Genomic DNA, 57,671 nt, shown 5'->3' with positions numbered 1-57,671 from the left:
GACTAACCGGAGGTGTCGCTGTCCTCAAGTTCGTTAGCGAAGCCCTCGAAGAGGATCGACCTCAACCTTTATCACGTATAAAATTTTACCAAAACCCTGCCAAATCAACTATCCCAAACTCCCTAACTCTCCCTACGTTAAAATAAATATTAGCTGGCTCGATCGCACTCGGATTGCGCGAACGACAATTAGCCAGTTTAAGCTGCTGTTTTTTTTCAGCTATTACCACCTAAATTTATTGCGTTCGGTCTACTTAATTAGGAACTGACAGTGACACCCAAACTACCGCCATCTAAAACTCCCGCCAACAGCAAAAAATTAGCAAAAATTCCCTGGTTCGAGCGATTCATGGCACTCGTCGCCATCGGAAATTTCAGTCTAGTATTATTTGACATAACTTACATACCGTGGCGTGATTTTTACTTCCGGCAACTACCAGTTATCACCAAAATATACGACCCATTTAAAGGAATTAAACCGCACCGAGACACCAAGAAATATCTAGAAACTTTAGAAGAATTAAAAATTTTAGTAGTGCAAACAGGCTTGCAATCTCCCCAAGTAGCAGCAAAATTGCAGGAAATCAACAATCTGACCGCAAAAATGATCGACGAAGATCCCTTTCGAGTAGCATCAAAAAGCGGTGCCCTAGAAAAAATCAAAGACCGGATGCGCGATCGCGCCCCGAATCCGCAAGACTCCGCCAAACAATCATTCACAACATTCTGGAGTCAAAACTATTTAAACAAAAAAGGCTGGCAACAAGAAATCACTTGGTTTGATGCCAAAATTAAGCCGTTAATCGCCACCAACTATTACCGGACGATGGGAGAAAACGGCGAATTTACTGACAACTTCTGGCAAATCGACCTGCCATTTATGGCTTTATTCGCGATCGAATTTCTAGCCCGCACCTACTTCATCAGCCGCCGACACCGCAGCGTCACTTGGCGATCGGCCATGCTTTGGCGGTGGTACGACATCTTCCTGTTCCTCCCGTTCTGGCGCCTGTTGCGAATATTGCCCGTCACAATTCGCATCCACCAAGCCAAAATGCCCGATCTGCACCCCATACGCACCCAAATCAGCCGAGGTTTCGTCGCCAACTTCGCCCAAGAATTGACCGAAGTAGTAGTAATTCAGCTCATCAACCAGATGCAACAATCTATTACCACAGGCGAACTAGCTCGTCAACTATTTCAATCCCCAAAACAGCAATATTTAGACATCAACAATATCAACGAAATAGAAGCGATCGCCACCCATCTAGTCCAAATCACCGTCTACAAAGTCCTGCCCCAACTCCAGCCAGACCTAGAAGCCCTCCTCCGCTACAATATAGAATTATTTCTCAAACAATCCCCCCTCTATCAAGGATGGAAGCAAGTGCCCGGATTGGGAAACCTCCCCGCACAGCTAGCAGAGCAATTAGTTGCAGAACTATCCAAATTAGTCACCCTCGGCCCCCAAGATGCCTACGAAGCCTTTAAAAGCGCCAGCGAAGACCCCGTAGGCACCAAACTCTCAAGCCAGCTAGTCCAACATTTCGGGCAAGCTTTAGGAGCCGAACTCCAACAGCAGCAAACCTGGCAAGAAATACAACTGCTGCTGTCCGACTTCCTAGAAGAGTTCAAAATAAACTACATCCAGCGGTTGAGCGAAGAAGACTTCGAGAAAATTTTAGAACAAGCTAAGGAATTGCAACGCATAGCCCCGCGTTAGATGGTGAAGTAACCTCAGTTCACTCAGAAACAGTTGCTTAACTTTGAATAATTGGTATTGCACCAGCGGATATTCCTCGATGGAAATTTCAATTTTACGGACGCTGTAACACTTTAATTCTCGAATCCCTTGTAATTCCGGCTAATAGTTTGCCATCAGGACTGACAACCAAATGACTCATTTGTTCTGGCTGTCCATCCAGAACTGCTTCTAGTTCGGCTGTTTGCAGATTCCATACTGTCAGTCCCTTCGGGGTAATACCAATTAGAAAATTACTGCTGAGGGTCTTATTAAATATTCTAAATATCTCACGGGAAAAGCCTTTTTTTGCATTAATTTTTCCTGTTCTTAAATCTGATACTTCCACATCGAAAGATCTTTTTCCTGTTTGTTTGATACTAACCAGTGTCTGTCCATCTAAACTGATGCGTGCTGAGTCCGAAGAAGGGCTAAAAAATTTTTGGAGGACTTGTTGCTGGTTTGTTGTTACATCCCACGCTACAAGTTTACTACTCGGTAAAGTAAAAAGTACCGTTTTGCCATCTGGACTAATGTCATCGAAATGGGTATAGGGCAATATTGCTTTTTGCTTACCCGTTGCGATATCCCAGACTTTGATTTCACGATCTATACCGTCAGCGACACTAATAACAGTCTTTCCATCAGAGGCTATACGAAGATGAAGAACACTGCCAGAGTGACCTTTTAGGATCTGAGGAGGTCGATCGGAGGTAATATCCCAGATGCGAACTAGGCGATCGCCACTACCACTGACAACAGTTTTGCCATCAGGAGCGATCGCCAGATCATTAATTGCACCTGAATCACTCCGTAGTGTTTTTTTCAACTTTCCTGTTTGCAGTTCCCAGACCTTAATTGTTCTATCTTGACCACCACTGACCAAAGTTTGACCGTCCGCACCGATCGCAATGGCAGAAACTGTAGGATGCCCCTCTAGGGTGCGAAAAAGTGAAAAATTGCAATAGGAAGACTTGACTGCATCATGGGAACAGTACATCCGTCTGTATTGAACAAAAGGGAAAACCTCCCAAGGATCATTTCCCAGAAGAATTACAGCGATGGCTACCGGAATCCATAAGGCTTTGCGTTTCCAGTTCCCGGACTTTAAAATTTTCATCATAAAATTGGGTAGAAACCCCGTCCTGCAAGGACGGCTTTAATTTAAATTTACTCCCTTTCTCTCCAAGAATCGCCGAGATCCGAAGGCGGTTTGTCACCAGGCGGGCGATCGAGCTAAACTGGGAATTGAGATAAACTACGATCGAACTCAAAGCTTGCACCTCTGTAATGAACAGGCTGTCCGGCCTGTTCTGTCAAAAAGTGAATCTTCTTGTGGGGTGGGCCCGAGATCCCGCCCCTGAAAAACTTTTTGACAATAGTGCAAAATGTGATATCGGAGGAAATTCTCAAACTTCTTGGAAAAAATTGTTTTACCTAGGAGTGGGTCAAGCCCACTTTTTTTGTTGCATTAGTCGCAGGAAAAGAGTTCTGGGCATCAGATTTGCCAGTTTAGGACTTATCCAAGCCCGTGTTCGAGTTCAGGAGTTTTAACTTAAGTATTCGATATGACTCATCCCCTAATCCCACAAATCATTGACTTAGCTACCCCCGTTGCGGAAACACTGGGATTGGAAGTAGTGGGAGCAGTGTTTCACACCAACCAAAATCCTCCCGTCTTGCGGGTAGACATCCGCAACCTGCAGCAAGACACCGGTTTAGCCGACTGCCAGCGGATGAGCACAGCCCTCGAAGCCGAGTTAGACGCAACCGACATCATCCCCGAAGCCTACGTGCTAGAGATTTCCAGTCCCGGAATATCCCGATTGCTCAGCAGCGATCGAGAATTCATTACCTTTAAAGGCTTCCCAGTGACAGTCAAAGCCACCGAACCAGACTCGCGAATCAAAGAGTGGAAAGGACTACTGGTAGGCCGGGATGAAACAGCGGTTTATCTCAATCTAAAAGGGCGACAGGTTAAAGTTCCCCGCCTTCAAATTGCGCGAGTTGAACTAGACGAAGGAAAGGAGGAGTAAAGGTAAATTTTGAGTTTTGAGTTTTGGGCTCTCGGGGCGGTGCCTGTGAGTGTCCGCCAGATTTGAGATTTTAGATTGCCTCGCAGTAAGCTGAAAATGCTTTGCTGCGAGTTAATTTTTAAGAATCAAATCGAGAGCCTCGGGTTGAGTTTGCACAACAAATAAATTGTGACAACACCGAATTTACCTAACCCTATTTTGGTAACTCATAAATCATCACCCATCAATTTCTATCAAAACTCACCAATTATCTTTTCGCGATTACCAGTTACGTATTGTCACAGTAAAAAAGGAGTGTTTTATATGTCAATGGTTCCCCTGCCCGGACTTAAAGAAATGGTCGAAGGTATTAGCAAAGAGCGAAATTTACCCAAACACGCCGTCCAAGCAGCCTTGCGAGAAGCCCTGCTCAAAGGATACGAACGCTACCGCCGCACCCAAAAACTAGACCACTTCAGCGAAGAATACTTCGATAATTTTGATGTAGAACTGGACGCAGAACAAGAAGGTTTCCGCGTTTTGGCAAACAAAACTATTGTAGAAGAAGTCGAAAATCCCGATCACGAAATATCACTTTTGGAAGTGCAAGAAGTAGCCACAGAAGCTCAGCCGGGGAGCATCGTACTCGTAGACGTCACACCAAATCAAAAAGAATTTGGTCGCATGGCAGCCATTCAGACCAAACAAGTTCTAGCTCAAAAACTGCGCGACCAACAGCGCAAAATGATTCAAGAAGAGTTTAAAGATTTAGAAGAAACTGTTCTTCAAGCAAGAGTGATCAGGTTTGAGAGGCAGTCGGTAATTTTAGCAGTCACCAGCAGTTTCGGTCAGCCGGAAGTAGATGCCGAACTCCCCAAGCGCGAACAGTTGCCCAACGACAATTACCGGGCCAACGCTACTTTCAAGGTTTATCTCAAAAAGGTAGGCGAAGGCTCCACGAGAGGGCCGCAGTTACTTGTTTCTAGAGCAGATGCAGGTTTGGTGGTTTACCTGTTTGCTAACGAAGTACCAGAAATAGAAGACGGGGTGGTGAGGATTGTCGCCGTAGCCAGGGAGGCAAATCCGCCATCCCGGCACGTCGGCCCTCGGACTAAAATAGCAGTTGATACGCTCGATCGCGATGTAGACCCGGTAGGAGCCTGCATCGGAGCGCGGGGATCGCGGATTCAGGTAGTAGTCAACGAATTGCGCGGCGAAAAAATAGACGTGATCCGCTGGTCTCCAGATCCGGCCACCTATATCGCTAACGCTCTTAGTCCTGCTAGAGTAGATGAAGTGCGTTTGGTTGCCCCAGAAGGCAGGCGAGCTCATATTTTGGTCGCTGAAGACCAACTGAGTCTTGCCATAGGCAAAGAAGGTCAGAACGTCCGCCTCGCAGCCCGCCTGACAGGTTGGAAAATCGATATCAAAGATATTGCTAAGTACGATCGCGAGGCCGAAGACATCAAATTGGAAGCAGAAGCTACCAGGCTGGAAGAAGAAGAAGAAGTAGCAGGAGACTACTACGAAGACGAAGACGAAGCATCAGGCTTCGACGGCGAGGCGGAAGCCGCAGAATTGGCAGCAGAAAAGGCAGCAACAGACGAAACCGCAGCCCCAGTCTAAAAACTGCGCTCTTGACCAAGATTTTTCCGCACGGGAGACAAGGAGAACTTGTCCCCCTCGGACACTATCCTCCTCTTCTCCCCCTCTCCCCTTCTCACTTTGATGAAACCGAACTACCGGTGTTGTGCAAGTTGTCGAAAAATAGCTCCAAAGGAAGCTTTTTGGCGAGTAGTCAGGGTCTATCCTTCTCATCAGGTACAATTAGATCGCGGCTTCGGTCGTTCCGCTTACCTTTGTCGGGCGAGCGAATGCCTGAAAGCAGCTCAGAAAAAAAATCGACTTGGGCGATCGCTCAAAGCGCCTGTGTCTGACGAACTGTACCAAACACTTTGGCAGCTTTTAGACACATCTGACTGTACATTTGACTCGGGTTCAACCGGGCGAAAAACCGACAAGAGTTCGGTATCGACTGTATAATAAACCCTCGCGGGCAGCACGCGCCAGTAATTACTGGTAGCGCCAGCTCTACAACCTCAATCCGATCGGCCCACCAGTCTGGAAAGATTTGTGTCAGATTAGATAAGGGTAGGGTACTAGCAGAGGTATCCTCAAGGTGGAAAAGCTAACTTAGAAGCTTGAAAAAGTGGCAGTTGCCAAAAAAAAATCAGACTTCGACAGTTGCCACTTTCCCAAAAAAACTTGAAAATTATCTCAAGGCAGACTTCAGCGAGGTGCATCTTTTAGATAAAATTACCTTGCTGAGTACCAAAACCCCGATTCCTGACACTGAATCAATCACAGCGAATGATGTCGTCATTAGAACAAAGAATCAAAATGTAAAAACTGGTTGGCACAAAAGAGGGCAGAGTGGATGAACAACGGCAAAGTAAGAATTTACGAATTATCACGGGAACTAAATTTGGATAATAAAGACATCTTGGCAGTTTGCGAGCGGCTCAATATTTCAGTCAAGAGCCACAGCAGCACAATTACAGAATCAGAAGCAGAACGAATTCGCAAAACGGCGGAAAAATACGTAGCCAGCAGCCACTCTTCCCCCGGCAAGCCAGCTCCTACCGAAAGAGCAGCAGCGCCATCAAAAGAGTCTGGCCCTCACCCTAACGACCAACAAAAAAAGCAGCAAATTTTAGAAATACGCAGTCCAAAAGTAAGGCCGGCTGGTGATTCCTCCCAGCAGGCGGGCAACGAGGAGCAAAAAAACGAGCCTGGTGCTACCGTGGCAACTCCTCCCAAATCGCCTGCCGCCGGGCAACTCCAGCCCCCCGCTAAACCAAATATCAATCGACCGGTGCTGTCGAAGCCAAATGTCTCTGGCTCGGGAGCAACTTCGGAAACAGATTCAGAAACAGCTTCGGAAACAGTAGGTGCGATCGCCCCGGAAACAACCGCCCTGGATCAAGCACCTGCGGCACCTGCGACAGCTCAACCGCCGTCGTCCAAGGCACCCGATCGTACCCCGCGCCAGCCAGCCACCCCCCCACCAGCACCGGGGGCAAAGCTCACGTCGCCACCAGTCAGAGCGACGGCGGAGTCGGCAACGCGCACCCCACAAAGTCTGGGAAACAAGCCGGTACTGAAACTTGCCAGAACCGAGCAAGAGCAATCACAACAAACAGAAAATCTGGAAGCGCCGGCAAAACCGAGCCGCCCCAGCAGACCCGCACCGGGAGGTAGTGAGGGCCAAAGACCTCGCCCTAGCGCTGGCGGCCCTGTCAGAACTGCACTTGCCGATCGACCGCAGCCCGGTGGCCCGCGCCGGAGCCTAGCGCCCGTAACGTCAGCAGGAGGGCTGCGTAGCCGAGGTGGTGACACCGGAGCCACAGGGGATGACACTGATGACAATGATGAAGATAATACGCCGCTGGATACTCTTCTCCTTCCCAAGCCGACTCTTCCGCGTCCAGCCAAAAAGACATCGGTCATTTGGGAAGAAGATGATGACGAAAACTCAGATGCTGCCAAAGCTGCCAAAAAGGTCAAGCAGGCACGTTCTCGCCTCAAACCCATAGACGAGGATGACGATGACTTAGAAAATGGCTTGGATATGCCAGCGCCAGTCACCGTCAGCCTGTCCCTAGCCCGCCCAGCTAAAGCAAAGGGACAAGCAGCACCAAAGTCAACACCAACTCCGGGCGCACCGGGAAGCAGCGGCAAAAACAAAAGACCGGGCCCTTCTCACGATAAAAGTTCTTCTGGTTCTTCTGGGGGACGCGGCAGCCGGGGCAAAACAGCCGAAGCTAAGGTAGAACGTCCAGAAAAGCTGCTGCTGAGCAGACCGATGACCGTTCAAGAACTAGCAGTTACTTTGGCTGTTCCCGAAACCGAAATTATTAAACGGTTGTTCTCAAGAGGCATTGCGGTCAACATTACCGAAACCCTAGATATTTCAGCGGTGAGAACGGTAGCCGAAGAAATGGGTGTAGAGGTAGAAACTCCCGAAAAAGTAGCCCCAGCGCTCAAAGTCATCGAGATGATCGATGAAGCAGATTTGGAATACCTCGAGCGCCGTCCGCCAGTGGTAACGATTATGGGTCACGTAGATCACGGCAAAACAACCTTGCTCGACTCGATCCGCAAAACAAAGGTGGCTCAAGGAGAAGCTGGGGGTATTACCCAGCACATCGGTGCTTATCACGTAGATGTGGTACACGAAGGCAAGAGCCAGCAGGTGGTGTTTTTGGATACGCCCGGTCACGAAGCCTTTACAGCAATGCGGGCTCGGGGAACGCGGGTTACGGACATCGCTATCTTGGTGGTGGCGGCGGACGATGGCGTGCGTCCCCAGACAATTGAAGCGATCAGCCACGCGAAAGCGGCGAAAGTGCCAATTGTCGTGGCTATTAATAAAGTAGACAAGGAGGGCGCTCAGCCGGAACGGGTGAAGCAAGAGCTGACTGAGTACGGCTTGGTCGCAGATGACTGGGGCGGCGATATTACGATGGTTCCGGTCAGCGCGATTAAGGGGGAAAACCTGGATACGCTGTTGGAAATGATTCTGACAGTCGCGGAAATGGAAGACCTCAACGCTAACCCGAACCGCGCTGCTAAGGGTACTGTGATTGAAGCTCACCTCGATAAGGCAAGGGGGCCTGTGGCAACCCTGCTGGTGCAGAACGGCACTCTGCGAGTGGGCGATATTGTGGTCGCAGGCTCGGCTCTGGGTAAGGTGCGGGCAATGATCGACGATCGCGGCGATCGCGTAGACCAAGCAACTCCATCCTTTGCGGTGGAAGTGTTGGGGCTGCGGGATGTACCTCGCGCCGGAGACGAGTTTGATGTCTTCGGAAACGAAAAAGAAGCAGCGGCGATCGCCAGCGGAAGAGCTACCTTCCAACGAGATTCTCGCCTGCTCCAAGGTGGCCGGATCAGCCTCAGCGGCTTCTCTCAACAAGCTAAGGAAGGCGTTCTCAAGGAACTCAACTTGATCTTGAAGGCAGATGTCCAAGGCTCCCTCGAAGCAATTGTCGGCTCTCTGACTGAACTTCCTCAAAAAGAAGTTCAACTCCGACTGCTGCTGTCTGCTCCTGGCGAAATCACAGAAACAGATATTGACCTCGCTGCAGCCAGTAATGCTGTAATTATCGGGTTCAATACTACTCTCGCCACCGGCGCTCGCCAAGCGGCCGACCAAGCGGGCGTAGACGTGCGGGAATACAGCATCATCTATAACCTCTTGGATGATATTCAAGGGGCGATGGAAGGTCTGCTGGAACCAGAACTGGTGGAAGAACCTCTGGGTAAGGTGGAAGTGCGCGCTGTCTTTGCGATCGGTCGTGGGGCTGTCGCTGGCTGTTACGTACTCGAAGGCAAGGTCATCCGCAACTGTAAGGTGCGGGTACGCCGGGGCAACAATATCGTTTACGAAGGTATCCTCGACTCGCTCAAGCGGATGAAGGAAGATGCTAAGGAAGTCAATACTGGCTACGAATGCGGCATTTCCTTGAGCGGCTTTAGCGACTGGGCCGAAGGCGATATTATTGAAGCCTACCGCATGGTTACTAAGCGCCGGACTCTATCTCAATAGTTTTGAGTGGTGAGTTTTGAGTTGGAAGAGAAGTTTTGAGTGCAGGTAACTAAATTGCCGATCGCTCGAAACTACTCTCTTCAACTCAATACTCCAAAACTAGATTTCTGGCATAAATCTTTAATGCGAGCCGATCGACCGCAGATGCTATTGGGATAAACACAGATCAACGCAGATTCATTTCAAAATACGTTTGTGAATCAGTCCAAGAAGTCTACTATTCACTCACAAGTTTGGTTTTTAACTCAAAATTTAAAATTCACCCACTCAAATAAGACTTACAAAAAGTAACCGGATTGATTTTAAAAATCCTCGGTTTGACCGCTAGATATGTACTCCTCGCAACAGATTTTCAGGGGGAAGAGTGCATCCAAGATTGTAAAAACTCAAAATTGAAAACTCATAATTCATAACCAATAATTAATTAAAGTGCGTTCTTTTTGGTCAGAGCCTTTTTTATGGATTCACCTTTCTGGGGCGGCTGCACTGCCGATCTGCCTGGGACTGTGTTTGCTGGGACTCGCAGTGGGTTCTCCCGCGATTCCTGTGTGGTTAGAAGTGTTTTTAGTGGCTGTAGCAGGTATTGTTCCGGTGCTGTGGATGCAGTGGTTCCGCCCTTTTTATATTTTTAGTATTTTAGTAGTGGCTGTGAAACCGGACAAGTTAACTGATTTGCAGCAGCAGATTCTGACTCGATTTAAAACTAAATTAAATAAAGGAGTGGCTCTTTTTGTCGCTGTTTTGTTGGCAATAATTTTGTGGCATCTCTACCGATTGGCTCCCCTCGCTGCTGGCGTGGCTCCGTTTCCTCCTTCCTGGCGGTGGGCTGGATTGTTGTTGGCCGGTTCTGCTTTTTTAGCTAGCAATTTGTTTTTGCAGGTGTCTGCTAGTGTGATGGCGGTTTTGCTGACGCCGGAATCTCAATTTGCAGCGACAAAGCCTTATTTTTTACAAAAAATTAAGCATGATTTTACGATCGCACTTTGGCAAGTCAATCAACTTTTGCCGACTTTTGCGGGCGAGATAACTGTCGCGGAATCTGCACCCGGAGAGTCAAGCAATCCGCCACCGACAATTAGGAATTCGCCAGCCGACAGTATTGTCAACCCACAGCTTTCTGACACCAACGGCGTTACCTCCCTACCCCAACAGTCGATCGAAAAGTTAAATGAAAAATTAAACTCGAAATAATTGTAATTTAAGCTACTTTACCTTCGACAGATGTATGCTGTAAAAAAAAATAAGTAATGGCTCTGTTCTGATTGAGATTATTAATAATTTTAATATTTAATTTTAAATCACAGATTATAGATATTTTAGGTTGGCTATTTCCAGAGAAGAATCTATAATAGAGAAAGTCAAAGTAAGCTTTCAATCCCTACAGGGGATTAAAACAGAGGTATAACAATATGGCGAATTATTCACCGATCGCACAACAACCTCAAGCAGCAGAGCCGATCGAGCTGTGCGAAGATTCTGAAATCTGGGGCAGTCTCAAATCTGCGATCGGCGCAAGTTCAGGATTTCAACGCTGGCAGCTAGAACTCAATTTTGAGAGCAAGCAGAAAAATGCCAGCATCGATCAACAGGTGCGATCCTATCTACGAGAAACTTTAGCAACTTTGGCTTACTGAGCGCCCTCAAACCAAAGATGGTCAAGGTTTGTGAATTTTACAGGCAAAGAAAGCAGGCATCCCCTCCAATCTGCGAAGTAAGTGCCGCAAGCGATCGCAGCAACTTCGGACATCAAATTGCAGGGGACACTATTTTTGCTTACTGAGTCGGAATTAATTTCCGCATCCTACTTCTACACCCTCTCAGAAAAATCCAGATAAAATTAGCCTAAAACCCGCGATATAAAGCGACTGCGACTGCTATCTATTGATGTACCTGTTGCCCAAACTCTTTATAATAGGACGGAGGCAAAAGAAAATTCACAGTGCGGTTCTGGGGGTATATCAAACCGTCAACATAACCAAATTACAAATCTTTTGCACCGTAGGTTCTATTAAATACGACACAACCAGAGTTTAGGAAAATGCGCTTAGTCATAGTTCAGTATGCCGGCGATTACGCAAAAACCTTTCAGCATCTGGTCCAAGGAGGAAGCGAAACATACTACGCTCAAAAATATTCTGTAGGTGCCGTTACTGAGATGGCAAAACGACCGGAGGCTGAGTCAGTAACGGTTATTTGCTGCATGACACCAGAATTTACCGATCGGGTTCTAGAAAACGGCGTGCGGGCGATCGGTTGCGGATTTAATTACAAAGTTGATTCCAAAAAATTGATCGAATTAATTGCCGAGCAAAATCCGACTCATTTAGTCATACGGACGGTTATTCCCGACATTTTTAATTTTGCAATTGAAAATCAAATTAGAACCATCGCTGTATTTGCCGAATCTATTGCCACAAAAAGTTGGCGCGATAAGTGGCGCAACTATAAATTGGCCAATTTTTTGAATAACAAGCAAATAGAATGGGTTGGGACTTACGGCATTACTTCATCTTTATTGTTCAAAGAAATTGGAGTAAAACCCGATCAAATAATTCCTTGGGACTTTCTCTTAGATACCAATCCCGGCTCTTTGTCGCCGAAAGAAATCCCTGCAGATGTCAAAAAATTGAAACTATTTTACGCTGGTTCGTTAGTACAAAGTAAGGGAGTTGGCGATATATTAAGAGCCGTACCAAAGTTAAAAGAGCGCAATATATCAGTTCACTTAAAAATGGCAGGTACAGGCGAAGAAGAGTTTTTTACCCGGCGAGTTGAAGAGTTGCAAATTAAAGATTATGTAGAATTTATGGGGCTGGTACCCACTCATACTTTAGAACCTTTAATGAGAGAATCCGATATCGTGCTAGTTACTAGCAGGCACGAATATCCCGAAGGCTTTCCCCTGACAATTCAGCACGCTTTACGCACTAGAACACCGATAGTAGCTTCGGATCACCCAATGTTTAAAACCCACTTGAAGCATGGCGTTAATTCCATGATTTTCGAGGCGGGAAACTCTCAGGCTTTAGCCGAATGTATCGAAAATCTGGTTTCGGATTCAGCGCTTTATCACAATATTTCTGTCGCTTCTCACTCAACCTGGCATGAGTTGCGCTTGCCTGTCAAATGGGCCGAATTGATCGATCGCTGGCTGGATGATTCCCCTGAAAGCAAACAGTGGTTGTTTGAAAACCGACTGGCTTCTGAATACTACAATCAAAAATCTAGTGATTGATTAATTCAAAAAATGCGATCGACCAACCAGCCACTTTCCCAGCCACAGCCCGAAACCGGAAGTAGCAACTAACAGGATAAATGTGTAGATCCCGCGCCCAGTGGCGATAGACCTTTCGCCCACTACCATCCGCGCCACAACTCCAGCCACAATCCCGATCGCAGCCCAAGCCCCATAAACACTCTTAGATCCAGCAATCTCTAAGGCTTGCGTCAAAGCCCCGGAACCCTCCCCAGCCAAAACCCCCGCCCACGCCCCAATCCCCAGCCCGATCGCACCTCCAAGTCCGATCGGACTTCGGGAATTCATCGCGACTTCCGCCACCAGGCCGCAGGTCAAGCCCGCAATCCCCCAACCCACCGCAGCCGCCAACACCTGGTGCCAATTCCCAGCATCCGTGCCGATTCCAGCCATCAACCCCAACACTGTCGCCACTCCCGCAGCCCCCACAACTAAAGCCACGGCCCGAGATTCCGCCTCAGAACTGGCGATCGCCCCCAAACCCGCCCCAACCGCCGCCCAGACAGCCCCCGTTACCATTCCTCCAGCCTGAAAACCGGCGATCGCCCCCCCCACCGCCCCAGCCAAAACCAGCGCCGCCAGCCACACTTTAGGCGTTGCCGAACCCTCCGCCAGCAAAATCGCGGCCCACAGCCAATCCGCACCCCAGATTAAAGCCGACATCCACAGGGGGGCGTGATATTTTGTCAAAATGCAGCCCGTCACAGCGTAACTCGCCACGGCGATCGCCAGTGGGCCCCAAGGGAAAGTTAAATAGTTTTGAGATGGCTGCGGTTTGGAATATTGAGTCGGAAACTCTTTTTTCCTTTTCGGGGTAAGCTTTAGACTGTTTTGAACTCGCCGCGCTTTCCTCGCCGCGCTGCGCCCCGAAGGCTTTCTTCCCCGCTCGGTTTGTCTATTTTTAGTGGTAAATTGTTTCTTGCTTAAAGAGTTGTTTGGAGTTGAAACTTTTTGGGATGAGGCTTTGGGGCGGGTTTGACGGCGCTGGGAACCGTGCCTGCCGGCTGATTTTCCCGAACGTCTTCTCAGTGGCTTTTCCGGCGGCGCAGGGGGTGGCGCAGGCTGTGGCTGCTGAAACGGTTTGTCGATCGACTTCGATTCCGGCTGACTGAGAAACAACACCAACTCTTCGTAAGCTTGATTAATTTCTATTAATCTTTGTTCAGCTTTTTGTTGCAGGCGATCGCCAGGGGGCAACCGATCGGGATGCCACACAAACGCTAAATCCCTGTAAGAGCGTTTAATTTCTTCTAAGGAAGCTCCAGGCTCAATTTCGAGGATTTCGTAGCATCGATTAATGTCAGCCATAGGCTTCGATCGGCAGGTATTGGTAAATTTACGCGCGTGCGAAGCTATCCCGTAAGGAATCATACTTCTTATCTTTTAGCATTCTCAGGCAAGCTGCACAATCAGCCGATCGCGATCGAGGGTCAGTCGATTATAGATTGAGGACTTATGCCATGTGCGATCGATTACCACCATTACAAAAATGGATCGCGATATCGGTCAATCGAGGGGACATGATATTACGCAGAAAACCCGGTTTTTCGGATAAATCGAAATTTTAGACTCCACTTTGGGCTCCGGTGAATCACTGCGCTGCAAGTAAATCGAAAATCGAAAATCGAAAATTTCAAATCGACTGACTGATTTTATAAGGGTTTAGAGCTTTTTTGCGGTTGCGCTCGGTTTTGAAACAGGCATCACAACTGGCTACAATGAGAAAATACTTTCGTGCGATCGCAATCTGTGTCAGTGTCGGCAAATCAAGCTCCCACCTTCATCTTAGTTGACGGCCACTCCCTGGCCTTTCGTTCCTACTTCGCCTTTGCCAAAAGTCGAGACGGAGGCTTGCGAACGACCACAGGCATTCCCACCAGCGTCTGTTTTGGCTTTCTCAAGTCGCTGCTGGAAGTTATGGCCGCCCACGATCCCCAGTACATGGCGATCGCCTTTGACCTCGCCACGCCCACTTTTCGCCACGAAGCAGACGAAACTTACAAAGCAGGTCGTCCCGAAACCCCCGAAGATTTTATTCCCGATCTCAAAAACCTGCAAGAACTCCTCACCTATCTCAATTTGCCAGCAGTCACCGCTGAGGGCTACGAAGCAGACGATGTTTTGGGAACTTTAGCCAACAAAGCCAGCGCCGCCGGTTATGCGGTTAAAATCCTCACGGGCGATCGAGATTTGTTTCAATTAGTAGAAACCGACAAAAATATCAGCGTCTTGTATTTGAGTACCGACGAGCTCAGGCGATCGGGAAAAGGCAAATCTCAAGAATACGGCCCCGAACAAGTTAAAGAAAAACTCGGTATTTTGCCCGAACAAGTAATAGATTATAAAGCTTTGTGCGGCGACAAATCCGACAACATTCCCGGAGTCAGAGGCATCGGCGACAAAACCGCCCTGCAATTGCTAGAAGCTTACAACACCCTCGACGGTATTTATGCAGCCATCGATCAGATTAAAGGCGCAACCAAGAAAAAGCTAGAAGAAGGCAAAGAATCAGCCTATCATTCTCAGCGCATGGCGACAATTGTCCAAGACGTTCCCTTAGAAATCAACTTAGAAGATTGCAAGCTTATAGGTTTTGATGAATCAGCCTTGATTACCATGCTGGAAAAGTTGGAATTCAAAACATTTTTAACCAAAGTCAAACAAATTCAAAAGCGGTTCGGTGGTGCGGAAAAAGAAAGTTCGGCAGCGGATTCTGTAACGGATTTAACGGATGTTCGGAGGGAAGGTTCGGCAACGGATTCTGTAACGGATTTAACGGATGTTCGGAAAAAGGGAGAAGTTACAGTCTCTGAATTGCCTAACGCTGATAATTCAAGTGATTTTTCCGCTGCAAGTTCTGAAATTTCAGAAGCAGACGAATTGTGGTTTTTTAGTGCGGCAGAAACCAAAGCAGCGCAACAGAAAAACAAACTGCCAATCCAACCCCGAATCATTCAAACAATAGAACAGTTAAACGAATTAGTCCAACTGCTAGAAACCCACACCGACAAAAACTCGCCCGTGGCGTGGGATACCGAAACCACCGCCCTCGAACCGCGAGATGCCGAATTAGTCGGAATTGGCTGCTGTTGGGGAACCGGAGAACAAGATTTAGCTTACATTCCCACGGGACACAAAACGGGTAAAAATTTGGACAAAGCCACGGCTTTAAATGCTTTGCGTCCGATTTTGGAAAGCGAAAATTATCCCAAGGCGCTGCAAAATGCTAAATTCGATCGCCTGATCCTGCGCTGTCAAGGAATCAAACTCGCTGGAGTCGTATTTGACACCATGCTAGCCAGTTACGTACTCAACCCAGAAACCAGTCACAGTCTCAGCGAATTGTCAAGGCACTACTTAGGCATTGTCGCAGAAAGCTACAAGGAATTAGTACCGAAAAACAAAACAATTGCTGACATCAGTATTCCCAAAGTAGCTGACTACTGCGGTATGGATGTTCATACCACATTTGGGTTAGTAAGTAAACTTAGAGCAGAATTGGATAAAGCTGATGAAGGTAGCTTTCCCGGAAAATCTTTGCAGGATTTACTGCTGAAAGTAGAACAGCCTTTAGAGCCAGTTTTAGCTGAAATGGAATACAGCGGAATTCGCATTGATTCAGCTTATCTCAATACCCTATCGCAAGAGCTAGAAATAAAATTAGCAAAACTCGAAGAAAATACCTATGAAGCAGCGGGGAGAAAGTTTAATTTAGGTTCGCCCAAACAACTAAGCGAAATCTTGTTAGAAAAAATCCCCGAACAGTTTCAGAAAAAGTCTCGCAAAACAAAGACGGGATACTCTACAGATGCCGCTGTTTTGGATAAATTGCAAGGAGACCACCCGATTGTAGACGATTTATTAGAGTACCGAACATTATCCAAATTAAAATCAACTTATGTCGATGCTTTGCCGCAGTTAGTGCGTGGGGATACCGGGCGAGTACATACAGATTTTAACCAAGCTGCAACTGGTACGGGCCGGCTTTCTTCTTCCAATCCCAATTTACAAAATATTCCCATCCGCACCGAGTTTTCGCGGCAAATTCGCAAGGCTTTTTTACCGGAGTCTGGTTGGCTGATGGTGTCGGCTGACTATTCTCAAATTGAACTGCGAATTTTGGCTCATTTGAGTCAAGAACCGGTGTTGATTGAAGCTTACCAAAATAACCGAGATGTGCATACGGTGACGGCTCAACTGCTGTTTGAAAAAGAGGAAGTAACGCCGGATGAAAGACGGTTTGGGAAAACGATTAATTTTGGGGTCATCTATGGTATGGGGGCGATTAAGTTTGGGCGATCGATGGGCAAGTCTTCGGCAGACGGGAAAAAGTTTATTGAACGATTTAACGAGCGTTACAGTAAGGTTTTTGAATATTTGGAGAAAGTAAAAAAAGAGGCGATCGCCCTAGGCTACGTTTCCACAATTCTCGGCCGCCGCCGCTATCTCAACTTCGAGAGCCCAACACTCGCTGAGTTTAAAAAAGAACGTCGCAACCCCGAGGACATTCACTCCAGCCTACTTAAGTCTCTTAACAGAAATGACGCCCAATCTTTGCGGGCTGCAGCCAACGCACCGATTCAAGGCTCCAGTGCTGATATCATTAAACTTGCCATGATTGAGGTAGACAAAATTTTGCAAAACTATCAGGCGCGGCTGTTATTGCAAGTTCACGACGAATTAATCTTTGAAGTACCTCCCGATGAATGGGAAGAATTGCAGCCAAAAATTAGAACGGCGATGGAAAATGCTCTGCCACTTAGCGTACCGCTAATAGTTGACATCCACGCGGGGCAAAATTGGATGGAAACTAAATAAACAGAGAGAAATATGAACCCAACCAAAATCACCCTTTCTCCTAAAATCAACAGCTTGAGTGCACTTTTTCTGCTGTTTTTACTCTCCGGTTGTCCGCAAAAGCTACCGCCCAACAATTATGCTGTGAAACGAGTCAGCGACGGCGACACCCTTGTCGCCAGCGATAGCGCCGGGAAGGATATCAAAGTGCGTTTTGCCTGCATAGACGCACCGGAAATTGCCCATACGAACGCTGAAAAAAATAGCAAAAAAGCAGCCGATAAAAATCAGTTTAAGTGGGGAAATCTAGCCGAGCAAAGAATGCAGCAGCTAGTCAAAAAAGGGGGAAGCCGCGTTATTTTGAGCGTAACCGATACCGATCGCTACGGCCGCAAAATTAGCGAAGTCCGCTTGCCAAACGGCACATTTGCCCAAGAAGTTTTGCTGCGCGAAGGATTAGCAATGGTTTACCGTCCTTACTTAAAAAACTGTCCTAGTGCAAGTATTGTGGAACAAGCGGAAGCCGAAGCTAAGAAAAATCGGCGGGGCGTTTGGGGAGATTCTAAGTTTGTTCCCGCTTGGACTTTTCGGAAGAAATGATTTAGGCAGTTGGCAGTTGGTAGTTGGCAGTTGGCAGTTGTTAGTTGTTAATTGTTAGTTGTTAATTGTTAGTTGTTAATTGTTAATTGTTATTTGTTATTTGTTATTTGTTATTTGTTATTTGTTATTTGTTAGTCAACAGTCAACAGTCAACAGCTAACAGTCAACAGCTAACAGTCAACAGTCAACAGCCAACAGCTAACAGTCAACAGCCAACAGCTAACAGCCAACAGTCAACAGCCAACCGTCAACAGCCAACAGTCAACAGCCAACCGTCAACAGCCAACAGCCAACAGTCAACCGTCAACCGTCAACAATTCTCTGTTTGGTCAATTCACAACAGATGTGATAGGCTCCAGATAACTCAATAAACAGCAACCAAAAGCGGTCTATTGCAATCACCCAAAAATTCACTTTAGGGAACATCAATGAAAATCAAAAATCTGGTTATTTCGGGCATTTCCTTGCTTCTCGGTACTGCAATTATAGGAAGTGCGATCGCTCAAGAACTGACCGAAAGCCAAAAAACGGTTGTTTGTCGCTTAAAAACAGAATTTGACCAGCGCTCTAGCAACGGTCAAAAATTAGTATTTGTGCCATTGTTCGGCCAAGTTCGCAAGCAAGTTTCGTCTCCGTTTAGAGCCACGCTGCATCCCGATACTGAGTATACTTTTGTTGGGACTTGCGATGGAAATTGCCAGGATTTAAACCTAACTCTCAGGGATGCGAACGGTCAAGAAATCGGTTCGAGTCAAAAGACAGGCGAACTGGCGTCAATTTCTTTTACTCCGCCATCCCAAGGCGAATATCAAATCACCGCTAAGCCTGGAGAATGCACGACTGCAGAGGGTTGCAGTTTCGGCATGGGAATCTTCGTTCCTGCCTCTGCTAGCGTACCTAATGCTTCAAAAATTCCTGCTCAAATAGCACAATTTAAACTTTGTCAGTAGAGGAACAGCGATAAGTTGTGGGTTGCGAGTAGAGTGGAGTGTTCGATCGCGAATTTAACTGCTAACTTGCAACTTATAACTCGGTTTTTATCTAGCCCAGTATCGGATCGATCGGGTACTGGTACAGATTTGAGATTGAAAAATTGGGGAATTGAGGAATTTTAGATTAATCGATCAATTCCTCAGTCACTTGAGAACCGCTATAGTTGCTAAACCATAACTGCTGCAAACTGTCAAGCCGATCGAGCTGTGGAACCCTGCAAAGGCCCCATAGCTGCCGAATTCCGGTTGAAAGTCATAACTTTATTTACCCTCACGCAGGCATCAATTAGAATATAGATAGTGCCTGTGAGGGTGACGAGTAAATTCCCCATGTCTTTAACCTTAGCCTTGAAAAATCAACTGCAAAACGCTCCTCAAATAGGGTTGAAAAATCTGTTTGGCCGCTTGGGTATCAGGCAGAAAATCGGCTGCGGATACGCCTTGGTCATTGGTATTGCGATTTTGGGTGCTGTGGCGGGACGGGGAGTAGAATCCTATCACAAACAGCAAGTTAGAGAAAAACTGGCGATCGACCGAGATAAAGCCGAAATCCTAACTAATCTTAATAATACGGTGCAGGAAGTCAGAATTCACCAGAAAGAGCTGGCGAGTCTGGTGAACAAACCGGAAATTTTCGATCGCCAGCGATCGGAATTCCTCGCCCGCGTTGCTCAGATGAGCGGCATCCTGGAACAACTGCAAACCATGCAGCCGACCAAAAATCCTGAGATTGCCAAAGACTACCAACTGCTGCAACAGTTCGCTAGAGTCAACGGCAAGACGGTAGAATCATATTTTCAACAAGTACAAAAATTGTTGGCGACTGCGAAAGTATCAGCTTTGAATCCGCAGCAGCGGCAGGCTTTCGGGCGGAACTTGAACAATTTTGTGGATGGCGAAACCGCTTTGAAACTCGCACAGTTTTCCGAGGATTCAGCCAAACTCGCTGACACTTTTGGCAATAAAGCAGACGAGGCGTTTAGAACTTACGAGAAAGCAGAAAAACTCGGAACCCTTATTCTCGTAGTTTCTCTGTTCCTATCGGCGGCGATCGCAGCGATACTTGCAGCATACACCAGCAGGGCGATCGCCCGCCCCTTAGAAGCCACTACCCTGATCGCTCAGCGAGTGACAGAAGAATCGAACTTTGACTTGCAAGTACCAGTTACCACTTCCGACGAAGTGGGAATGCTAGCAACTTCGCTCAACGAACTGATCCAAAGAGTAGCGGAATACACAGAAGACTTGCACGAAGCAAAAGTAGCAGCCGAAGCTGCCAACCGCTCAAAAAGTGCATTTCTAGCCAACATGAGCCACGAACTCCGCACCCCCCTCAACGCCATCATCAACTACAGCGAAATGCTGCAAGAAGATGCTCAAGATTCCGGTTCTGAAGACTTTCTCCCAGACTTAGAAAAAATTCAAACCGCAGGCAAACATTTGCTCGACATGATCAGCGACATCCTCGACATTTCCAAAATAGAAGCCGGCCACGTCACGCTTTATTTGGAAAACTTCGACGTAGCGACAATGATTGAAGAAGTGATGACTACGGCTCAACCGCTAGTAGAGAAAAAAGGCAATGCTTTAGCGCTGAAAACCCAAGGCGAACTCGGCACAATGTACGCCGACCAACCTAAAGTGCGGCAAATTCTCCTAAACTTGCTCAGCAACGCTGCCAAATTTACTGAAAAAGGGGTTATTACTATCGAGGTCGAAAGAATTAAGAATGGAAAAGTTAAACAGACGAAAAGAAAGAAAAATAAAGATTTTAACTCTGGTTCAAACTACAGTTCTCAAGTTTTGATTTTTCGAGTCAGAGATACAGGCATTGGCATGACCAATGAGCAATTAGAGCAGATATTCAAGCCTTTTACTCAAGCTGATGCTTCGACTACTAAGAAGTATGGAGGCACGGGTTTGGGATTGACAATTAGCCAGCGCTTGTGTCAAATTCTGGGTGGCGAAATTAGCGTTGAAAGCGAGGACGGGAAAGGCTCAACTTTTATTGTCAGTCTCCCGGAACGGGTGGTGATGCAGGCTTGAAAACAGTTGGCAGTTGGCAGTTGGTAGTTGGTAGTTGGCAGTTGGTAGTTGGCAGTTGGCAGTTGGCAGTTGGTAGTTGGTAGTTGGTAGTTGGTAGTTGGCAGTTGGTAGTTGGCAGTTGGTAGTTAGCAGTAGTCATTAGTCATTAGTCATTAGTTGGGAGTCAGTTGGCAGTAGTTGAAAGTCATATAGCGGTTCTCACAAAAGTGAGCTATGCCCTATGCCCTATGCCCTATGCCCTATGCCCTATGCCCTATGCCCTATGCCTCATCTTTCTGAGAAAGGCTATATGATGTCCGCTCAATTACTGATAATCTCTTTTTTGTCAATCAGGAAGCAGACAAATAATCATTATTTTGAGAGCTAATTTGACTGAAGAAGGTGCAGAAAACAGACTGCTAGTACATACAGGAATCCTCACTGATATTCTTGCTCAACACTTCGACTCTTTTCTGACTATCGATGCAATTAGTCGCTAATTCAGGGCGCGTTTATGTTGATTGTCGGTGAATATGAAAGATTGTTGGTGAAGCGAGCTTTTACCAATACAGCGTATTCCAGGTTTATGAAGTATACCCCAGAAACCTGGTTTCTTTACAGCTCTCGCATTACTTATTCTGTTCTGTGATATCAATTCCGGTTGCACTCATATATGATGTTAACTATTAATAGTAAACAGTCAACATTGAATTTACTATTCCGATGAAGAGAGGATTTGATATTAAACCCGGTTTCTCGCTCTGTACATCTACATGGAATATGCTGTATTATTGTGGTTAATTTCTTAAACCTGATATTACTTCTATTCTGATTAATTAATCATTGCTCGACTTGATTGCATATTTCCGATAATTTAACTGGAAGCTGAAACACAGGGCGGAAATACCTATCTACATATAGGGGAACACCGATCCGATCGCCCTCCGTAACTCCCTACAATGATAATTGTACGGGCGATCGAGTATTTGCCTCTACAGTATCGCTTTTTAATGCAGGGAATTAAAATTTATGCAACCGAATAATCCAAACCAATTTACCGAAAAAGCCTGGGAAGCCATCGCCCGCACTCCAGAAATCGTCAAAGCAGCTCAGCAGCAACAGCTAGAAAGCGAACATTTGATGAAAGCGTTGCTGGAACAAGAATCGGGACTGGCTAGCAGCTTATTTAACAAAGCGGGAGTTTCTGTATCAAAATTGCGCGATCGCACTGATGAAACTATCAGCCGCGGGCCCAAAATCTCGGGAACTGGCGGCAACGTCTATCTCGGTCGTTCTCTCGACACTTTGCTCGATCGCGCTGAAACTTACCGAAAAGAGTACGGCGATGAATTTATTTCGATCGAGCATTTGATCCTAGGTTACGTTAAGGACGATCGCTTCGGCAAAAATCTCCTGCAAGAATTTAAACTAGACGAAGCCAAGCTCAAAAATATCATTACCCAAGTCCGGGGGAACAACAAAGTGACAGACCAAAATCCAGAAGGCAAATACGAAGCGCTGGAAAAATACGGCCGAGATTTGACAGAAGCCGCGCGTCAAGGCAAACTCGATCCGGTCATCGGAAGAGATGACGAGATTCGCCGCACGATTCAAATATTGAGCCGCCGCACCAAAAATAATCCGGTATTGATTGGGGAACCGGGAGTAGGAAAAACTGCGATCGCCGAAGGACTCGCCCAGCGAATTATCACCGGAGATGTGCCGCAATCTCTCAAAGACAGACAATTAATTAGCTTAGATATGGGGGCGTTAATTGCCGGTGCAAAATTCCGGGGAGAATTTGAAGAACGCTTGAAAGCGGTGCTCAAAGAAGTGATGGACAGCAACGGTAAAGTCATCCTATTTATCGATGAAATTCACACCGTTGTCGGGGCCGGCGCGACTCAAGGCTCGATGGATGCCGGCAACTTGCTAAAACCCATGTTAGCGAGGGGAGAATTGCGATGTATCGGTGCTACAACTCTCGACGAATACCGCAAGTATCTCGAAAAAGATGCAGCCTTAGAACGCCGTTTTCAACAAGTTTATGTTGACCAGCCGACAGTAGAAGATACTATCTCTATTCTGCGGGGTTTGAAGGAACGGTATGAAGTTCACCACGGTGTAAAAATTTCTGACAGCGCGCTAGTGGCTGCGGCTACTTTGTCTACTCGATATATTAGCGATCGCTTCCTGCCCGACAAAGCTATTGACTTAGTGGACGAAGCAGCCGCTAAACTTAAAATGGAGATTACTTCCAAGCCGGAAGAACTAGACGAAATCGACCGCCGGATTTTGCAGCTAGAAATGGAAAGATTGTCGCTGCAAAAAGAAAGCAACGTAGCTTCGATCGAACGCTTGGAAAGACTGGAAAAAGACTTAGCCAATCTCAAGGAACAGCAAGGCGGTTTGAACGCCCAATGGCAATCAGAAAAAGGTGTCATCGGTAGCATTCAAACAATCAAAGAACAGATGGACAAGGTGAATATTGAAATTCAACAAGCTGAATTAAAATATGACCTGAACCGCGCTGCTGAGTTGAAATATAGCAAGTTGACCGAGTTGCAAAAACAATTGCAAGAAGCCGAAGCTCAACTGACAGCAACTCAAACCACTGGTAAAACTTTACTCAGGGAAGAAGTCACGGAATCTGACATTGCCGAGATTATTTCTAAGTGGACGGGAATCCCGATTAGCAAGTTAGTTGAATCGGAAATGCAGAAACTTTTGTACTTGGAAGATGAACTGCACAAACGGGTAATCGGACAGGATGAAGCGGTGACGGCGGTTGCAGATGCTATTCAACGATCGCGCGCGGGTTTAGCCGATCCAAATCGTCCCGTTGCGAGTTTTATCTTCCTCGGCCCTACGGGTGTAGGTAAAACCGAGTTGGCGAAAGCATTAGCATCTTATCTCTTTGATACCGAAGAGGCGATCGTCCGCATTGATATGTCGGAATACATGGAGAAACACGCGGTTTCGCGGTTAATTGGTGCGCCTCCGGGATACGTTGGCTACGATGAAGGCGGACAATTAACTGAGGCTGTGCGCCGCCGTCCTTACTCCGTGATTCTATTTGATGAAATCGAGAAAGCGCACCCGGATGTTTTCAACATCATGTTGCAAATTCTGGATGACGGCCGCGTTACCGATGCTCAAGGTCACACGGTAGACTTTAAGAATTCTGTGATTATTATGACATCCAATGTCGGCTCTCAATACATCTTAGATGTGGCGGGAGATAACGAAGAAATGCGGAGTCGCGTGATGGAGGCGATGCGGGGAACTTTCCGCCCGGAATTCTTGAACCGGATTGATGAGATGATTATTTTCCACGGTTTGAGTAAGGTGGAATTGCGGCAGATTGTGCTGTTACAAGTCAAGCGTTTGGAAAAACGTTTAGCCGATCGCAAAATGTCTCTGAAATTGTCGGAATCGGCGATCGACTTCTTGGCGGAAATCGGCTACGATCCTGTGTACGGTGCGCGGCCGCTGAAACGAGGAATTCAACGCGAGTTGGAAACGCAAATGGCGAAGGGTATTTTGCGGGGAGATTTTGTTGAGGGCGATACCATTTTTGTGGATATCGAGAATGAAAGGTTGGCGTTTAAGCGGCTGCCGGCCCAGTTGGTAACTGCGAAATAATATGAGTAGGGTGGGCTGCGGCCCACCTTATTTTTTTGAGGGGTGATGGTTCTTTTTTTTACCGCCTTTTTTAATTACTTCGATGCGCCCTGACTGCTTTAAGACTAAACTTATCGGAACCGCACTGCATCAACCCTGGACTGTGGTAAAATGATCGTATATACAACACTCCCTTGTTACTTTAAAATATGCGATCAAAACTAGAAATTACCGAGCAACACAAAAAGGTTGATGCTGCTGAAGCCGAAATCCGCGACAAGCAGCAGCTAGTTAATTACGATACCAAAGAGTATCCAGTCGAAATACTCGTTCAAAAATATATGGAAGGAAAGGATGATGATACCAATGAGTTGTTCATCCCCGACTACCAACGAGAAATGGCTTGGGATGAAGCAAGGCAGTCAAAGTTTATTGAGTCTATAATTTTGGGGCTGCCAATACCTTATATTTTTGTTGCTGACATCCATGAGGACGAAAACGATGAAGCCCGTTTAGAAATAATAGATGGTACACAACGCATTCGGACTCTAACTAGATTTATCAACAACGAATTAACCTTGACAGGCTTAAATAAAATACAGAGTTTAAATGGATTTAAGTTTGCTGATTTGCCCCTAGCCCGTCAGAGGCGCTTCAACCGCACTACACTTCGGATGATTCAACTAACTGAAAGTGCAAATGAAGAAACGCGAAGAGATTTATTTGAACGCATTAACACAGGTAGCGTCGATCTAAACGAGATGGAAAAGCGCAGAGGCATACTGCCAGGCCCGTTTCTCGAACTGATTGAGGAACTATCTAAACATGATAAGTTCCGCAAATTATGCGCCTTTTCTGAGTCTGCTATTCGCAGCCGCGAACCGCAAGAATTTGTGTTGCGTTTTTTTGCATTTTTAAACAACTATCAGAAATTTAATAGCAAGATAAACAAATTCCTTGATGACTATTTGAAGCAAGTAAATACCGAGGCGAAAAAGGCAGATCCGAAATTCGATCGCGAAAAAATGCGGGCCGAATTCGAGTCAATGCTAAACTTTGTAGAAAAATATTTTCCTCAAGGATTTCGCCAAGGTAAAAATGGCGCGAGAACCACAACTCGGATTAAATTCGAGTCTCTGGCTGTAGGTGTTGCTCTTGCTTTGAGAGAAAAAAGTAATCTTGAACTAAAGTCAACAGAATTGCTCACTTCAAAAGAGTTTAAGAATTGCACGAAATCTGATGCCAGCAGTTCTAATAATAAAGTAGTTTTACGCATTGAATATGTCCGCGACCGACTGCTAGGCAAAAGATGAACACTGTACTCTTAGATTTCAATACACGCGCCAATGAGGTGAATGATTACTTCATTTTTCTAGAGGGTTTGATCGAACAAACTACTAAATTAGCGGTAACCGATAGTGCTGGCAACGACAAAATACAAAGTCTTAATCCTGAGTTAGCAAAAACTCTTAAAGCTAATGGTTTTTTGTTATTGTATAACTTAGTTGAATCCACTATGCGAAATGCCATTGAAGCCATATTTGATGAATTTAAAAATCAAGCAATCTCCTTCGATCAACTCAAACCAGAAATCAAAATGATTGTTCTTCAAAATCTTAAAAAGCGTTCTCTTGAGGAAATTCATTTACAAATCAATCAAATATCTACAGACATCATTATAGCTACATTTGACAGCAAAAAATTATTTTCAGGGAATGTGGATGCTAAGTTGATTAAAGAAATAGCCCAAAAATACGGTTTTTCCTGTCAAACAGAACCTACTCAGACAAAGAACGGGCAAAACCTTGTAGTTATTAAACGCAACAGGAATGACTTAGCCCACGGAGTTAAGTCTTTTAAGGAAGTGGGGCAAGGTAAGACTATTGAGGATCTTTTAAAGATTAAGGATGAAGTCATAGAATACCTACGTCAAATACTGGAGAATATTAAAACTTATCTTGACAATCAAGAGTATTTGGACGTAACTACAGGTAATCCTTAATTTTAGGCTAAGAAACCGGGTTATCGGATGATTTAGCTTGGGTGGCGAGATATCTCGCCACTCAACCCGGTTTCGGGGAATTTTGAAAAATCTTAAAAACCGGGTTTCTCTAACAGTTGTAGTGTGTGCAAAGTGCACCTTATTTTTGGGCGCACTGTTTTTTTCTCGATCGCCGTAGGCGATGGAAAACCCGGTTTTTCCCTGAATTTCTCCCTGCTAAATCCTACTTCTCATAATTCCGATGCTACCGGATTTGATATTACTGGACTCGCATTCCGAACGATCGAACCTAATTATTGGCAATTAACGGGACAGCATAGAATTTTTATCCAGCAACTAAAGCAGGAGTTTCTGTTGAAATAATTTGCTCGAAACTGTCAAAAATTTCAAAGAGTTGGTCGAGTTGAGTAATTTCAAATATTAGCCTGACAGTGGCTGAGACGTTGCAGATGACGAGGCGGCATCCCCGGTGGCGGGCGGCGTTGAGTCCCCCGACTAGGGCGCACAAGCCGGAACTGTCGATAAAATCTACGTCGGCCATGTCAATTACCCAGAGTTGGTGGCGATCGGGCAAAATCTCGGCTAGCTGTTGCTGGAGGACATTCCCAGCTTGGGAGTCGAGGCAATTTTGAGGTTGGAGGATGATGTGTTGGTTGAAGTTGGGAAATTTCATAGCAGTTATCCTCGGATTGTCAAGTATCAATAAGTGAGTTCGGTTGCTGCCAAAGTTGAGATCATCAGGGAATTTCAGCTAAGGTTTAAGGATTGGACGATCGCCCGACTGTGATAAATTTAGGAGGAAAACTGGCTGGCGATCGGCATCCGGCAACCGCAACAATCCTGATTAATCTATAATGCCCTAAAGGCTAGTTTTTTGTTGGGCGGCCGATCGCGAGTTTTGTGTGTTCTTCATCACAACGAAAGATTGCACTATTGGCGGAATCGAGCCAATATATAAAAGTATTGAGCTTTGCAAAAGTTTACGAAGGCAGTATCGAAATGTCTTTTGAGTTTTTATCGTTAGAGACTATTCAGGAATTTGCGCGAGATTACGGCTACTGGGCTGTATTTCTGGGAATTTTGCTGGAAAATCTGGGAGTTCCTCTTCCAGGCGAGACAATTACAATTGCTGGCGGTTTTTTAGCCGGCAGCGGAGAACTCAATTACTGGTTTGTGCTCGGAAGCGCGATCGCCGGTGCGACTCTCGGCGGAAATTTCGGATATGCGATCGGCAGATACGGCGGCTGGCCGCTGCTGCTGAAGCTAGGACAATTTTTCCGCTTTCGGGAAGAACAACTGTTTGACCTAAAAGAACAGTTTAGCAAAAATGCAGCTAAAGCCGTATTTTTAGGCCGTTTCATCGCACTGCTGCGGATTTTTGCCAGCCCCCTAGCGGGCATCGCCGAAATGCCTTTTTGGAAATTTTCGCTGTTCAATATTCTGGGTGCAGCAAGCTGGGCATCTGTCATGGTAAGTTTGTCATATTTCCTAGGACAAGTAGTGTCTTTAGAAAAGTTGGTAGCTTGGGCGGCTCAATTTGCTGTATTTGCTTTGCTGTTAGCAGTTGCTTGGATTGTAATTCCTATTTGGTTAGAGTCGCGGACTTTGGACAAGACTAAGTAGAGACGCAACATTGTTGTGTCATCAACTCCGATACCACCAAAATAAGGACAAAACAACGTTGTTTTGTCCTTATTTTTTGTATTGCTAAGACTCTCAGAAACCGGGTTTTTAACAACTCTGGGTACAGCACCGAATTTTCGCAAAAACCCCGCTTTCTCATCACCCGTAAGACTCTCAGAAACCGGGTCTTTGACAACTCTGGGTACAGCGCCGAATTCTTGCAAAAAACCCGGTTTCTAACACCTAATACGGTTATAATTTCGAGTACGCTCGCACGAGGATGTACTATGACGGCATTAACTGAAATTTGCGAAGAAGTAATTGATTCTTCAGTCCCGGAAGGCGGAAATTGCTTGTATAGATGCGGTTTCAATCGCCGACTCTTAGCTGCTGCGATCTTGAAATAAGGTGCGCGGGGCGCACCCTACCTAAGAATTTCTAGCCTCTATTCTTCTCCGACCAAATGCGTGTGGGCAGTCCCCAAACATAGACAAATCCTTCGGCTGCTTTGTGGTCGAATTCGTCCTCTGCGCCGTAGGTTGCTAAGTCGAAACTGTACAGCGAATTTTCTGATTTGCGACCGACGATTGTGGCATTTCCCTTGAATAGTTTGAGCCTCACTGTTCCAGTTACTCGCTTTTGCGTGTCCTGAATGAATGCGTCTAAAGCGGTTTTTAAAGGGTTGTACCAAAGACCGTTGTAAATCATTTGGCTGTAGGTTTCTTCGATACCGCGCTTGTATCGCGTCACATCTCCTGTCAGAGTTAAGCTTTCTAAATCTCGGTGCGCGTGCATTAACACTAAAATCGCTGGTGTTTCATAAATCTCTCGCGATTTAATCCCCACTAAGCGGTTTTCTATCATGTCGATGCGCCCGACTCCGTGATTTCCAACTGTTTCGTTGAGTTGGGTAATTAAGGCGACTGGTGATAATTCTTTGCCGTTTAAACTGACAGGATTTCCGCACTCGAAACCGATTTCTATGTATTCCGGTGTGTTGGGAGTTTGCTCGATCGCCTTTGTCATCAAAAACACCTCTTCTGGCGGTTCCGCCCAAGGATCTTCGAGGATGCCGGCTTCGATCGCCATTCCTAACAAATTGCGATCGATACTGTAAGGCGAAGACTTCTTCACCGGCGACGGAATCCCGCATTTCTCGCCGTAGGCAATGGTTTCCTCCCGGCTCATTTTCCACTCCCTGGCGGGTGCTAAAATCTTAATCTTAGGATTCAACGCGCCGATCGACACATCAAACCGCACCTGATCGTTTCCCTTACCAGTACAACCGTGGGCGATCGCATCTGCACCGTATTTTTCGGCAGCTTCTACTAACAATTTAGCAATCAGCGGGCGGGCTAACGCCGTAGAAAGCGGATACTGATTTTCGTAAAGCGCGTTAGCTTGAATCGCTGGAAACGCATAATCTTTGATAAATTCCTCGGTAGCATCAATTACCAGAGATTCCGAAGCACCCGATGCTAAAGCTTTTTTGCGGATTGGTTCTAATTCGTCTCCCTGTCCCAAATCCGCCGCCAGAGTAATTACCTCTTCGACTCCCCACTCCTTCATCAGATAAGGAATGCAGACAGAGGTATCGACTCCGCCGGAATATGCTAGCACAACTTTTTTAGCGCGACTCATTGCTATTTACATCCTGAATTTAAGTTAATACGGTTGGGTTAAGACTGTTGATTGTTCAGAGATCCCTTGCAGCATCCCCCTTAAGAAGGCCGACTTCGATCAATTTCTTGTCCCACCCCCTACTCCCCTTTTTTAAGGGGGTGCCAGGGCGATCTGGCTTAACCCAACCGTATTGGAATTTAACCGACTTTTCATTATGCACCTAATTCAGATTAATTCTTGTCAGAAATAGTACAGATTTATATATGCTTTTTTTGCTACACTTGGCGATTTCCTGGGAAAGTTGCTGCGAAAAATCTGCTACCGTGGGATACGGTAACTGTGGCGATGGGGAAGATCCGTGTTTTTTAGTGTTGTGATTCCGACGTACAATCGTAAATTGATTTTGGCAAAATGTCTACTGGCTCTGGAAAATCAGCAGTTCGATCGCAGCGTGACAGATTATGAGGTGATTGTAGTCGATGATGGTTCGACGGACGGGACGATCGAGTGGTTGGCCGCAAATGCCGATTTGTTGCCGCACGTGCGATCGATCTGTCAATCTCACCAAGGCCCCGCCGCCGCCCGGAATTTGGGCGTGGAAGATGCTAAGGGCGATACGATTATTTTTATTGACAGCGATTTAGTCGTCACGGAGCATTTTTTGCAAGCACACGCAGATGCTTTGATACAAGCATACAAGGATACTGATGCGGTTTTTACTTATGGCAGCGTGATTAATACTTGCAATTTCGACAATCCCACCTCCGAACCTTACAAAATAACAGATTTTTCAGCCGCTTACTTTGCTACGGGAAATGTGGCGATCGCCCGCCACTGGCTGCTAGAAGCGGGACTATTTGACAATCGTTTTCAATTGTACGGATGGGAAGATTTAGAATTGGGCGTCAGGTTAAAAAATTTAGGTTTAAAATTGATTAAATGTCCGGCTGCTGTCGGCTATCACTGGCATCCAGCTTTTAATTTAGAGCAAATACCAGGCATGATTGACCGAGAAATTCAGCGCGGGAGAATGGGAGTTTTGTTTTATCAAAAACACCCTAGTTGGAACGTGCGGCTGATGATTCAAATGACTGTTCTGCACCAAATACTGTGGGGAGTTTTATCTTTGGGCGGGATGCTGAACGAGCGCACAATGAAACCTTTTTTGCAGTTGCTGATTGACCGAGGTCAGTCGCAGTTAGCTTTGGAAATTGCTCGAATTTTTCTCAATTGGTATAATGTGAAAGCCGTCTATGCAGCTTACGGTGAATTGTCGGCTCATAGCAAGATATAGCCTTTCTGTGCTCTGGTATGAGGTACTATCTGGGATAGGGCATAGGGCCTAGGGGATAGGGCCTAGGGCATATCTCACCACGCTTGAGAACCGCCATATCATAAATTATCCCGATCGCCTAAACAAAAAATCGGGGGTTAGTTTCACCGAAATTTAGAGCGTATAATAGCAGAATTCAAAAACCCGCCCCCATCGCAAATACGGTTCAACCTGTTCCTTTATTATGGTGGATAGATGGGGGCAGTTTATTAATATTTAAGATGTGAATTAAAGATAGTTGGTGAAGTGATATCATGTCGGTCGATTGACAACAATAAGATTGGTTGGTAGTGCGGAATACGAGTCCGCACTAGGAACGGTTTTTGTTATGCTAATCCATCGCACGCGATCTGAATTCCTACGGGTAAAATCTTCAGATTGGTAGATATTGTCAGAGCTTGTCAGGGCTGGTGTAGTTGCTGTGTAGAGTAAGTAAATCTACCGAAAAAATACAAATAGAGCATCTCAAGGAATGCAGTAAGTATTTTTTATAGTAATCTCGCCATCGCTACACCCAAACAGAAGTCCGAACAACCCGATAAATACAGGCAAAACACTGCTTGCTTAAAACACTGTCAAGATTTTACTTTTAATCAAAGTTGCCGAATTTAGCAGTGATTTGAGGATTATCGGCTGTGAAAATCGATCGGTTAGGATAACTTTGTCCGCAAAAGGTTTAAAATTTACAATATTTTTGATACAATTATTACAAATATCAGGGCTAAGCTATTTGGGCGATCGATCTAACAGTTCCACCGCCTCAAACGCAAACAAGGCTGAGAGTCAGATTTATGCTCGTATAGCTGATAAAAGCAGAGGATACAGTCGCTCATTGACCAGACCAAAAACGGATGCAAGCTTCCCCAGGGCTGTCGGGAGCAGCCCAAAATTTTAGACTACCGTTCAACCTCCCAGATTCATCTGTCCTTGTCAATCTAAAATCGTTCGACTGAGCGTTAGCCGAAGTCTAAAATCTCAAATCTAACATCGAATGACCGCCAGCGATCGAAAAACAAGATGCGGAGCTGATTAAAATTTGGATTGCTCAAATCCGCATCCTAAAGCAACATTTACGAAAGACTCTTACAGCAAGCTAATAATTTTATTACCAAAATATTAGACAGTTTGCTGAATTTTAAAATTAATTTTCAAATAATAAATTGAGGGTAGGTTGTGGAAAAGCTTGATAATCAATACGCACAAACACCAACATTGGCATCAGAAACCGATAGCTTAAAACAAAACATTTTAATCGTTGATGACCACCCAGAAAGCTTGCGTCTTTTATCTCAATTTTTGTCTAAGCAGGGATACAAAGTGCGGCCGACACGGGATGGTAAATTCGCTCTCCAGTTTGCTCGCTCGACTCCACCGGATTTGATTTTACTCGACATCATGATGCCCGGTATGGATGGCTATCAAGTTTGCGAACAGCTAAAATCTTGCGCTAAAACCAAAGATATTCCTGTGATTTTTCTCAGTGGTTTAAATGAAGTTTTTGATAAAGTCAAAGCTTTTTCGCTTGGTGCTGCCGACTACATTACTAAACCGTTTCAAACAGAAGAAGTGGTGAGCCGCATCCAAAATCAACTGCTGCTCAGTCGTCTTTCCAAGCAAATTGTAGAACAAAATGCGCGGCTGCAAGCAGAAATAGAAGAACGCAAGCGGGTGGAAGCAGAACTGCGAGAAAGTCAGCACTGGCTGTCAGCAATAATTAAAATGAATCCTAATGTTTTGTACATTTATGATGTGATTGAACACCGGATTTTATATCTTAATCGCGAACTGTATAGTGATCTTGGCTATTCCCTCACAGAAATACAACAAATGGGAGCAGCATTTCTGCTTAACTTAATCCACCCTGATGATTTGCGAGCTTTCTCAGAACACATGAGCCGGATGGAGGCAGCAAAAGACGGTGAAAGCTTTGAGATTGAGTACCGAATTCAGCACAAAAACGGTGAATATCGCTGGTTTTTTAGCCTGGATACCGTGTTTACCAGAACAACGGATGGCCAACCTTGGAAAATTCTGGGAAGTGCTACTGAAATTAGCGATCGCAAACAAGCAGAACTCGAACTAAAAACAGCTTTAGCTGCTTTGGAAAGGCAAATCAAGCAAAGATTTCTGCTAGAAACAATTACTCTAGAAATTCGCTATAGCTTAAAGCAGGATCGAGTGTTTCAAACAGCAGCAGCCCAAATATGTCGAGTTTTTAATGCCGATAGTTGCTTGATTCACACCTACACAGAAGATCCAAGTCCCCGCCTTCCTTGTGTCGCTCATTACACAAGATTTGAATCAAAATCGCTGGTAAATTTAGAAATTCCTGTGGAGGGAAACGATCACGTTCAGCTTGTATTGTCCCAAGATAAAGTTGTAGTTTGTGATGATGTTTTTGCTGAACCCCTACTAGAAAATGTCAGAGGTTTGTGCGAGGAAATAGGTTTGAAGTCGATGATAGCGGTGCGGACTTCCTACCAGGGAAAAGCTAACGGAATGATGTGCTTGCACCAGTACCATTGCCGCCAATGGACGCAAGATGATATCGGATTATTGAAAACTGTGGCGGCACAAATGGGAATTGCGATCGCCCAAGCCAATCTTCTCGAACAAGACGAACAGCAGCGACTGAAACTGCAACAAAGCGAAGCTAGTCTAGCAGCAGCCCAGAAAATTGCCCGTATCGGCAGTTGGGAATTTGATATTATAGCAAATAAGATTACTTGGTCAGAAGAAGTATTCCGCATTTTTGGTCTTGACTCAACCGCATCTGAACCGACATACGTCCAACTTTTACGGATGTATCATCCCGACGACAGAGACTCCTTCAAAGAAACTGTTAGCCTCGCTATTTCGCAAGGAAGTTCCTACAAAAAAGAATTGCGGATTTTGCATTCTAGCGGTCAAATTACCTACGTGGAAGCAAGGGGAACATCTGTTTTTGCCGAAACCGGAGAAGTAATCAAACTATTGGGAACAGTCATGGATATCACCGATCGCAAACAAGCAGAAGCAGCCTTGCAACTTAGCGAAGAACGTTTTTATCTGGCATTTGAAGGCAGTGCGATGGGGTTGTGGGATTGGAATCTTGTGACGGGAGAAGTCTATTTTAATTCGCGCTGGAAGACGATGTTGGGATATGAAGTAGACGAGATAGAAAATAAGTTTACATCTTGGGAGCAACTGTTACATCCACAGGATTTGTCCCAGGCTCAAGCAGCACTAGAAACTCACTTTCAATGCAAAAGTTCGATGTACGAAGTGGAATTGCGGATGTTGACAAAATCCGGCGATTGGAAGTGGATTTTGGCTCAAGGAACGGTGATGGAACGGGATGATGGGGGAAATCCTTTGCGGATGACTGGCACCCATATCGATATTAGCGATCGCAAACAAGCAGAAGTAGATTTGCAATTTAGCGAACAGCGAGAACGAGAAAAAGCTCAAGAGTTAGCACAAACTCTGGAACACTTAAAAAATGCTCAATCCCATCTCATACAAGCGGAAAAAATGTCAAGTATCGGGCAAATGGTAGCAGGAGTAGCCCACGAAATTAACAACCCGATCAGCTTCATTTACGGCAATATTATTCCTGCCCGACAGTACGCCTGCGAGTTGGTAAAGTTGATCGAAATATACCAGCAGCACTATCCTGAACCAGTTCCAGAAATTGCGGCAGAATTGGCAGAAGTAGATGTAGATTTTATAGCTGAAGATTTTCCGAGAATTATGGCTTCAATGCAGGGAGGTGCTAACCGAATTAAGCAGATTGTGGTTTCTTTAAGAAATTTTTCGAGACTCGATGAAAAAGATATCAAATTAACAGATATTCATGAAGGGCTAGAAAGCAGTTTGGTGATTTTACAGCACCGATTGCAGTCAGATTCAAAAGGTCGGGAAATTCAAGTTATTAAAAATTACGGCGAACTGCCAAAAATCGAGTGTTATCCGGCGCAATTAAACCAGGTATTTATGAATTTGCTGTTGAATGCGATCGATGCTGTGGAAGAGTCGTTAGTCATCAGTCATTCGTCATTAGCAAACAAGATTTCAACAGTTGCAAATGATGCTGGACAAATGTTTGAGCAAAATCCTCAGATTCGCATTAGCACTGAAATAAATAGGGACAATCAAGTTGTTGTGCGGATTGTTGACAGCGGGCCCGGTATCCCCGCAGAGGTGCAGTCAAGGATGTTTGACCCGTTTTTCACTACAAAGCCGATCGGCAGCGGTACTGGTTTGGGGTTGTCGATTAGCTACCAAATTGTCAAAGACACCCACGGCGGTAAGTTGCAGTGTCATTCAGAGGTTGGGCGGGGAACAGAATTTGCGATCGAACTGCCGATTTTGCAAAAAGTGAAAACTAAAACAGGTTTGCAGTAAGGATTTTAGTCGCATAAATCAGCGGACTAAAGTCCTCACTACAAACCTTTTGTTAAGGCTAATTGACGGCAAATAACATCAAACCCTGACATTTGATTCGATATTTCATGGAAACCATCTGTGGTCTAATTGGATCTTATGTTAATCGTGATAGAATTAAAACCTAATTTTTATGCTGCTAGACGTTAAACTCTTCCTCTTGGGAATGAATTTAACAGTTGATTTCATACATATTATCTCAACTCGCGTCTGTAGCATCTACTACATTTTAACTGAATTATGACTGATTCAATACGCTTTCTGATGTGCGCTCCCGACCACTACGATGTCGATTATGTAATTAACCCTTGGATGGAGGGAAACGTCCACAAATCATCGCGCGATCGCGCTGTGGAACAGTGGGAAAAACTCTACCACGTCCTCAAAGACAACGCCCTTGTAGACCTCGTACCGCCGGAAAAAGGCTGGCCGGATATGGTGTTCACCGCCAACGCAGGTTTGCTTTTGGGCAATACTTTCGTCCTCAGCCGTTTCTATCACAAAGAACGTCAAGGCGAAGAACCTTATTTCAAAGCATGGTTTGAAAGCAAAGGTTTTACCGTGCACGAACTCCCCAAAGATTTGCCCTTTGAAGGTGCTGGTGACGCTTTGCTCGATCGCGAAGGACGCTGGTTATGGGCAGGATACGGCTTCCGTTCCGAACTCGACTCGCACCCGTTGCTAGCAAAATGGCTCAACATAGAAGTGCTTTCGCTGCGTCTTGTAGACGAACGTTTTTATCATTTAGATACCTGTTTTTGTCCCCTAACAGGTGGCTATTTGCTCTACTATCCAGCAGCATTTGACTCCTACTCCAACCGCTTAATTGAAATGCGAGTTGCGCCGGAAAAACGCATTGCCATTGAAGAAGCAGATGCCGCCAATTTTGCCTGCAATGCCGTCAATATTGACAAAACTGTGGTAATGAACAAGGTCAGCGAAGGCTTGAAAACGCGCATCGCTCAAGCAGGCTTCAAAGTCATTGAAACGCCGATGAGCGAATTTCTGAAAGCGGGCGGTGCTTGTAAGTGTTTGACGCTCAGGGTAACGGAACCGGTGCAAGAAGATCGATCGGCAAACGTGATGGTAGAAAGCCGTGCAATTCGCATGGAAGGCCACCTGCTCGATGCCGGTTTAATCAGCCGTGCTTTAGACTTAATTGTCGAAAACGGCGGCAGTTTCCAAGTGCTCAATTTCAATTTAGGAGAACAGCGCCAAAGCACATCATCCGCAGATGTGAAAGTTTCGGCTCCTTCCCACGAAGTGATGGAAGAAATCATGGGATTGCTGATTGACTTGGGTGCAGTGCCGCCACCGCAAGAGATTTGCGACGCTATTTTAGAAGATGTCGTCCAAGATGGTGTCGGCCCGGATGACTTTTATGTTACTACAATTTATCCCACGGAAGTGCGGATAAACGGTCAGTGGGTGAAAGCACGAAATCAGCGAATGGATGGTGCAGTTGCGATTACTGAAACCGCAGAAGGCCCGGTGGCTACGTGCAAATTATTGCGCGATTTAAAAGTAGGTGAAAAAGTCGTTGTTGATGTGGTCGGCATCCGCACTATCCGCAAAACAGAATCGCGGGAACAGCGAAATTCTCAAGAATTTAGCTTTATGTCCGGTAGCGTTTCTAGCGAGCGTCGGGTAGAGTTGGTAGTGGAACAAGTAGCGTGGGAATTGCGCCAAATTCGCGATCGCGGTGGCAAAGTGGTAGTGACGGCGGGGCCTGTTGTGATCCACACTGGCGGCGGCGAACATTTAGCGCATTTGATTCGCGAAGGTTACGTGCAAGCATTGTTGGGTGGAAATGCGATCGCAGTTCACGACATGGAACAATCGAGCATGGGAACTTCCTTGGGAGTTGACATGAAACGCGGCGTTGCTGTGCGCGGCGGACACCGACACCACTTGAAAATGATTAACACCACGCGGCGTTATGGCAGTATTGCTAAAGTCGTTGAAGCAGGCGTAATTACCAGCGGTGTGATGTACGAATGCGTGAAGCACAATATACCGTTTTCGCTAGCAGGTTCGATCCGCGATGACGGGCCGCTTCCCGACACGCAAATGGATATGGTTAAGGCTCAAGAAGAGTATACTGAGCTGTTACGGGGCGCGGATATGGTGTTAATGCTGTCGTCTATGCTGCACTCGATCGGTGTGGGAAATATGACACCGGCGGGTGTGAAGATGGTCTGTGTGGACATTAATCCGGCTGTGGTGACGAAATTGAGCGATCGCGGGTCGATCGAATCTACGGGAGTTGTCACCGATGTGGGATTGTTCCTGAGTTTGTTGGTGAATCAATTGGATAAGTTGACCAGCCGCCATCAAGTAACTCAATCTGCGTAGATTCGGAATGATGTTAACTGTTAGCTGTTAACTGTTAGCTCTTAACTGTTAGCTGTTAATTTACTATTTGCTCGTTTTGCTCATTACCAGGCTCTGCCTGGTAATGCAGGTGTTGAGGCTCTGCCTCCTTTGAGGAAGGCAACTTACAGGAGAGAGGAATGTAGGAGGTGTTGAAGTTATATCGTTTCCGGTTGGATCGGAATGATTTAACCGGCGCTAGAACACAGAGTACACAGAGGGAGAGAATGTATATCTGAATCATTCCGATGCTACCGGATTTGATATTATTAAGTTTTCAATCCTAACATAATTGCACGCTGTTGATTTAGCCATCTTTTGCTTCAACACCAAATAAATCTTTCAGCCGTTTTCTCACCCACTCTACAGGATTTTCATCATCATCTTCTTCGGCTGCTTCTACCAATTGCATCTCTCGCAACAGTTGCTGTCTCTCGCTTAACTCTTCTTTGTGCTTAACTATCTCCTCAATAATCTGTTCGTATAAATCCGGTCTTTCAGTTAAAACTTTCTGGAAACCTTCCTTATTGATGCCAAATAAAATAGTTTCTTCCAAAGCTCTCACCGAAGCAGTTCTGGGGATTCCCAGCATCAAAGAAAGTTCCCCCAAAAACTGACCGACACTAAGATAATTCAAGTGTTTCTCAATAGCTTCCACAAAAACTTCCACCGAACCTGAAAGAATCAAATAAAAAGCATCTCCCGGATCGTTTTCGTGAAATAAAAATTCTTGTGGTTGCAGCCGTTGGCGGTATCCCACTTCAATCAATTGCCGCAATTCTAAATCCGTCAAATGTTCAAAATATTCTACCTTTCGCAGCAAAGAGGTAAGGGACAATTGCGTTTTGACTTCTTCTCCTACCGCAACCGGGGATTTTCGATCGTTTTTAGGGAAACTTTCAGCGGTGGAGATTGCTGTTTTATTTGGATCGAACAGCGACAATAAAACTTCGGGATTTCGCAAATACAAGTCTCGGTTATTGAAAGGAAAGTCAATTCCCTGCTGGCGAAAATTGTACTGAATGGCAAAATTCAAAGAACTTTTAATAAATTCTCTTTCTACGGGTTTGTCTGTCCAAACTAAAAGCTCAAATTTAAAACTATCCTCGCCAAACTCAACAAACAATACTTTCGGAGTCGGTTCGTACAAAACTCCCGCTTCGGCGTAAGCAATATTTAATAGAGTTTCTGTCACTAATAGCGGGTCGCTATCCTCGGCTACTTCTATGGATAGTCGCAGACAAAGTAACGAGCTTTCGTAACTCCAGTTAACAATTTTGTTGCTAATTATAGTGCTGTTTGGAACTATAACGCTGGAGTCGTCAGTGGTTTGGACGATGGTCGAGCGAATCGTGATTTTTTTGACGATTCCCATCAATCCTTCTAATTCCACAAAGTCTCCGACTTTCACCGGTCTGTCTAAAAGCAGCGTTAAGCCGCTGACAAAATTAGTTGTTAAATCCTGGATTCCGAAGCCAATTCCGACTCCCAATCCCCCTGCAACTACTGCCAAAGAAGCAAGGTTAACGCCGATGCTTTGGATGGCGAATATCACTCCAAAAGCGACTATTAAGTATCGCAAAATTACGGCGATTGCTTCCCGGTTCCCCTCGTCAATTCCCAATTTAACTAGCAATCTTTCTTTAAGAAAATTGGTAAAAGAACGAGATATAATCAGGATAGCCATGAACAAGAGAATCAGTTCGACAAGTGACTGCAGCGATACAGGATTGTCACCTATTTTAAATAAGGTTGCTGTGAACAGTTGGGAGAGTTGTGTTAATAAATCTTCTGGAATTTCGTTCAAGTTGACTTCAGGAAATGATCTTGTTTGTGTTTCCATTTTTAAGCCGTTGGCAGTAAGAAATAAAGTTGTTAGTTGCCCGTCTGGCAATAAAATCTTGAACTCGTTATTACAAATTTTTGACCTATTTTTGTGGTAAAAAACTCAATGGGTGACATATATCTGTGGTTACTCATACTAGGCAGTTATCCGTGTTACCAATTTCTAGGATATATTTGATTCCTATGCCTGCGGTGAACGTGCCACTTTTCCCAAATAGCCTAATTATATATTATTAATGCCAATCTCCCTACTAACTTTAGTCAAGGTTAACTATATGAGATTTTATCATACTGTTGGCTAATTTTTTGTTGACTTTATGTTATAAAATGAAGCTGGGATTATGGAATGACTGTTTAAGTGGACAAGTTAAATATCCGAATCTTATAATAATGAGTTGAACTGGTGGGATAAATATTGCTATTACTGTAACAGTTGAGTCCGTCTTGTGTATATCTAAGAGTATCTAAGTGAAAATTTAATCAATCTAGCTAAAATTGATAACGTTCCAAGAATACTTGGCATTCTACCGAGATGGGGACAATCTATCACTTAATTGCATTTGTCAATCAGTAAATTACTGAAAATACGGCTTATTCAGGAGTGAAAATTGGCGATTTGGGGGTGGGTGGAAATAAATATGGTGCGAGACATGATTGCTCGATCGCCCAAATCTAAGTTTTCCACCAAAAACCTGAGTAAATGCTGAGCACAATTGCTGATTGACAAATGCTTCCCTAGCTTATGTTGTCACCAATGTTCTACCGATCGGGTTGATGAACAATAGAATTGATGAACAATAGAACTGCTTGGCGATACATCCGAAGAATTAACGAAAATAGTGTTGCAAGGGATACAATATATCCCCGATTGAAAACCTAATGGTCGCCCTACTGAACGTTTTTTTCAGTACCCAAATAGCAGGCAACGAAAACCTTGCGATCGCACAATTGGAAAGAAGTTCTAGAATTATAGCTGAAAAGCACGATTTAATATGAGCAAATTGCCGCCAGATAAAAACCAACCGCCACAGCAAGAGAGCACAACAGCACAGATATTGCCACAGGATCGCTTCGACGCTTTTTTTGCAGGTGCCAACGCCGGACTGCTGATTTTAGACCACGAACTTCGCTACGTCCAAATTAACGAAGTTATGGCCCATACCAATGGCATTTGTGTGGCAGACCATATTGGTAGATCCCTACGTGAAGTTCTGCCAGAATTGGCTCCGACTCTGGAACCAATTCTGCAAAGCATTCTGGATACGGGCAAGCCCATTCTCGACTGTGAATTAGTAGGTGAAACGCCGAAAGAACCGGGCATCCTGCGCTACTGGCAAGCATCTTACTATCCTTTGCGGGATGAAAATGACAGGGTTTGTGGTCTTGGTGGCATTGTGATTGAAGTTAGCGATGCCTACGGCGAGCTTCGCTTACGCAAGCGGGCAGAACAAAAGCAGGCACGACTGACGGCAATTTTGGAAGCAACTTCCGACTTAGTAGGAATAGTGGATGTTACGGGGCATAGCGTCTACCTCAACCAAGCCGGACAGAAATTGCTGGGGATGTCCCCAGAGGAAGCACGATCGCCGTTTAGTCTAGATTCTGTGTTAGCTCCCTCGGCAACGGCAAAATTTCAGGATGAAGCCTTTCCCACCGCTTTACGAGAGGGTAGGTGGGCTGGTGAAATCCTATTTTTGTCACGGGATGGGGAAGAAATTCCAGTCTCCCAGGTTTTGATCGTTCACAAAACTGCAGCGGGCGAAGTTGAGTTTATCTCCACTATTGTGCGGGATATTCGCGAACAACAAGCTGCCCTGCGCGATCGCAAAAAAGCAGAAGAAGTCCTCAAACAAAATGAAGAACGATTTCGTTCTTTGATGGAAGCTACCGCTCAAAGTATTTGGATCGGTAATGCTGAGGGCGAATTGGCTAGTGAACAACCTACTTTAGGTGCATTTACAGGACTGACATTTGAGGAGTATAAAGGACGGGGTTGGCTAGACACGATCCACCCAGACGATCGCGCTCGTGTTGGTAGTATATGGTCGGCTGCCGTGGCCAATCGATCGCTCTATGAAGATGAATTACGTATGCGCCGCTATGACGGCGAATATCGCTACATGAGTTCTCGTGGTATACCAATTCTGAACGCGGATGGTTCAGTTCGGGAATGGGTGGGAGCTAATACAGATATTACCGATCGCAAACAAGTTGAAGAAGCTCTGCGCGAACAGCAAGCTGCGCTGCGCGATCGTAACCTCTTGCTGAGCTCTATTTTGGAAAGTACGCCAGACATAATTGTGGTTAAAGACCGGGAAGGCCGATATGTTGCCCTTAATTCCGAGGTAGCAAACTCTTTTTACGGTAGACCCATTGAGCAAATCATCGGCAAAGATGATTCGGAACTTCTTCCTTCTGCTAGTGCCCTTGTAATAATGGCAAAAGACCGCGAACTCATGGAAGCAGGCATTACTGAAACCTACGAAGAAGAGGTTTTCAATGGTAAGGAGACCACTTCTTTTTTAACAACAAAAGCCCCTTGGCGAGACGCTCAGGGCAATATTCTCGGCCTGATCGCCATAGCACGAAACATTGGCGATCGCAAACAAATGGAAGCAAAGTTGCGCGATCGCAACTTCTTACTAAACTCTATTTTGGAAAGTACGCCAGACATCATTGTTGTTAAAGATTTAGAAGGGCGTTATGTTGCCCTTAACTCCAACGTGGCAAACTTCATAGGCAAGCCAATTGAGGAAATCATCGGCAAAGATGATTTAGAATTAATGTCTGCTGACAGTGCTCGTGAAGTTATGGCAAAAGATCGCCAAATCATGGCAGCAGGAATCACTGAGAGTTACGAGGAAGATATCTCTTCTGATGATGAAACCCCTACGACCTTTTTGACTACAAAAGCTCCTTGGCGGGATGCTAATGGCAATATTCTGGGCATCATCGCCACAAGCCGAGATATTAGCGATCGCAAACAAGCCGAAGATGCGATCAAACAAAGCGAAGAACGCTATCGTTCGCTAATCCTTGCTACGTCCCAAATTGTCTGGATAACGGATGCTGAAGGAAGATGCCCGGATCTACCGACTCTGAGAGCTTACACCGGACAAACCGAAGCTGAGGTGGTTGGTTTTGGCTGGTTAGATGCAATTCACCCGGACGATCGCGAACGAACGGCTCAGGCGTGGATGGAAGCAGTGCAAACGAAAATCCTGTTTGAGATAGAATATCAAATGCGCGGAGCGGATGGAAACTATCGTTATTTTCAAGCTAGAGGGGTGCCCATTCTGGATGAAGATGGCAACGTCCGGGAGTGGGTTGGCACTTGCACCGATATCCACGATCGCAAACAAGCGGAATTCGTACTGTCAAAAGCCAAGGAAGCCGCAGAAGCTGCTAGTCGGGCTAAAAGTGAATTCCTTGCTAACATGAGCCACGAGTTGCGAACTCCTCTTAATGGCATCATGGGATACGCACAGATTCTTCAGCGTTCTAAAGTCTTGAAAGAAGAAGAGCGATCGCGCATTGATGTCATTTATCAGTGCGGTTCGCATTTACTGACCTTAATCAATGATATTCTCGATTTGTCGAAGATTGAAGCACAGAAAGTGGAACTCATGCCCACGGATTTTCATTTCCCGGCGTTCCTGCAAGGTGTCGCAGAAATGTGTCGCATCCGAGCTGAACTCAAGGGAATTCAGTTTCATTTTCCATCAAGCCCCGAACTGCCGATCGGTATTCGTGCGGATGAAAAACGCTTGCGACAAGTGTTAATTAATCTTTTGAGTAACGCTATTAAATTTACGGATGCGGGCACTGTTACTTTTATAGTCAGTTTTGCCACACACGAAAAAATTCGCTTTGAAATACGCGATACAGGTACCGGCATTGCCCAAGATCAACTCCAAGCTATCTTTCAGCCCTTCGAGCAGGTAGGCGATCGCAGACGGCAGACGGAAGGTACGGGATTGGGACTAGCAATTAGCAAAAGGATTGTAGAACTAATGGGCAGTACCATTGAGGTTCAAAGTGAGATGAATGTTGGCAGTATTTTCTGGTTTGATGTCAATCTATCTCAAGCCGATGAATGGGTGAAAACGTCTCAAATCGACCATCGCGGGCAGATTATCGGCATCAAAGACCGCCAACCTAAGATTGTAGTTATTGATGACAAATGGGCTAACCGTTCGGTAATTAGCAATTTACTCAGTCCGATCGGCTTTGAGGTGTCTGAAGCCAACGATGGGCAGGAAGGCTGGGAAAAAATTATAGAGGTGCAGCCAGATTTAATCGTTACCGACTTACTAATGCCCAAACTAGATGGCTACGAGCTAATTAAGCGGGTTCGAGAATCGGAAAACTTCAAAGACATCGTGATTATTGTCTCTTCTGCAAGCGTATTTGAAACCGATCAATACAGAAGTTTAGAAGCAGGAGGCAACACTTTTATTCCCAAACCTGTCCAAGCCACGGAACTCCTACAAAAATTGCAACAGTATCTTGATTTGGAATGGGTTTACGAAGCTAATGAAGAGCCACTGGCGAGATCCTCAGACACCAATGAGCTAATTGCCCCGCCTGCTACAGAAATGGAAATACTATACGAGCTGGCTATGAAAGGAAATTTCCTAGAAATAGTTAAGCAGGCGGCATTACTGGAAGAAATAGATCCCAAATACATTCCCTTTGCTAAAATATTGTATCAAATGGCAAAAGACTTTCAAGACGAAGAGATTTTAACGTTTATTGAGTCCTACAAGTAAGGTTTATGACTTCAGAAATTCAAGCAAAGGGTACGATTCTTATAGTTGATGACAATTCAGCTAACTTGGGTGTCTTGTCTGATGCCTTAAGCCAAGAAGGATTTGAAGTTCGGGTTGCGAAATCGGGCAAAATGGCACTAGAGCGAGTCAAATATGCTCTCCCCGATCTAATCTTGTTAGATGTCATGATGCCAGAGATTGATGGATTTGAAACCTGTCGTCGATTACAAGCTAATCCAGAAACTAAACAGATTCCGATTATATTTATGACGGCGCTCTCGGATACGGCCAATAAAGTTGAGGGGTTTAAGCTTGGAGCTGTAGATTATATTACCAAACCCTTCCAACAAGAAGAAGTATTAGCTCGCGTCAAGCTGCATTTAAAGCTTCATGTTCTAGCTGACAAATTAGAGGAAAAAAATACGTTATTGGAGGAAAAAGTTGTAGAAATCAGCCAAGCCTATGATAATTTACAACAAATGCAACTTAAGTTAATCCAAAACGAGAAAATGTCCGGCTTAGGGCAAATGGCGGCTGGGATTGCTCATGAAATAAATAACCCTATAAATTTCATATCTGGCAATCTGGGTTATGCCCAAGAGTACGCTCATAACTTACTAAAACTTATACATCTCTATCAAGAAGATTATGTAAATCCCACCCCTCGGATTCAAGCAGCAATGGATGAAATAGAACTAGAATTTGTGGAGGAAGATTTTATCAAAGTTCTTAACTCAATCCATTTAGGAACGCAGCGCATCCAGGAGATTGTCAAGTCTATGGGAATCTTTTCTCGCGGGGATGAGGCAGACGTGAAAGCAGTAAATATCCATGAAGGAATTGATAGTACGCTCACCATCCTGCATCATCGTTTAAAAGCAAAACCAGAGCATCCTGAGATTGAACTAATAAAAAATTATGGTCAGCTTCCACCAGTAGAATGCCATGCTGGACAACTCAATCAAGTGTTCATGAATATTCTTGCTAATGCCATTGATGCTTTAGATGAATCTAATCAGCAGCGTTCGTTTTCAGAAATCAAACAACACCCGAACCGCATTCAGATTAGTACAAAAGTAATTGACGAGGATTCGGTAGCTATTCATATTAGTGACAACGGTAGAGGAGTTTGCGAAACCCTACAACCGAAACTATTTGACCCCTTTTTTACTACAAAACCGATCGGTAAGGGAACTGGATTGGGGTTATCTATCAGTTACCAAATTATCGTTGAAAAGCATGGGGGTAGATTGTACTGCCAACCTACAGAAGAAAAGGGAATAGAATTTGTCATTGAAATTCCTATTCGGCAGGAAGCTTGTCAAGCTGCTTAGGATCGAAAACTTAATAACTTAAACACCTTCTACAGTCCTCTCTCCTGTAAGTTGCCTTCCTCAAAGGAGGCAGAGCCTCGCCTATCTGCATTACCAGGCAGAGCCTGGTAACGAGCAGTCGCTTAAGTTATTAAATTTTCATTCCTTAGTTTCCCGGTGCAATGTGTCTTATGAACTTTGGTTAATTTCTCGCAGGTAGCGCGGATGACAGGGTGTTCCCGTGCAAACAAAGCCGGCTGGCATATTTTTAAAGACGCTGCTGCGAGCTCCAATTAAAGCGTTAGCACCGATTTCTACACCAGGGCCAATGAAGCAGTCGGCGGCAATCCAAACGCCGTTATTAATGATCACAGGTGCTGTTATTAAGCCGAAAGCTGGGTCTTGGGAATCGTGGGTGCCGGTGCAAAGGTAACTTTTTTGAGAAATGACGCAGTGTTTGCCGATCGCAATTCGAGCGAGACTGTACAATACAACATCATCTCCGATCCAACTGTAGTCTCCGATGGCAATTTTCCAAGGATAGGTAAAACGAGCCGTGGGGCGAATGATCACACCCCGACCTATTTTCGCTCCAAATAACCGCAGCAACCCGCTTCTGATGCCGTTAAAAGGGTGTGGAGTGAGAGGAAATACGATCGCCTGCACGAACCACCAAAGCAAAATTACCCAAGTAGGCTTTCCTCGATCGAACTTTGATTGATCGTAGCGGCGCAAATCAACTAAAGATTCGCCTGTGAAAGTATTTGCGTGATTGTCGCTAATTGGACGATCGTTTATTGGAGAATTTGGGGAATTTGCGATCGGATTTTCCGGATCTTGGTGCGGAGTTGGTATATAATCGGTCATTGATAGTTAATTTAATGTTTAATTTAAAATCGAGTTTAACCTTAAGGACTGCTGCATGACATTTCTAGTTAGGGACAATTTTGACTCGGAAAACGCCAAGGATATCGCACAATGCGAGAATACAACAAATCCCAGAATTGGCAAAGTTCGACTTTTACAAACAGCATTGGTACTGCTTAGCAGCTTTTTTGTAGCAGAGTTAATCGCCGCACTTAATTCTCATAGTTTGTCCCTATTAGCAGATGCGGGTCACGTTTTTTCAGATGTAGCAGCTTTAGCAATAACTTTGACAGCGACTTGGTACTCCTCAGTCAAACGCAAAAGTAAATCCGTAGATTGTACGATCGCACAATCGTCAATCCCCGAACGAGGAGAAATCATTGCTGCTTTAATTAATAGTATCAGTTTAGTGGCGATCGCCCTGTGGATTGCCGCAGAGTCGATCGGCCGTTTGCAGTCCCCAACTCCCGAAGTAGAAGGCCTCCCGATGTTAATTACCGCCATAGTCGGTTTAAGCATCAACTCGATTAATGCTTGTTGCTTGCATTCCTGCTGTCACGGCGACTTGAATCTCAAAAGCGCCTTTCTGCACGCAGTCGCCGACATTTTTTCGTCGGTTGGAGTAATTTTAGCTGCGATCGCCGTCGCGTGGCTACACTGGAATTGGGCTGACGGCTTAATTAGCTTGCTAGTCTCTGCATCAATTATTTTATTAACTCTACCATTGCTAATCGAAAGCATCCAATTGCTGCTAGGAAAAGTATCAGCAATATCCGCAAGTCAACAGCCTTGTGATTGCGAAAAAGTGAGCGCCGAAAAATTACTTTTTCCATCCCTAGAAGAACTTATTAAATGAAAATGTCTCAAGCCACTCGGTCGGGGCTGGCTTTCCTAATTCCCAATTCCCCCATGCCTCCAAAATATTAAGGCAATTTCACTTCAGTCTCCTGAGTGATAACTACTGGTGGCGAGAGAGGCGGTTGAGATTCTGCCACATTCAACTGACCACCACAACAACGCAACTCGTAAAGTTTGGCATTAATTTGATACTCATATTGACTCAATAACCTTGCATAAATATAGCCAGCTTTTCCATCCAAAAAGCCGAGCTGAATGAAGTAAAATAAAATAAATCTGAGCATGGGTTTAAAAGGCAGCCGCACCCAAACTTTTTTTAGAAAGCGTTTCCGCTGCACTGCATCTCCAAATAAGTGAGCGCCAATAGTGCCGCTGTCGTCGCGCCCTTCAATAATATTGTAATAAACGCGAGCTTCCCAATTAGAATAGCGGTTGTGCCGTTCTATCCAGTGAAATAAATCGCGGTAATCCTCGTGGATCATGTCATTTTTTAAGTAGCCGACTTGACCGGCTAAAATGACGTGCTCGTGAACTTCGTTGTCGCCAGTATTGGGTACGGATTCAGTGCCGAGGTTTTCGTAACGTCCTTTTTGATGCTTGAACAAACGCAAATTCCAGTCGGGATATCGGCCGCCGTAACGCAGCCACTGACCTAAAAATAAGACTTTGCGGTTGAGGTAGTAGCCGTCAAAATTGGGGTCTTCGATCGCCCGCGCGATTTCGTCCCAAAGTTCCGGCGGAATGCGCTCGTCGCAATCGACAATTAATACCCATTCGTTGCGAAAGGGTAGATTGTCTAAAGACCAATTTTTCTTTTTCGGCCAGCGTTTGTCGAAGTAGAATTGCACTACTTTTGCGCCGGTGCTGATGGCAATTTCCACCGTGCGATCGCTGCTTTGGGAATCAACCATGAAAACTTCATCCGCCCTGGCAATGCTGGCCAGACACGCAGGTAGATTAAGTTCTTCGTCTTTTGCCGGAATGAGAACTGAAACCGGAATCTTGGATGAACTAGATGTCATAATCGAGTGCTTGAACCTAAATGCGGTCGAGTTTTGGTGGATGAAGTGCGATCGGCACAGCCGCGCCGACGACTTGAGCAGCGAGGGATATTGCCTATAGCCTAATGCCTGCTGGTCGATTTCGGTGCAAAAATCAGGCCGCGGATGGCTGCGCTCAAATAACCGATTTGACCCCAGGCAAAAACGAAATTTTCAAAGCGCAGCCCTGGATCTCTAATATATTTAAAAGACTTCCAGACACCCCTCAAGATTCTTTCACCCCCCCGCCCAAGCTGAGCAATACCGGCTCGATCGGACAATTGTTCGCGATAACACTCGCTGATGCCTTGCCACCACCCGCGCTCTAGAAACCAAGCTTTGTTGAGCCTTTCTGTCGCGACATTGTGCAGCACCAGGGCATCCGGTAGATAAACTACTTGCCAACCTAACTCTAAAGCTAATTCTGTGGCCCGCAACTCTTCATTTGACAGCAACTTTTTGCCGACTCTACCGAGTTTGGCATCGAAGCCGCCAATTTGTTCGAGAAAAGCGCGCCGGATTGAGTAGTTTACTCCCCTGGGAGTCAAACCGGCAGCAGTCACGTACAGGCAAGTATCGCCTAAATCGTATGCTCCCAAGTTCTGGGCCAATCCCGCTGACAGCCATTCGGGCGGGCTGACTCCCGAAGGCCAGAGCAAATTGACTTTGCCACCAGCTACGGCGAGTTTTGGATTGCTTTGATAAGCCGCGTGCAGCACCCTGAGCCAATTTGGCTCAGCAATAGCGTCGTCGTCGAGATAAGCTAATATTTCGCTGCGAGCTTGCTTTGCGCCGGTGTTCCGGGCTACTGACAGACCGATTTCGGGCTCCCACACGTACTTGAGGCGCCGATCGCCCTGTCTTGTTTCTACCACCTCGCGGGTGCGCGAAATCGAACTTTCGGGGCTTGCATAATCGCTAGAAGCGTTATCCACTACTACTACTTCAAAGTTGTCGGGAAAATCCTGTACCAGCAAGCTGTCGATCGCCCCACCTAAATAGGCGGCGCGATTGTGGGTGCAAATAATCGCTGATATCTGAGGATGATCTGGCATAAATAACAGCTTGGGAAATACGGGGGTTCTCGATCGACTTACTCTGATATTGTCTCATCAATGCTATTATCGCTTAAAAAGCATTTGGTAGTTGGCCGTTTAAATCATAATGGGTAATGGGTAATGGGTAATGGGTAATTGGTAATTGGTAATGGATAATTGTGTTTAATCCTTTGTATGTGACTGCTGACTAATGACTGCTGACTAATGACTAATGAGTAACTCAGAACCCACCACATCGAGACAATTAATCTTAGTAACTGGGCCGGCCCGAAGTGGCAAAAGTGAATGGGCCGAAACTCTGGCGGCGGGTTTGGGAAAACAAGTAATCTATGTGGCTACCGGTCAGGTTGATGAAACGGATTTGGAGTGGCTTCGTCGCCTCGATCAGCACCGAAATCGCCGCCCAGTTGATTGGGCAACTCTAGAAGTGCCGATCGAATTATCGGCCGTTGTGCGGGCCAGCAAGCCGTCGGATTGTTTGTTGATTGATTCCCTGGGAACTTGGACGGCAAATCTTTTGGAACAAGAAGCTGCTGTTTGGGCGACTACGCAGCAAGATTTGCTCGCCTGTTTGAAGTCGGCGGCGGCTGATGTAATTTTGGTAGGGGAAGAAACCGGATGGGGCGTTGTGCCTGCTTATCCGGCGGGGCGGCTGTTTCGCGATCGCCTCGGTACTCTCGTGCGCCACATCGGGGCGATCGCCGATACTGTTTATCTCGCCACCGGAGGTTACGCCTTGAATCTAAGGGCTCTGGGTACACCGCTGCCGCCCTTGAAAAATTAACAGCCGGAGTCGCGATCGACAAGAGAGAAAACATCTCGGTTTCCCGAACGACAATTTTAACTAAAAATCAGGTATAATTTTAACTAAGATTGAAAACTCAAGAGTCACAGAAATTAGTCAAAAAACATACTCCCCAGGGCAAATAGCACAACAATTTGACATGAGGAATAGCCAAATTTTGAAATAATGTAAAATATAAAATGTCTCTTGAGAAAGAGTGCTAATTTCAAATTGAAAGTCTAAAATCATCAATTAGTTGAAGGGTTGACTAAAAGTTATGGCATCAGATAGTGAAGTAAGAAAATATATTGCTTACTGGTTTCAGTTAGGCAAAAAAGTATTAATTCGCAACGGTTCCGAAGCGCTGCTGCCCAAATCGGTAAATGCCGGCGATCGCTACAGCCAGGAATTTGAAGACTGCTGGCAAAAAATCATCTCCCGCGACAGCGGAGACTGTTACCTCGAAGGCACAAACGAAACAATTGCCCAACTGCTGACACCAGCTTGGGAAATCAGTCCCTGCGCGCGCTGCGCTATGCCCGTAGTGTTCCAACAAACCGGAATGCCCCCGGAGTTTTGTCCCTGTAACGACTTACCGAACTGGCCCGATACCGAAATGCCCCAACCTCGATCGCCCGTCAGCAGCCAATCGCAACTATCAGGCATTCGCGATCGACTCCAAAGATCCAGCGGGGAGTAAGTATATAAGAAGGAAGAAGGGTCTTCTTCCTTAAATTGTTACAATATATTTACAATGCTTCACACTAGGTCTGATTTATGAATGTCAAGACAGTATCGCCAGCCTCCCCGCAAACTTATGCAAATTCAGGGACTCAGGCTGTACTCGGCAATCTCCAAGATGCAAATACAATTCCCCTGCAAGCAGTACCAGTATCACTAGAGACGGAGGTCGCCACTCCCGAACCGCTCAAATCAGCCAAAGATATCGCTTACGAGTTGGCCGGAGAAGCTGTGCGCTACGATCCAGCGGCGATCGCAGCCCAATACCGAAATCGCCCCCTGCAAGTCTGGGGACGGCTGTCGAGTGTTGTTTGGACATTTTTTAGCTTTGCCTTCAGTTTGTGGTGGGACAAAAAAAGAGGGCGCACCGCAGCCAATCAAAAGCGCCGCGCCGTGCGCCTCCGGGAAATTCTCAGCCAACTCGGCCCAGCTTTCATCAAAATAGGACAAGCACTCTCAACTCGTCCCGACTTAGTACCGCCGGCATATTTAGAAGAACTAACAACCCTGCAAGACCAATTGCCACCGTTTCCCAACGAAGTAGCATATCAATTTATACAAGAAGAATTAGGGGCACACCCCAACGAAATTTACGCCGAAATCACCGCAGATCCGATCGCAGCAGCCTCCCTCGGACAAGTCTACAAAGGCAAACTCAAAACCGGAGAAATCGTCGCCATCAAAGTGCAGCGGCCGGGTTTAGCCGAAAACATTGGCTTAGATATTTACATCCTGCGGCGCGCCGCAGTTTGGGCGCAAAACAGTTTCAAAATAATTCGCAGCGATTTAGCGGGAATTATGGACGAGTTGGGCGAACGCATTTACGAAGAAATGGACTACACCCACGAAGGACAAAATGCCGAACGCTTCGCCCAATTATACGGAAATCTCAAAGATATTTACGTTCCCAAAATCTACTGGGAATATACCCGCCGCCGCGTCTTGACAATGGAGTGGATCACCGGCATCAAACTCACGGATTTAGAAGCAGTCAAAGCTCAAGGAATCGACGCTCCTTACTTAATTGAAGTGGGGGTGCAGTGTTCTCTCAGACAACTTCTAGAACACGGCTTCTTTCACGCCGACCCGCATCCCGGCAATCTTTTGGCAACTCCTGACGGTCAACTAGCTTATCTCGATTTCGGAATGATGAGCGAAGTTAAACCTTATCAGAGATACGGCTTGTTGGAAGCTGTGGTGCATTTGGTCAACCGCGATTTTGAAGGTTTAGCTAGAGATTATGTCAAGTTAGAATTTTTGACACCGGATACCGATTTAACGCCAATTATTCCAGCTTTGGCGGGCGTATTTAACAATGCTTTGGGTGCTAGTGTTGCCGAACTCAATTTCAAAAGCATTACTGACGAACTTTCCGCCGTAATGTACGAATATCCGTTCCGAGTTCCAGCTTACTATGCTTTGATTATTCGATCGCTCGTCACCCTAGAAGGCATCGCCATCAACGTTGACCCCGAATTCAAAGTGCTCAGCAAAGCCTATCCTTACGTAGCAAAACGGCTGTTGAGCGACCCTGCACCGGAATTAAGAGCATCTCTGAAAGATTTGCTGTTCAAACAAGGCGAATTCCGCTGGAACCGCTTAGAAAACTTGCTGAACAATGCCCGCGAGAGTGACGATTACGATGTCAGCAAAATCCTGAATCAAGCCTTAGAATATTTATTCTCTGAAAGAGGAGATTTTATTCGCGATCGCATCGTCACCGAATTAGTGAAAAATTTGGACATAATTTCCAGCAATGCCTTTACTAACGCCAAAGCCGTAGTAGGCGAATGGTTTGGAGTCAAGGCAAATCAACCAGTAGTTTCACAAACCGAACAAAAAAACCTAGAACACATCAAGCGAATTTGGGGAATATTGCAATCAACGCCCGGTTTTGACACCACGAAAGTATTGCAGTTACTGCCGCAATTGTTGCTGAAACGCGAAGTGCAGAACATGGGCCAGCAAGTCGTAGGCGGTTTAGCGCAAAGGGCAGTTGCGAGATTAATTCGCGAGTTTTTGTTGTCGCAGGAACCGCCTTTGGTGATTGCGGAAAATAGTAGTTATTCTCATCCTTCGCCTCAGTTGTCTTTGCCGGCTGCGAAGTAGTTTGATTTGGCGTTTTTTGGGCCGCAGATAAACACAGATGAACGCAGATGGGATTTGATCTGCGTTCTTTTAATTAAGCTAATGCTGTAGCTGCTGGCAAAGGTTCAATTTCTTCTGGCTTGGCGTGACGGCGGGGGTCATCAAAACCCCAAGCAAATAGCCAATCGGGGTCAGCGTTACCGCAGCCGATCGAATATATTTGGCTGTGTTTGAAATGGTTGAAAAATTCCTGACATTTTTCATCGGTCATTAGCGATTTTTCCAGCGGTAAGTCATGAATTAGGGCGTATAGATCGAATTCGTTGCGTTCTGGATTCCATTGATAGCGCAGTTCTGGAGTGTAACCGAGTTCGATCAGTTTTGCAATTGCGCGATCGGGATTTTCATAGTTGTCTAAATGAACGCGATTTAGGGAGACAACTACTTGTACATGGTGGTATTTGGCAGGAGTTAATTGATATTTGGTCATCGGTTTTTCCTTTTTTTATCGTCACAGGTGTAGTAGGTTTTTCCGGTTACATCAGGGTGTCTGGTTGCTTCGCGGTTTTGCTGTTCGCATCGCTTAGCAGCTTCTGCGTCACTCCGAGCATAAAAAGGTCTGTCCGGGCGTTCAGCGAGTTCGGCTTCCAAGTCTTCCCAAGATTTTTCTGGGTTGTCTGCGTCTCTCAACATTTGTCCCTCACAAATCTGTCTGCGCTAGAGGTCATTTGCTTAATTACTCCTCAGTCTGGAACGTTTTGCCCCGCTTGAGTTTGAGACTTTGACGGGGTTTCTGTGATCTCTAGCCATTGCTTCATCAATAAACCGATGACTTCGCTCATCGGCTTTTCTTGAGCTGTGCAAGCTAGTTTGAATCGCAGCTTTAGCTTTTTATCTACGTAAACGCTTAGTTCAGCCATTTCAGGTGGAATTTTTTTAGCCATGTCTCTCATACGCGCATACCGTATTCTCGCATCTGGCGAGGCGGCGGTTGACTGCGGATGAGTTTAACTGCATTTTGTGCGGTTGCGCGGTTGCGCGGTTGCGCGATATACGTTATCATACCAATACAGCCAAGAAACGGCAACCCCACCGCATTAAGAAATGTTGCTACCGGAACAGCAGAACAAGTCATCGCCACGGCGTTGTTCCAGCAAGATGTCGCTGCTTCACGATCGTCCTCTTCACAAAAATGGAGACAGCTAGCCCATAAAATTTTGATGTTGACTAAAACTTCAAAAACAGATAAAATTTCTACAGTAGATTTTTTTACTTGCTGCGTAAGCCTTATAGCTTTTTCAGATGCAGAATCAGAGTCGCTTCCTTCGATCGAAACGGCTACGGGCTGCCCTCTGGTATGCCACCAACGGCAAGTGCCAGCATTGCAGATGTGATTTGCCTTCAGATTGGCACGCAGATCACATTGAGCGATGGGCAGAAACTCAGAGAACCAATGTCCATGAAATGCAGGCATTATGCCCTAAATGTCATTATCAAAAAACTGCTGAGGAGAACAGAAACATGACAGATGCAATCCAATTAGATATTTTTTCACAATCTCCTAAAGAACCTGTTAATTTAAGAAAGCATCAAGATGAGTTTTTACAAATATGTAAACGCATAAAGGCAGGAGAACAAATCAAAAAAATTCTTATGATTGTTACGCCTGGAGGCGGTAAAAGTCTTATCCCAGTAATTGCTGCGGCAAAGTTAATTCCAAATTCTAATTCTGGGAACAGCTTTCATGGAACTATAGCTGATGCAATTTGTTGGGTGGTTCCTAGACTCAATCTCCAAAATCAAGCAGAAGAACAATTTGAAGATTGGCAGTTCAAAAATATGCTAGGGCATCAGCATAGAATTATGGCAAATAATAATGAGCCTAATCCATGCAAGGGAATGTCTGGCTATGCAGCTACATACCAGGCTATTACAGCAAGTCCTGACCTTCATGCTCAAGAGATTCGACGCAAGCGTTATATTTTAGTGCTGGATGAGTTTCATCATGTTGAGGAAGATGGAGCATGGCATAGAGCGTTGCAGCCGTTGGTAGATAATGCTGTATTGGTTATCTTGGTAACAGGAACTGGTGAACGTGGAGATCGGAAGCCAATTGCTTTTATGCCCTATAAAGCAACTCCTAGCGGTCTTACTCCCACCCTATCTAGTAGTGAAGATACCGTAGTTATTGAATATACGCGAGGACAAGCACTCAGAGAGGGTGCGATCGTTCCTCTCCATTTTGAATGGGGTGATGGGGAGGCTAAATGGATCGACGAGCAAGGGCAAGAATGTTCAGTCGAAAGCTTAGCAGAGGCTGGAGACTATAGGGGTATAGCACTTCGCACAGCGCTTAGTACCGGATACGCCGAGCAATTACTCACAAAATGTGTGGATAATTGGAAGTCACATAAAGAAAAGAACCACAGATCTAAGCTATTGGTACTCGCGCCCTCAATAGCAACAGCTAATCAATATTTAGAGTGGCTGAAAAAGTTAGGAGTCAAAGCCTTAAAAGCCACAAGTGATGAATCGAAAGAAGCGCAAGCCTCAATTAAAAGATTTAAGAAGCACTACAATTACGGCGATTCAAAGGCAGTTGATGCTTTAGTAACAGTGGCAATGGCTTATGAAGGACTTGATGTTCCGGCAATTACCCATGTTGCCTGTTTAACTAATATCAGAAGTAAGCCTTGGCTCGAACAATCATGGGCAAGGGCTGCGAGAGTTGATCGAGAAGCTGGAGACTTGAAAAAAACAGGGTTGATTTATCTTCCAGATGACCAGTTGGCTACTAAATGCGTACAAGATATCATAGCGGAACAAGAGCCAATTCTTAGAGAAAGAGAATTAAATAAGCGTGATAATGATAATGGTGGTACTGGGGATAATGATGCCAAAAGTAATGATCGGCGATATAATAGTAGTATCGCATTAAATTCAAGCTTGACACGATCGAGAGCATCTGATTTAAGTAATGGGGAAACAGTTGATTATGCTGAGACTGCTCAAATCCAATCAGCAATGCAAAAGGTTGGATTGGGTGGAATTAGTACCGTGCAAATGAAACGATTTCTAGATGCTTATCAGGAGCCAGAAGCCAAAGATAGTCATGATTATTTAATTGAGAAAAAAGAAACTTTAACTCCCAGTGAAGAGCGCGATATTATACGAGACAAAATTGAAAATTATGTCCGTCACTATACAGCCAAGAATGGTATGGAGTTCAAAACCATTAATGGGGAAATTGTCAAACAATTTCGCAAGGGACGCGCAGCAATGACACTTGAAGAATTGAGGCAGGTGTGGGCATGGCTACAAAGCAACTATCCAATGAACAATTGAAAGCTCACATAGAAACTCTCGGCAATGCAGGCGAACTGAATGCACCTCCTGGATCGCGCCCCTGGGCGATCGCTGTAAGGCTGGAACTGCAATCAGCCCTACATGATGCTGCATTCAATGCTCAACAATTGAAAGCATGGTGCGATCTGATGAAGCAATTCTCTGGCTATCATCAGCTTGTTGACGATCGCGGAAAGCCATTCAATACTTATGAGGAACTGTGCAAGGCTAAACCACCATTTGGTTTGGGTTGCGATCCGTCAGATATTGACAAAATCATTCAAGAATTAGCATCACCTAATGCAAAGACGTTTGAGCTTAACGAAGACCAAGCTGAAGAACACGGAATTCCGTCAAAATATCTTCATGATTTTTCTAAATTGGTTCAACGTTGTGCGGATAATCAGCCTATTAATGCAGCCAAGATTAAGCAAGTATTGCGTCTCACATCTAGCCCAATATATCTCCGGCAAAAATGCTGGCTAGACTTGGGATGGATTGAACAATTATCTGGTAATAAACGTGGTTATTACCAAATCACCGATCTGGGACGGAAACTGGTGAAAGATTGGTCAGAAAAAGTTCCATCTAGTAGCCTAAATACCCCTTTATATGTAAAGATTCCTCGACATAATTCCAAAAGAGCTGGAGAGGCACTAATTAAAGCTTTGGACTCTGAGCAACTTAGAGAACTTTACAGTCTAATCGGAGAATCACTTGCGCTTGAAAACAACCCATAATAAAAACCCGGTTTTTTCAACAGCACTTATGCAATGGGCATGAGGACAATCAACTTGTAGGGTGCTCTACTACTTTCACGATCGACGGATTATCGAGGGGTTGAGATAAGCTGCTACGCAGCTAAACCGGATAAAATAGCATTGCCTTTATTTTTGATTTTTCGATCCCATTTAATAACCA

General features: G+C 45.4%; 43 protein-coding genes. 30 read left to right on the top strand and 13 right to left on the bottom strand.

From position 1 onward, the window contains the following. Nucleotides 1-270 precede the first annotated feature (270 nt). Nucleotides 271-1,722 carry a hypothetical protein gene (locus tag QT998_RS12595; RefSeq protein WP_333115488.1) on the top strand — a complete coding sequence of 484 codons (1,452 nt, stop codon included), beginning with the start codon at nt 271-273 and terminating at the stop codon, nt 1,720-1,722. A 94-nt stretch (nt 1,723-1,816) separates the two neighbouring features. Here the strand turns inward: QT998_RS12595 and QT998_RS12590 are convergent, their stop codons facing one another. Continuing rightward, on the bottom strand, nt 1,817-2,863 hold the full coding sequence (locus QT998_RS12590) for a WD40 repeat domain-containing protein (RefSeq protein WP_333087377.1): 1,047 nt from the start codon (nt 2,861-2,863) through the stop codon (nt 1,817-1,819). Nucleotides 2,864-3,308: 445 nt separating this feature from the next. On the opposite strand from QT998_RS12590, the gene rimP reads away from it, so the two are divergent. The 8 genes from rimP to QT998_RS12550 all read left to right on the top strand — a co-directional run bounded on the left by rimP (nt 3,309) and on the right by QT998_RS12550 (nt 12,601). After that, nucleotides 3,309-3,776 (top strand): ribosome maturation factor RimP, encoded by a 468-nt coding sequence (rimP, locus tag QT998_RS12585; protein WP_194068894.1) that lies wholly within the window; start codon nt 3,309-3,311, stop codon nt 3,774-3,776. A gap of 303 nt (nt 3,777-4,079) precedes the next feature. Next, complete coding sequence (nusA, locus tag QT998_RS12580; protein WP_333087378.1) at nt 4,080-5,381, top strand: transcription termination factor NusA; 1,302 nt, start codon at nt 4,080-4,082, stop codon at nt 5,379-5,381. A 102-nt stretch (nt 5,382-5,483) separates the two neighbouring features. Beyond that, nucleotides 5,484-5,798 carry a YlxR family protein gene (locus tag QT998_RS12575; RefSeq protein ID WP_194012660.1) on the top strand — a complete coding sequence of 105 codons (315 nt, stop codon included), beginning with the start codon at nt 5,484-5,486 and terminating at the stop codon, nt 5,796-5,798. Nucleotides 5,799-5,956: 158 nt separating this feature from the next. Further along, nucleotides 5,957-6,196, top strand: coding sequence for a hypothetical protein (locus tag QT998_RS12570; protein ID WP_194068891.1), 240 nt, complete (start codon nt 5,957-5,959; stop codon nt 6,194-6,196). After that, the gene (gene infB / locus QT998_RS12565) at nt 6,193-9,366 is read left to right on the top strand and encodes a translation initiation factor IF-2 (RefSeq protein WP_194068889.1); all 3,174 of its coding nucleotides are present in this window, start codon (nt 6,193-6,195) and stop codon (nt 9,364-9,366) included. The genes QT998_RS12570 and infB overlap by 4 nt, the downstream gene beginning before the upstream one ends. A 429-nt stretch (nt 9,367-9,795) precedes the next feature. Then, nucleotides 9,796-10,557 (top strand): low-complexity tail membrane protein, encoded by a 762-nt coding sequence (locus QT998_RS12560; protein ID WP_333115490.1) that lies wholly within the window; start codon nt 9,796-9,798, stop codon nt 10,555-10,557. A 218-nt stretch (nt 10,558-10,775) separates the two neighbouring features. Next, a complete protein-coding gene (locus QT998_RS12555; protein ID WP_194012664.1) occupies nt 10,776-11,000 on the top strand; it encodes a hypothetical protein in 225 nt (74 codons plus the stop codon). 404 nt (nt 11,001-11,404) lie between these two features. Then, nucleotides 11,405-12,601: a glycosyltransferase family 4 protein gene (locus QT998_RS12550; protein ID WP_333115493.1), complete on the top strand. Its 1,197-nt coding sequence runs from the start codon at nt 11,405-11,407 to the stop codon at nt 12,599-12,601. Here the strand turns inward: QT998_RS12550 and QT998_RS12545 are convergent, their stop codons facing one another. Next, complete coding sequence (locus QT998_RS12545; protein ID WP_333115496.1) at nt 12,602-13,930, bottom strand: J domain-containing protein; 1,329 nt, start codon at nt 13,928-13,930, stop codon at nt 12,602-12,604. A gap of 426 nt (nt 13,931-14,356) precedes the next feature. Here QT998_RS12545 and polA point away from each other — a divergent pair, with 426 nt between their 5' ends. The 4 genes from polA (at nt 14,357) to QT998_RS12525 (ending at nt 18,969) form a co-directional block, all read left to right on the top strand. After that, the gene (gene polA, locus QT998_RS12540; protein ID WP_333115500.1) at nt 14,357-17,440 is read left to right on the top strand and encodes a DNA polymerase I; all 3,084 of its coding nucleotides are present in this window, start codon (nt 14,357-14,359) and stop codon (nt 17,438-17,440) included. A 12-nt stretch (nt 17,441-17,452) separates the two neighbouring features. Continuing rightward, on the top strand, nt 17,453-18,019 hold the full coding sequence (locus tag QT998_RS12535) for a thermonuclease family protein (protein WP_333115503.1): 567 nt from the start codon (nt 17,453-17,455) through the stop codon (nt 18,017-18,019). Nucleotides 18,020-18,147: 128 nt separating this feature from the next. Further along, the gene (locus QT998_RS12530; protein ID WP_333115505.1) at nt 18,148-18,390 is read left to right on the top strand and encodes a hypothetical protein; all 243 of its coding nucleotides are present in this window, start codon (nt 18,148-18,150) and stop codon (nt 18,388-18,390) included. A gap of 57 nt (nt 18,391-18,447) precedes the next feature. Then, nucleotides 18,448-18,969, top strand: a complete 522-nt coding sequence (locus QT998_RS12525; protein ID WP_333087386.1) for a hypothetical protein — start codon at nt 18,448-18,450, stop codon at nt 18,967-18,969. A 233-nt stretch (nt 18,970-19,202) separates the two neighbouring features. On the opposite strand, the gene QT998_RS12520 is transcribed toward QT998_RS12525, so the two are convergent. Next, complete coding sequence (locus QT998_RS12520) at nt 19,203-19,343, bottom strand: hypothetical protein (RefSeq protein WP_194069109.1); 141 nt, start codon at nt 19,341-19,343, stop codon at nt 19,203-19,205. Here QT998_RS12520 and QT998_RS12515 point away from each other — a divergent pair. From QT998_RS12515 to QT998_RS12500, 4 genes are all read left to right on the top strand, one after another. Beyond that, on the top strand, nt 19,342-21,057 hold the full coding sequence (locus QT998_RS12515; protein ID WP_194069108.1) for a sensor histidine kinase: 1,716 nt from the start codon (nt 19,342-19,344) through the stop codon (nt 21,055-21,057). The genes QT998_RS12520 and QT998_RS12515 overlap by 2 nt on opposite strands. A gap of 1,008 nt (nt 21,058-22,065) precedes the next feature. Further along, the gene (clpB, locus tag QT998_RS12510; protein ID WP_333115510.1) at nt 22,066-24,681 is read left to right on the top strand and encodes an ATP-dependent chaperone ClpB; all 2,616 of its coding nucleotides are present in this window, start codon (nt 22,066-22,068) and stop codon (nt 24,679-24,681) included. Between the two features lie 188 nt (nt 24,682-24,869). After that, nucleotides 24,870-25,973, top strand: a complete 1,104-nt coding sequence (locus tag QT998_RS12505) for a DUF262 domain-containing protein (protein WP_333115514.1) — start codon at nt 24,870-24,872, stop codon at nt 25,971-25,973. After that, the gene (locus QT998_RS12500) at nt 25,970-26,662 is read left to right on the top strand and encodes an MAE_28990/MAE_18760 family HEPN-like nuclease (protein ID WP_333115517.1); all 693 of its coding nucleotides are present in this window, start codon (nt 25,970-25,972) and stop codon (nt 26,660-26,662) included. The genes QT998_RS12505 and QT998_RS12500 overlap by 4 nt, the downstream gene beginning before the upstream one ends. Before the next feature lie 325 nt (nt 26,663-26,987). On the opposite strand, the gene QT998_RS12495 is transcribed toward QT998_RS12500, so the two are convergent. Then, nucleotides 26,988-27,335: an STAS domain-containing protein gene (locus tag QT998_RS12495; protein WP_333087388.1), complete on the bottom strand. Its 348-nt coding sequence runs from the start codon at nt 27,333-27,335 to the stop codon at nt 26,988-26,990. Between the two features lie 326 nt (nt 27,336-27,661). Between QT998_RS12495 and QT998_RS12490 the strand changes: the two genes are divergently transcribed. Continuing rightward, nucleotides 27,662-28,285, top strand: coding sequence for a DedA family protein (locus QT998_RS12490; RefSeq protein ID WP_194069111.1), 624 nt, complete (start codon nt 27,662-27,664; stop codon nt 28,283-28,285). 438 nt (nt 28,286-28,723) lie between these two features. Here the strand turns inward: QT998_RS12490 and QT998_RS12485 are convergent, their stop codons facing one another. Then, the gene (locus QT998_RS12485) at nt 28,724-29,926 is read right to left on the bottom strand and encodes an argininosuccinate synthase (RefSeq protein ID WP_194069105.1); all 1,203 of its coding nucleotides are present in this window, start codon (nt 29,924-29,926) and stop codon (nt 28,724-28,726) included. A gap of 340 nt (nt 29,927-30,266) precedes the next feature. On the opposite strand from QT998_RS12485, the gene QT998_RS12480 reads away from it, so the two are divergent. From QT998_RS12480 to argZ, 3 genes are all read left to right on the top strand, one after another. Further along, nucleotides 30,267-31,202, top strand: a complete 936-nt coding sequence (locus QT998_RS12480; RefSeq protein ID WP_194069103.1) for a glycosyltransferase family 2 protein — start codon at nt 30,267-30,269, stop codon at nt 31,200-31,202. Nucleotides 31,203-32,414: 1,212 nt separating this feature from the next. Then, the gene (locus QT998_RS12475; RefSeq protein WP_333115520.1) at nt 32,415-35,627 is read left to right on the top strand and encodes a PAS domain-containing protein; all 3,213 of its coding nucleotides are present in this window, start codon (nt 32,415-32,417) and stop codon (nt 35,625-35,627) included. A gap of 279 nt (nt 35,628-35,906) precedes the next feature. Continuing rightward, nucleotides 35,907-38,021, top strand: a complete 2,115-nt coding sequence (gene argZ, locus QT998_RS12470) for a bifunctional arginine dihydrolase/ornithine cyclodeaminase (RefSeq protein ID WP_333087391.1) — start codon at nt 35,907-35,909, stop codon at nt 38,019-38,021. Between the two features lie 325 nt (nt 38,022-38,346). Here the strand turns inward: argZ and QT998_RS12465 are convergent, their stop codons facing one another. After that, nucleotides 38,347-39,882, bottom strand: a complete 1,536-nt coding sequence (locus tag QT998_RS12465; RefSeq protein ID WP_333115522.1) for a mechanosensitive ion channel domain-containing protein — start codon at nt 39,880-39,882, stop codon at nt 38,347-38,349. Between the two features lie 994 nt (nt 39,883-40,876). Here QT998_RS12465 and QT998_RS12460 point away from each other — a divergent pair. Together QT998_RS12460 and QT998_RS12455 are read left to right on the top strand one after the other, a co-directional pair. Further along, nucleotides 40,877-44,656 (top strand): PAS domain-containing protein, encoded by a 3,780-nt coding sequence (locus QT998_RS12460; RefSeq protein ID WP_333115525.1) that lies wholly within the window; start codon nt 40,877-40,879, stop codon nt 44,654-44,656. 5 nt (nt 44,657-44,661) lie between these two features. Further along, a complete protein-coding gene (locus QT998_RS12455; RefSeq protein WP_333087394.1) occupies nt 44,662-45,990 on the top strand; it encodes a hybrid sensor histidine kinase/response regulator in 1,329 nt (442 codons plus the stop codon). Nucleotides 45,991-46,158: 168 nt separating this feature from the next. Here the strand turns inward: QT998_RS12455 and hpsU are convergent, their stop codons facing one another. Next, nucleotides 46,159-46,836 (bottom strand): hormogonium polysaccharide biosynthesis acetyltransferase HpsU, encoded by a 678-nt coding sequence (gene hpsU / locus QT998_RS12450; protein ID WP_333115527.1) that lies wholly within the window; start codon nt 46,834-46,836, stop codon nt 46,159-46,161. Between the two features lie 55 nt (nt 46,837-46,891). On the opposite strand from hpsU, the gene QT998_RS12445 reads away from it, so the two are divergent. After that, complete coding sequence (locus QT998_RS12445) at nt 46,892-47,692, top strand: cation diffusion facilitator family transporter (RefSeq protein WP_333115529.1); 801 nt, start codon at nt 46,892-46,894, stop codon at nt 47,690-47,692. Nucleotides 47,693-47,759: 67 nt separating this feature from the next. Here QT998_RS12445 and QT998_RS12440 read toward each other — a convergent pair whose 3' ends face one another. Next, on the bottom strand, nt 47,760-48,677 hold the full coding sequence (locus tag QT998_RS12440) for a glycosyltransferase family 2 protein (RefSeq protein ID WP_333133190.1): 918 nt from the start codon (nt 48,675-48,677) through the stop codon (nt 47,760-47,762). On the opposite strand from QT998_RS12440, the gene QT998_RS12435 reads away from it, so the two are divergent. Next, a complete protein-coding gene (locus QT998_RS12435; RefSeq protein WP_223300923.1) occupies nt 48,604-48,816 on the top strand; it encodes a hypothetical protein in 213 nt (70 codons plus the stop codon). The two genes, QT998_RS12440 and QT998_RS12435, sit on opposite strands and share 74 nt — an antisense overlap. Nucleotide 48,817: 1 nt before the next feature. On the opposite strand, the gene QT998_RS12430 is transcribed toward QT998_RS12435, so the two are convergent. Further along, entirely contained in the window at nt 48,818-49,789 is a 972-nt protein-coding gene (locus QT998_RS12430) for a glycosyltransferase family 2 protein (protein ID WP_333087397.1), read from the bottom strand. A gap of 214 nt (nt 49,790-50,003) precedes the next feature. Between QT998_RS12430 and cobU the strand changes: the two genes are divergently transcribed. From cobU to QT998_RS12415, 3 genes are all read left to right on the top strand, one after another. Beyond that, a complete protein-coding gene (cobU, locus tag QT998_RS12425; RefSeq protein WP_333115530.1) occupies nt 50,004-50,576 on the top strand; it encodes a bifunctional adenosylcobinamide kinase/adenosylcobinamide-phosphate guanylyltransferase in 573 nt (190 codons plus the stop codon). 277 nt (nt 50,577-50,853) lie between these two features. After that, nucleotides 50,854-51,276: a hypothetical protein gene (locus QT998_RS12420; protein ID WP_333115533.1), complete on the top strand. Its 423-nt coding sequence runs from the start codon at nt 50,854-50,856 to the stop codon at nt 51,274-51,276. 77 nt (nt 51,277-51,353) lie between these two features. Next, complete coding sequence (locus tag QT998_RS12415) at nt 51,354-53,426, top strand: ABC1 kinase family protein (protein ID WP_333115535.1); 2,073 nt, start codon at nt 51,354-51,356, stop codon at nt 53,424-53,426. A gap of 73 nt (nt 53,427-53,499) precedes the next feature. Here QT998_RS12415 and QT998_RS12410 read toward each other — a convergent pair whose 3' ends face one another. The 4 genes from QT998_RS12410 to QT998_RS12395 are packed head-to-tail and all read right to left on the bottom strand — an operon-like array spanning nt 53,500 to nt 54,879. Continuing rightward, on the bottom strand, nt 53,500-53,895 hold the full coding sequence (locus tag QT998_RS12410) for a hypothetical protein (protein WP_333115536.1): 396 nt from the start codon (nt 53,893-53,895) through the stop codon (nt 53,500-53,502). Next, on the bottom strand, nt 53,892-54,098 hold the full coding sequence (locus QT998_RS12405; RefSeq protein ID WP_333115538.1) for a hypothetical protein: 207 nt from the start codon (nt 54,096-54,098) through the stop codon (nt 53,892-53,894). Before QT998_RS12405 ends, QT998_RS12410 begins: the two co-directional genes overlap by 4 nt. Before the next feature lie 50 nt (nt 54,099-54,148). Further along, on the bottom strand, nt 54,149-54,349 hold the full coding sequence (locus QT998_RS12400; RefSeq protein WP_333218021.1) for a hypothetical protein: 201 nt from the start codon (nt 54,347-54,349) through the stop codon (nt 54,149-54,151). A 5-nt stretch (nt 54,350-54,354) separates the two neighbouring features. Further along, complete coding sequence (locus QT998_RS12395) at nt 54,355-54,879, bottom strand: hypothetical protein (protein WP_333115544.1); 525 nt, start codon at nt 54,877-54,879, stop codon at nt 54,355-54,357. Here QT998_RS12395 and QT998_RS12390 point away from each other — a divergent pair. Then, nucleotides 54,801-56,750: a DEAD/DEAH box helicase family protein gene (locus QT998_RS12390; protein ID WP_442921966.1), complete on the top strand. Its 1,950-nt coding sequence runs from the start codon at nt 54,801-54,803 to the stop codon at nt 56,748-56,750. The genes QT998_RS12395 and QT998_RS12390 overlap by 79 nt on opposite strands. Further along, the gene (locus QT998_RS12385) at nt 56,717-57,490 is read left to right on the top strand and encodes a hypothetical protein (RefSeq protein WP_333115549.1); all 774 of its coding nucleotides are present in this window, start codon (nt 56,717-56,719) and stop codon (nt 57,488-57,490) included. Before QT998_RS12390 ends, QT998_RS12385 begins: the two co-directional genes overlap by 34 nt. Nucleotides 57,491-57,671 lie beyond the last annotated feature (181 nt).

Origin of the sequence: Microcoleus sp. S1D4 (genome assembly GCF_036700765.1) — a bacterium.
Lineage (GTDB): Bacteria > Cyanobacteriota > Cyanobacteriia > Cyanobacteriales > Microcoleaceae > Microcoleus.
Note: the sequence above shows the minus strand (reverse complement) of the source record. Positions and strands in the feature narration are given on the sequence as shown.

Bases quoted from the DNA above. Each gene is read 5' to 3' on its own strand.
- QT998_RS12590 (WP_333087377.1), bottom strand. From the start codon at position 2,863: ATGATGAAAATTTTAAAGTCCGGGAACTGGAAACGCAAAGCCTTATGG.
- rimP (WP_194068894.1), top strand. From the start codon at position 3,309: ATGACTCATCCCCTAATCCCACAAATCATTGACTTAGCTACCCCCGTT.
- nusA (WP_333087378.1), top strand. From the start codon at position 4,080: ATGTCAATGGTTCCCCTGCCCGGACTTAAAGAAATGGTCGAAGGTATT.
- QT998_RS12575 (WP_194012660.1), top strand. From the start codon at position 5,484: ATGAAACCGAACTACCGGTGTTGTGCAAGTTGTCGAAAAATAGCTCCA.
- infB (WP_194068889.1), top strand. From the start codon at position 6,193: ATGAACAACGGCAAAGTAAGAATTTACGAATTATCACGGGAACTAAAT.
- QT998_RS12555 (WP_194012664.1), top strand. From the start codon at position 10,776: ATGGCGAATTATTCACCGATCGCACAACAACCTCAAGCAGCAGAGCCG.
- QT998_RS12550 (WP_333115493.1), top strand. From the start codon at position 11,405: ATGCGCTTAGTCATAGTTCAGTATGCCGGCGATTACGCAAAAACCTTT.
- QT998_RS12545 (WP_333115496.1), bottom strand. From the start codon at position 13,930: ATGGCTGACATTAATCGATGCTACGAAATCCTCGAAATTGAGCCTGGA.
- QT998_RS12535 (WP_333115503.1), top strand. From the start codon at position 17,453: ATGAACCCAACCAAAATCACCCTTTCTCCTAAAATCAACAGCTTGAGT.
- QT998_RS12525 (WP_333087386.1), top strand. From the start codon at position 18,448: ATGAAAATCAAAAATCTGGTTATTTCGGGCATTTCCTTGCTTCTCGGT.
- QT998_RS12515 (WP_194069108.1), top strand. From the start codon at position 19,342: ATGTCTTTAACCTTAGCCTTGAAAAATCAACTGCAAAACGCTCCTCAA.
- QT998_RS12520 (WP_194069109.1), bottom strand. From the start codon at position 19,343: ATGGGGAATTTACTCGTCACCCTCACAGGCACTATCTATATTCTAATT.
- clpB (WP_333115510.1), top strand. From the start codon at position 22,066: ATGCAACCGAATAATCCAAACCAATTTACCGAAAAAGCCTGGGAAGCC.
- QT998_RS12505 (WP_333115514.1), top strand. From the start codon at position 24,870: ATGCGATCAAAACTAGAAATTACCGAGCAACACAAAAAGGTTGATGCT.
- QT998_RS12500 (WP_333115517.1), top strand. From the start codon at position 25,970: ATGAACACTGTACTCTTAGATTTCAATACACGCGCCAATGAGGTGAAT.
- QT998_RS12495 (WP_333087388.1), bottom strand. From the start codon at position 27,335: ATGAAATTTCCCAACTTCAACCAACACATCATCCTCCAACCTCAAAAT.
- QT998_RS12490 (WP_194069111.1), top strand. From the start codon at position 27,662: ATGTCTTTTGAGTTTTTATCGTTAGAGACTATTCAGGAATTTGCGCGA.
- QT998_RS12485 (WP_194069105.1), bottom strand. From the start codon at position 29,926: ATGAGTCGCGCTAAAAAAGTTGTGCTAGCATATTCCGGCGGAGTCGAT.
- argZ (WP_333087391.1), top strand. From the start codon at position 35,907: ATGACTGATTCAATACGCTTTCTGATGTGCGCTCCCGACCACTACGAT.
- QT998_RS12465 (WP_333115522.1), bottom strand. From the start codon at position 39,882: ATGGAAACACAAACAAGATCATTTCCTGAAGTCAACTTGAACGAAATT.
- QT998_RS12460 (WP_333115525.1), top strand. From the start codon at position 40,877: ATGAGCAAATTGCCGCCAGATAAAAACCAACCGCCACAGCAAGAGAGC.
- QT998_RS12455 (WP_333087394.1), top strand. From the start codon at position 44,662: ATGACTTCAGAAATTCAAGCAAAGGGTACGATTCTTATAGTTGATGAC.
- hpsU (WP_333115527.1), bottom strand. From the start codon at position 46,836: ATGACCGATTATATACCAACTCCGCACCAAGATCCGGAAAATCCGATC.
- QT998_RS12445 (WP_333115529.1), top strand. From the start codon at position 46,892: ATGACATTTCTAGTTAGGGACAATTTTGACTCGGAAAACGCCAAGGAT.
- QT998_RS12435 (WP_223300923.1), top strand. From the start codon at position 48,604: ATGAAAACTTCATCCGCCCTGGCAATGCTGGCCAGACACGCAGGTAGA.
- QT998_RS12430 (WP_333087397.1), bottom strand. From the start codon at position 49,789: ATGCCAGATCATCCTCAGATATCAGCGATTATTTGCACCCACAATCGC.
- cobU (WP_333115530.1), top strand. From the start codon at position 50,004: ATGAGTAACTCAGAACCCACCACATCGAGACAATTAATCTTAGTAACT.
- QT998_RS12420 (WP_333115533.1), top strand. From the start codon at position 50,854: ATGGCATCAGATAGTGAAGTAAGAAAATATATTGCTTACTGGTTTCAG.
- QT998_RS12415 (WP_333115535.1), top strand. From the start codon at position 51,354: ATGAATGTCAAGACAGTATCGCCAGCCTCCCCGCAAACTTATGCAAAT.
- QT998_RS12410 (WP_333115536.1), bottom strand. From the start codon at position 53,895: ATGACCAAATATCAATTAACTCCTGCCAAATACCACCATGTACAAGTA.
- QT998_RS12405 (WP_333115538.1), bottom strand. From the start codon at position 54,098: ATGTTGAGAGACGCAGACAACCCAGAAAAATCTTGGGAAGACTTGGAA.
- QT998_RS12400 (WP_333218021.1), bottom strand. From the start codon at position 54,349: ATGGCTAAAAAAATTCCACCTGAAATGGCTGAACTAAGCGTTTACGTA.
- QT998_RS12395 (WP_333115544.1), bottom strand. From the start codon at position 54,879: ATGCCTGCATTTCATGGACATTGGTTCTCTGAGTTTCTGCCCATCGCT.
- QT998_RS12385 (WP_333115549.1), top strand. From the start codon at position 56,717: ATGGCTACAAAGCAACTATCCAATGAACAATTGAAAGCTCACATAGAA.